At 56.0% G+C, this 44,027-nt stretch carries 38 protein-coding genes; 21 read left to right on the plus strand and 17 right to left on the minus strand.

Features of this window, described 5'->3' with window-relative positions:
• The first annotated feature begins 449 nt into the window (after positions 1-449).
• Positions 450-1,676: an MFS transporter gene (locus tag VNX88_15955; GenBank protein HWY70162.1), complete on the plus strand. Its 1,227-nt coding sequence runs from the start codon at positions 450-452 to the stop codon at positions 1,674-1,676.
• Positions 1,677-1,967: 291 nt separating this feature from the next.
• On the plus strand, positions 1,968-3,935 hold the full coding sequence (gene acs / locus VNX88_15960; GenBank protein HWY70163.1) for an acetate--CoA ligase: 1,968 nt from the start codon (positions 1,968-1,970) through the stop codon (positions 3,933-3,935).
• A gap of 302 nt (positions 3,936-4,237) precedes the next feature.
• Here acs and VNX88_15965 read toward each other — a convergent pair whose 3' ends face one another.
• Both VNX88_15965 and VNX88_15970 read right to left on the minus strand, forming a co-directional pair.
• Complete coding sequence (locus VNX88_15965; GenBank protein ID HWY70164.1) at positions 4,238-4,654, minus strand: type II toxin-antitoxin system VapC family toxin; 417 nt, start codon at positions 4,652-4,654, stop codon at positions 4,238-4,240.
• Entirely contained in the window at positions 4,651-4,902 is a 252-nt protein-coding gene (locus VNX88_15970; GenBank protein HWY70165.1) for a hypothetical protein, read from the minus strand. Before VNX88_15970 ends, VNX88_15965 begins: the two co-directional genes overlap by 4 nt.
• Positions 4,903-5,158: 256 nt before the next feature.
• Here VNX88_15970 and VNX88_15975 point away from each other — a divergent pair, with 256 nt between their 5' ends.
• The gene (locus VNX88_15975; GenBank protein HWY70166.1) at positions 5,159-6,901 is read left to right on the plus strand and encodes an L-lactate permease; all 1,743 of its coding nucleotides are present in this window, start codon (positions 5,159-5,161) and stop codon (positions 6,899-6,901) included.
• 10 nt (positions 6,902-6,911) lie between these two features.
• A complete protein-coding gene (locus VNX88_15980) occupies positions 6,912-7,904 on the plus strand; it encodes a carbohydrate kinase (GenBank protein ID HWY70167.1) in 993 nt (330 codons plus the stop codon).
• Here the strand turns inward: VNX88_15980 and VNX88_15985 are convergent.
• Positions 7,901-8,746: a diacylglycerol kinase family protein gene (locus VNX88_15985; GenBank protein ID HWY70168.1), complete on the minus strand. Its 846-nt coding sequence runs from the start codon at positions 8,744-8,746 to the stop codon at positions 7,901-7,903. The genes VNX88_15980 and VNX88_15985 overlap by 4 nt on opposite strands.
• Before the next feature lie 143 nt (positions 8,747-8,889).
• On the opposite strand from VNX88_15985, the gene VNX88_15990 reads away from it, so the two are divergent.
• Both VNX88_15990 and tyrS read left to right on the plus strand, forming a co-directional pair.
• Positions 8,890-9,174 carry an antibiotic biosynthesis monooxygenase family protein gene (locus VNX88_15990; GenBank protein ID HWY70169.1) on the plus strand — a complete coding sequence of 95 codons (285 nt, stop codon included), beginning with the start codon at positions 8,890-8,892 and terminating at the stop codon, positions 9,172-9,174.
• Positions 9,171-10,475 (plus strand): tyrosine--tRNA ligase, encoded by a 1,305-nt coding sequence (gene tyrS / locus VNX88_15995; protein HWY70170.1) that lies wholly within the window; start codon positions 9,171-9,173, stop codon positions 10,473-10,475. Before VNX88_15990 ends, tyrS begins: the two co-directional genes overlap by 4 nt.
• A gap of 304 nt (positions 10,476-10,779) precedes the next feature.
• On the opposite strand, the gene VNX88_16000 is transcribed toward tyrS, so the two are convergent.
• From VNX88_16000 to VNX88_16020, 5 genes are all read right to left on the minus strand, one after another.
• A complete protein-coding gene (locus VNX88_16000) occupies positions 10,780-12,045 on the minus strand; it encodes an ABC transporter permease (GenBank protein ID HWY70171.1) in 1,266 nt (421 codons plus the stop codon).
• Positions 12,045-13,271, minus strand: coding sequence for an ABC transporter permease (locus VNX88_16005; protein ID HWY70172.1), 1,227 nt, complete (start codon positions 13,269-13,271; stop codon positions 12,045-12,047). Before VNX88_16005 ends, VNX88_16000 begins: the two co-directional genes overlap by 1 nt.
• A gap of 86 nt (positions 13,272-13,357) precedes the next feature.
• Positions 13,358-14,710, minus strand: a complete 1,353-nt coding sequence (locus VNX88_16010) for a serine hydrolase (protein ID HWY70173.1) — start codon at positions 14,708-14,710, stop codon at positions 13,358-13,360.
• A gap of 183 nt (positions 14,711-14,893) precedes the next feature.
• Positions 14,894-15,901 carry a phosphate ABC transporter substrate-binding protein PstS gene (pstS, locus tag VNX88_16015; protein ID HWY70174.1) on the minus strand — a complete coding sequence of 336 codons (1,008 nt, stop codon included), beginning with the start codon at positions 15,899-15,901 and terminating at the stop codon, positions 14,894-14,896.
• Between the two features lie 101 nt (positions 15,902-16,002).
• Positions 16,003-16,752, minus strand: coding sequence for a PhoU domain-containing protein (locus VNX88_16020; GenBank protein ID HWY70175.1), 750 nt, complete (start codon positions 16,750-16,752; stop codon positions 16,003-16,005).
• 167 nt (positions 16,753-16,919) lie between these two features.
• Here VNX88_16020 and VNX88_16025 point away from each other — a divergent pair, with 167 nt between their 5' ends.
• Together VNX88_16025 and VNX88_16030 are read left to right on the plus strand one after the other, a co-directional pair.
• Positions 16,920-17,534 (plus strand): DUF47 domain-containing protein, encoded by a 615-nt coding sequence (locus tag VNX88_16025; GenBank protein ID HWY70176.1) that lies wholly within the window; start codon positions 16,920-16,922, stop codon positions 17,532-17,534.
• Positions 17,535-17,566: 32 nt separating this feature from the next.
• Entirely contained in the window at positions 17,567-18,592 is a 1,026-nt protein-coding gene (locus VNX88_16030; protein ID HWY70177.1) for an inorganic phosphate transporter, read from the plus strand.
• Here VNX88_16030 and VNX88_16035 read toward each other — a convergent pair.
• Both VNX88_16035 and VNX88_16040 read right to left on the minus strand, forming a co-directional pair.
• On the minus strand, positions 18,589-20,370 hold the full coding sequence (locus VNX88_16035) for an ATP-binding protein (protein HWY70178.1): 1,782 nt from the start codon (positions 20,368-20,370) through the stop codon (positions 18,589-18,591). The two genes, VNX88_16030 and VNX88_16035, sit on opposite strands and share 4 nt — an antisense overlap.
• Positions 20,367-21,059, minus strand: a complete 693-nt coding sequence (locus tag VNX88_16040; GenBank protein HWY70179.1) for a response regulator transcription factor — start codon at positions 21,057-21,059, stop codon at positions 20,367-20,369. Before VNX88_16040 ends, VNX88_16035 begins: the two co-directional genes overlap by 4 nt.
• Positions 21,060-21,774: 715 nt before the next feature.
• On the opposite strand from VNX88_16040, the gene VNX88_16045 reads away from it, so the two are divergent.
• The 4 genes from VNX88_16045 to VNX88_16060 all read left to right on the plus strand — a co-directional run bounded on the left by VNX88_16045 (position 21,775) and on the right by VNX88_16060 (position 27,790).
• Positions 21,775-22,542, plus strand: a complete 768-nt coding sequence (locus tag VNX88_16045) for a response regulator transcription factor (GenBank protein HWY70180.1) — start codon at positions 21,775-21,777, stop codon at positions 22,540-22,542.
• A gap of 378 nt (positions 22,543-22,920) precedes the next feature.
• A complete protein-coding gene (asnB, locus tag VNX88_16050) occupies positions 22,921-24,864 on the plus strand; it encodes an asparagine synthase (glutamine-hydrolyzing) (protein ID HWY70181.1) in 1,944 nt (647 codons plus the stop codon).
• A gap of 23 nt (positions 24,865-24,887) precedes the next feature.
• Entirely contained in the window at positions 24,888-26,585 is a 1,698-nt protein-coding gene (locus VNX88_16055; protein ID HWY70182.1) for a glycosyltransferase family 39 protein, read from the plus strand.
• Between the two features lie 11 nt (positions 26,586-26,596).
• On the plus strand, positions 26,597-27,790 hold the full coding sequence (locus VNX88_16060) for an ABC transporter permease (GenBank protein ID HWY70183.1): 1,194 nt from the start codon (positions 26,597-26,599) through the stop codon (positions 27,788-27,790).
• Positions 27,791-28,035: 245 nt separating this feature from the next.
• Here VNX88_16060 and VNX88_16065 read toward each other — a convergent pair whose 3' ends face one another.
• The gene (locus VNX88_16065) at positions 28,036-28,269 is read right to left on the minus strand and encodes a hypothetical protein (GenBank protein ID HWY70184.1); all 234 of its coding nucleotides are present in this window, start codon (positions 28,267-28,269) and stop codon (positions 28,036-28,038) included.
• 29 nt (positions 28,270-28,298) lie between these two features.
• Positions 28,299-29,288 (minus strand): PilZ domain-containing protein, encoded by a 990-nt coding sequence (locus VNX88_16070; protein ID HWY70185.1) that lies wholly within the window; start codon positions 29,286-29,288, stop codon positions 28,299-28,301.
• A 275-nt stretch (positions 29,289-29,563) separates the two neighbouring features.
• Here VNX88_16070 and VNX88_16075 point away from each other — a divergent pair, with 275 nt between their 5' ends.
• Complete coding sequence (locus VNX88_16075; protein ID HWY70186.1) at positions 29,564-30,748, plus strand: glycosyltransferase; 1,185 nt, start codon at positions 29,564-29,566, stop codon at positions 30,746-30,748.
• Positions 30,749-30,949: 201 nt separating this feature from the next.
• On the opposite strand, the gene VNX88_16080 is transcribed toward VNX88_16075, so the two are convergent.
• From VNX88_16080 to VNX88_16095, 4 genes are all read right to left on the minus strand, one after another.
• Positions 30,950-31,747 carry a UDP-2,3-diacylglucosamine diphosphatase gene (locus tag VNX88_16080; protein HWY70187.1) on the minus strand — a complete coding sequence of 266 codons (798 nt, stop codon included), beginning with the start codon at positions 31,745-31,747 and terminating at the stop codon, positions 30,950-30,952.
• A 97-nt stretch (positions 31,748-31,844) separates the two neighbouring features.
• The gene (locus tag VNX88_16085) at positions 31,845-32,873 is read right to left on the minus strand and encodes a trypsin-like peptidase domain-containing protein (protein ID HWY70188.1); all 1,029 of its coding nucleotides are present in this window, start codon (positions 32,871-32,873) and stop codon (positions 31,845-31,847) included.
• Positions 32,874-32,923: 50 nt separating this feature from the next.
• Entirely contained in the window at positions 32,924-33,517 is a 594-nt protein-coding gene (locus VNX88_16090; GenBank protein ID HWY70189.1) for an FmdE family protein, read from the minus strand.
• Between the two features lie 316 nt (positions 33,518-33,833).
• Positions 33,834-34,538 carry a hypothetical protein gene (locus tag VNX88_16095; protein HWY70190.1) on the minus strand — a complete coding sequence of 235 codons (705 nt, stop codon included), beginning with the start codon at positions 34,536-34,538 and terminating at the stop codon, positions 33,834-33,836.
• Between the two features lie 90 nt (positions 34,539-34,628).
• Between VNX88_16095 and VNX88_16100 the strand changes: the two genes are divergently transcribed.
• Positions 34,629-35,633 (plus strand): HD domain-containing phosphohydrolase, encoded by a 1,005-nt coding sequence (locus VNX88_16100; protein ID HWY70191.1) that lies wholly within the window; start codon positions 34,629-34,631, stop codon positions 35,631-35,633.
• 150 nt (positions 35,634-35,783) lie between these two features.
• Positions 35,784-36,554: a dolichyl-phosphate beta-glucosyltransferase gene (locus VNX88_16105; GenBank protein ID HWY70192.1), complete on the plus strand. Its 771-nt coding sequence runs from the start codon at positions 35,784-35,786 to the stop codon at positions 36,552-36,554.
• Between the two features lie 70 nt (positions 36,555-36,624).
• Here VNX88_16105 and VNX88_16110 read toward each other — a convergent pair whose 3' ends face one another.
• Complete coding sequence (locus VNX88_16110; GenBank protein ID HWY70193.1) at positions 36,625-36,912, minus strand: hypothetical protein; 288 nt, start codon at positions 36,910-36,912, stop codon at positions 36,625-36,627.
• 584 nt (positions 36,913-37,496) lie between these two features.
• Here VNX88_16110 and VNX88_16115 point away from each other — a divergent pair.
• The 6 genes from VNX88_16115 (at position 37,497) to fusA (ending at position 43,507) form a co-directional block, all read left to right on the plus strand.
• Positions 37,497-38,105 carry a L,D-transpeptidase gene (locus VNX88_16115; protein ID HWY70194.1) on the plus strand — a complete coding sequence of 203 codons (609 nt, stop codon included), beginning with the start codon at positions 37,497-37,499 and terminating at the stop codon, positions 38,103-38,105.
• A gap of 26 nt (positions 38,106-38,131) precedes the next feature.
• A complete protein-coding gene (locus VNX88_16120; protein HWY70195.1) occupies positions 38,132-38,347 on the plus strand; it encodes a hypothetical protein in 216 nt (71 codons plus the stop codon).
• Positions 38,348-38,436: 89 nt separating this feature from the next.
• Positions 38,437-39,783: an SPFH domain-containing protein gene (locus VNX88_16125; GenBank protein ID HWY70196.1), complete on the plus strand. Its 1,347-nt coding sequence runs from the start codon at positions 38,437-38,439 to the stop codon at positions 39,781-39,783.
• Positions 39,784-40,363: 580 nt separating this feature from the next.
• Positions 40,364-40,738, plus strand: coding sequence for a 30S ribosomal protein S12 (gene rpsL / locus VNX88_16130; protein HWY70197.1), 375 nt, complete (start codon positions 40,364-40,366; stop codon positions 40,736-40,738).
• A gap of 64 nt (positions 40,739-40,802) precedes the next feature.
• On the plus strand, positions 40,803-41,273 hold the full coding sequence (gene rpsG / locus VNX88_16135) for a 30S ribosomal protein S7 (protein ID HWY70198.1): 471 nt from the start codon (positions 40,803-40,805) through the stop codon (positions 41,271-41,273).
• A gap of 137 nt (positions 41,274-41,410) precedes the next feature.
• A complete protein-coding gene (fusA, locus tag VNX88_16140; GenBank protein ID HWY70199.1) occupies positions 41,411-43,507 on the plus strand; it encodes an elongation factor G in 2,097 nt (698 codons plus the stop codon).
• Positions 43,508-44,027 lie beyond the last annotated feature (520 nt).

Below are 44,027 nucleotides of genomic sequence, written 5' to 3' on the forward strand. Positions count from 1 at the left end.
TGCCGTTTGAAGTTTCGGATTGATCAGGCTTTAGCCGCTGCGGTTGTGTTTCTCGATGGAGTTAGCTATTTAGGTTTCGGGCAACCGATTTAAGATTTTCGGTCACGAAGCGGAGTCCACCGCAGCGGCTAAAGCCGGATCGATCATGGATTCCGTCTCGGCACGGCTGAAGCCGATGCCCCTCCCTAAATCGCTAGATTCCTAATTTGGACAAGCCTGCAGCATGCTGCGTCTCTACGAGAATGTCGAAAAAGACCCATGCCAATTAAGTACTGTCATCCTGAGGCCAGCCTTTGGCCGAAGGATCTCCCGGAATATTTCAGGTGTAATTGCTGCGTCCTGGCCCTTACACGAAAAATCATCGGCCGAAGAGCCAGGATGCGACAATCAAGTTTGAAGTATTTCGGGAGATCCTTCGGCCAAAGGCTGGCCTCAGGATGACAGTCTTGATGTCTGCCTCCACTGCCCAACAGCTAATTCGCGGTCGCGAAAACGGTGCAACCACGCGCTTTAGCGCGCGCAGCGCAGCCTCCTTCACGCTGTTCGCGTGTGCGTTGTTCATTGTGCTTGGAGTCGTCACCACGCTGCTCGGGCCCATTCTTCCTCTACTCTCATCACGCTGGCCAGTCACCACAGCTCAGTTGGGCTCGCTCTTCTTCTGGCAATTCATTCCTTCGACAATCGGCACACTGCTCAGCGGAGCCGCGTTTGCGAAGCGCAGCTTTCGGCTGGGCGTTGTACTTGGCGTGGCGCTATGCCTTCTGGGCGTATGCGGATTGATTTGGGCAGACTGGAATCTAGGCAGAGCTGCCGTCGCCTGCTACGGGGTCGGACTGGGCATTGCGTTACCGGCAATCAATCTCGCCGTCGCCGAGGCGAACCAAGCGCGCCGCGCTGCCGCTGTTTCCCTCGTTAACTTCGCATGGGGCCTCGGCGCAATCAGCGGGCCGCTCCTGCTCCGCCTGACTCATAGTCTTTCCGGCTTTCTTGCGGCGCTGAGTGTATTGGTGGCCCTGGGTCTGGCTGCTTCCGCGTTTTGGGAAATGCCCCCAAAGACGAATGCTGTCTCTCCCGACCAACCAACTACTCCCACACCGGGCTCTATCTGGATCCTCGCGCCATTAATCGCCATCTCGATGTTTCTGTTCTGTGGCGTAGAAAACGCGGTCGCAGGTTGGGCAACGACTTTGGCATTGCCCAGCTTCGCGGATGCATTTCGTGCCACCAACGCCAACGAGGCCTTCTGGGCGTTCTTTCTTACGGGCCGAGCGCTCGCACCATTTGCTCTGCGTCGCATGTCAGAGGGCAAGCTGCTCTTGGTGTCGATCATTACAGCAGCTGCTGGAGTGCTCGCCTTCTATTTGGCCGCACACGCTCCCACCATTCTCCTGGCGTGCGCGATCACCGGCCTGGGAGTCGGTCCAGGATTTCCGCTGCTGATCTCTCGCGTTTCGGAATTGATCGGCCCCGAACGTCCCGCATGCACTGTATGTTTTGCCTTCGCCGGCATCGGCGCTGCAACCCTGCCAAGCGCGATGGGCGTGATAGGAGAAAGAGTTGGCGATCCGCGCGCTGGACTGCTGCTGCCGCTGGCAGGGCTCGTGTTGTTGCTGCCCACGGCGAAGATGTTGAGCGCTTGGGGACGACAACAATTGTCTAATGGCTCACAGGTCTAAGACTGTCATCCTGAGGCCCTCAGTTGGCCGAAGACCTCCCGCGATGCTTCGAGCTTGAATGCCGCTGGTATGGCTTTTTCACTAGGAACCACTGCGAGTACCTTCAAAAACAAAATCGACCCTATGGCCAAAAAGCCAATCAGCTGCATATAAGTCCCCATTATTGCGGTAGATCCTTCGCCCAAAAGAGGGCTCAGGATGACAGTGTTAAGAAAATGGCAGTCGAATGAAATCTCTCTCAACCTCAATTAAAATCATCCCGCCGCAAACACATTCTTAAACAGGTGATCCATGCCCGAGCCCCAGGTCGCTCAGCAGCAAGACATCCAATCCATCCTTCGTGAGGCGCGCAAGTTCGATCCGCCGGCGGAGTTCAGCCAGCATGCTCGCATCAAGAGCATGGCCGAGTATCAGAAGATCTACGATGCCTCTGCTGCCGATCCGGAGAAGTTTTGGGCCGGAGTCGCCGGAGAGCTGCACTGGTTCCAGAAATGGAACAAGGTCCTGGAATGGGACCTGCCCTGGGCGAAGTGGTTTCTCGGCGGCAAGATCAATCTTTCTTATAACTGCCTTGATCGCCATGTCGCCGGCGCGCGTAAGAACAAAACGGCGATCATCTGGGAGGGCGAGCCTGGCGAGGTCCGCACGTTCACCTACGAGCAGTTGCTGCGTGAGGTCTCGAAGTGCGCCAATGCGCTCAAAGACATGGGCATCAAGGCCGGCGATCGCGTCGCAATCTACATGGGCATGACGCCGGAACTCGCGATCGCGCTCCTCGCCTGTGCCCGCATTGGGGCGGTGCACTCGGTGATCTTCGGGGGATTCTCCGCAAACGCTCTGGTCGATCGCATCAACGACGCGCAATGCGTCGCCGTCATCACGCAAGACACCGGCTATCGCCGCGGCAACGAGATCAAGCTCAAGGCCACGGTCGACGAGGCGCTGGCGTCCTGTCCTTCAGTGAAACATGTGCTGGTGTACCGGCGCACCGGATCGCAGGTTGACATGAAGAAGGGCCGCGACCACTGGTGGCATGAGGTTGTCGACAAGGCCTCTGAGCAGTGCCCCGCTGCGCCACTCGACTCCGAAGATCCACTCTTTATTCTTTACACCTCGGGCACTACAGGAAAGCCAAAAGGCATCGTTCACACCACCGGCGGATACTCCGTCGGCGTGTACTACACCACCAAAATGGTCTTCGACATTCGCGATGAGGACATCTACTGGTGTACCGCCGACATCGGCTGGGTCACCGGACATTCCTACATTGTCTATGGCCCGCTGCAGAACGGCGCGACCGTGCTGATGTACGAAGGCGCCCCTAACCATCCCGACTTCGACCGCTTCTGGCAGATGATCGACCGTCACAAGGTCAACATCTTCTACACCGCGCCGACCGCAATCCGCGCCTTCATCAAGTGGGGCAGCGAATATCCGAAGCGCCACAAGCTCGACAGCCTGCGACTGCTCGGAACCGTTGGTGAGCCGATCAATCCGGAAGCCTGGATGTGGTATCGCGAAATGATCGGCAAGAATCGCTGCCCGATCGTCGACACCTGGTGGCAGACCGAAACGGGAATGATCATGATCTCGCCGCTACCCGGCGCTGTGCCAACCAAGCCGGGATCGGCGACGCTGCCACTGCCGGGAGTCTTTCCCGATGTGGTAACGCGCGCGGGAGAGCCGGTGCCGAAAGGCTCTGGCGGGCTGCTGGTGTTGCGCAAGCCCTGGCCGGCGATGGCCCGCACCATCTTCAACGATCCTGACCGCTTCGTGAAGCAATACTGGTCCGACATTCCCGGCATGTACTTCACCGGCGACGGCGCCCGCAAAGACGAAGACGGCTACTACTGGATGATGGGCCGCGTCGACGACGTCATCAACGTCGCCGGACATCGTTTAGGCACAATGGAGATCGAGTCAGCACTGGTCGCCCATCCAAAAGTTGCCGAGGCCGCAGTAGTGGGCCGTCCCGACGATCTCAAGGGACAAGCAATTGCCGCATTCGTCACGCTGGAATCCGGCTATAAGCCAACACCGGACACGAAAGACGAACTGCGCAAGTGGGTAGTAAAAGAGATCGGAGCCCTCGCCCGCCCCGACGACATAAGATTCACCGACACCCTTCCCAAAACGAGAAGCGGCAAGATTATGCGACGCCTGTTACGCGAACTCGCCGGCACCGGTGACGTGAAGGGAGACGTAACCACGCTGGAGGATTTTTCTGTAATCGCGAAGTTACGAGCGGACGAAGAATAGAGGAGCCCGCCGCGGCGGGCTGCGTCTCTACCATGCTCTGTGCAATGCCTAGCGGTCTGGAAGGTAAAGAACTGTCAACCTGAGGCCCGCTGTTGGCCGAAGGATCTCCCGCGATGTTTCGAACTTGAATGGCGCCGGGGCGGCTCTTTTACGAGGACGCTACAATCCCGTTATCGTTGCAACAACAAAGCCTACTGTATGGCCGAAGTGCCGATCAACAGCATTTGAATCCCAATCATCACGGGAGATCCTTCGGCCAACATCGGCCTCAGGATGACAGCGTTTGGACGCATTGGGAGAAATTACGCGTCCCACGGATTCACCACCGAAACCGATAGATCTTCAAAATGACTCACGTTACGGGTTGCGAGCGAAGCCTGATGCGCCAGCGCGATTCCCGCGATGATCGTATCTCGCAGTTCTCCTGGTCGGCCTTTGCGCTGGCGAGATGCCATCAAGTCGGCTGCCTGCCTGGCGGCGGCAGCGTCGAAGGACGCAATCCGCTGTCCCATCTTGTCCAACAGGCTTTCGAAGGCATGCATCAACAGAGATCTCCGCTTTCCGGTTGCCATGATCTCCAACCCGAATCGCACTTCGAGAACTGTCAGCGACGTTGTCCAGATGGATGTTCGGGGCTGCCTGTCGAGCCATGCCACAACTTTCATATCGGGCTCTTGCCGCATTAGCGCGGAGAGCACATTCGTGTCGAGAATGATCATGGCTCAAACGAAGCCGGCTTGATTTGGTTACCTCGCAACTCTGCGATGTCAGAGTCCAATCCAGCTTTGGTGAACAAGCTGGAAATCTCGGAGCCGAGTCCACGGGCTGAGCCTTCATCATCCCTATTCACGGCATTGCGAAGGATCTCGCGAACCTCTTCCTCCATGCTTCGGCGGTTGCGCCTGGCTCGACGCTGGAGCCGTTCCTTGACGGCATTCTCGAGGTTGCGAACTACAAGCTGGCCCATACGCGACTCCATTTCTCGTATGATATCATGATATCATATTCGAGTATAGGCGAGGCACGATTCGCAGTACCGGCGGCGGTAGCCGCTGGGCACGTGCGAGCTAGACCATGATTCGATGGCACCTGGCAACCACACTGCCAGAACCCAGCGGCTACCGCCGCCGGTACTGCCACCGCCCGCCCCAACCCGTGAAGTCACCAAATCTTAACAATTGTCCAACCTGGTGGATTTGTTCTGTTCTGTACAATCCCCACCCATGACCTGGACCCAGACCTACGATCCATTCGGACATTGGTGGCTGTCCACGTTGTGCGCGGCGCTGCCGATCGTCGTGCTGTTCGTGCTGCTTGCTGGACTGCGTGTGCGTCCGCATCTGGCCGCGCTGGCGGGTGTGGCGACCGCAATTGTCGTCGCGACCACGGCATTTCACATGCCGGTATCGCTGGCTTCGGCGAGCTTCCTCTACGGCGTTTCGTTCGGAATGCTGAAAATTGTCTGGATCGTGGTTGCCGCCGTCTTCCTCTATGACGTCTCAGTAGAAGCCGGCAAATTTGAGATCATGCAGCGCTCGATCGCGCGCATCACTGACGATCAGCGTTTGCAGGTGCTTCTCGTTGCCTTCTGTTTCGGAGCGTTCATCGAGGGCTGCGCCGGATTCGGATCGCCAGTGGCGATCGCGGGCGCCTTTATGATCGGCCTGGGTTTCCGCCCGTTCCATGCTGCCGCGCTCAATCTGATCGCCAATACCGCGCCGGTTGCCTGGGGCGCGATTGGAACCCCGGTACACACGCTCGCTGCGGTCTGCGGGCTGCCTGAGGCGGACTTAAGCGCAATGATCGGGCGCATTCTTCCGATTACCGCCGTGATAGTTCCATTTTGGCTCGTGCGCGTCATGGTGGGGTGGGAGCTGACCTTCGAAGTACTCCCGGCAATCCTGGCTGTTGGCTTTTCGTTCGGCCTGACGCAATTCTTCTGGGCGAACCACATGGACAGCAATCTGGTGGATATCGCCAGTGGAGTTGTCTCGATGATCGTGCTGGTGGTCTTTCTGAAGTTTTGGAGACCGAAGCGCGTGTGGAGAGATGGACAGGTGACCACGGCCTCGGCCAAGTCCGTTCGTCGGATGTCCAAACAGGAAGAGGCCGTAATATCCCGTGACTCGGTCGTTGATCCGCCGCCGGAACCGGGCCCGTCTTCGACTGCCACGCGCAAAGATGTAGCGATGGCCTGGCTGCCATTCCTGATCCTGTCAGTCATCGTGCTGCTCTGGGGATTGCCGACCGTAAAAACTGCCATCAACCGTCACACAACGCCCGCATTTGAGCGCGGCGGCTGGGAGTTCCCGATTCTGCACAATCACATACTGCGGGCGGCTCCGGTGGTGGCAAAACCCACTCGGGAAGCTGCAAAGTTTGACTTCAACTGGCTCTCAGCTACAGGCAGCGGATGTTTTCTCGCCGCAATCATCTCCGGTCTCATTCTGGGACTCGGCCCGCGGCGGCTGCTGCGCGTCTTCGGCCACACGCTCTATCGCATGCGTTTTGCCATACTCGCGATCTCGTTCATGCTCGGCCTCGGTTATGTCACGCGCTACTCCGGCCTCGATGCCGTTTTGGGACTCGCCTTCACTCGCTCAGGGAAGTTCTATCCATTCTTCGGCACCTTCCTCGGCTGGCTCGGAGTCGCGCTCACCGGCAGCGACACTTCTTCCAACGCACTCTTCGGCAGCCTGCAGCGCATCACTTCGCAGCAACTCGGCCTGGATCCGGTACTGATGTGCGCCGCCAACAGCGCCGGAGGCGTGATGGGCAAGATGGTGGACGCGCAGTCGATCTGCGTTGCTACCGCAGCAACCAATCAGCTTGGAAACGAAGGCCAGATATTCCGCTTCGTCGTGTGGCACTCGATCGCGCTCGGCGCCATCGTGGGATTGATCGTGCTGATGTACGCCTATGTGTTTCCACATGCAGTTCCGCACGGGCTGATTCTGGGGCACTAAAGAGCATTTTGTGGCACAGGCGCCCTCGCCTGTGTACCATGCACTGTTCACAGCCGAGGATGGCTGTGCCACGCAGCTTCCTGTCATGACTTCGTCTACACGCCTCGTCGTCGGACTCGGCGAAGCCCTTTGGGACATGCTTCCCACGGGCAAGCATCTCGGCGGCGCGCCGCTCAACTTCGCCTACATCGCCTCGCTTCTCGGTGAGCATGCGGTGATCGCCTCCCGAATCGGGAACGATTCTTTGGGTGCTGAAATCCAAGCCGAGCTCGCCGGACGCAATCTCGACACCAGCGGCATTCAAAGCGACCCAAAACTGCCTACGGGGACCGTCGACGTTCGCTTCCGCGGCGGCCAGCCGGAGTACGAAATCCGTCAGCCGGTAGCCTGGGACGCCCTCGAATGGACCCCAAAATGGCGCGAAATAGCCGCAAAATGTGACGCAGTTTGCTTCGGAAGCCTGGCTCAACGTGCCCCAAAATCGCGCCAAACGATCCAGAATTTCCTCGAGAACACGCGTCCAGAGTGCCTCCGAGTGTGCGATATCAACCTCAGAAGGCCGTTTTACGAGCGCGAAGTGATCGATTCAACGCTGCATCTGACCACAATTCTGAAGTTAAACGACCTGGAATTGCCGCAGATCGCGGCCATAGTGGGCCTCAAAGGGGCTACCACGCAGGCGCTAATGCGGGAATTACTCGACAGATTCGGCCTCAAAGTCGTGCTCGTGACCTGCGGAGAGCATGGCGCGACCGCGGCTAACGAAGAAAAAATCGCGTCACATCCGGGCTTTAAGGTGCGGGTACGCGACACGATCGGCGCCGGAGATGCCTTTACCGCGGCCGCAATTCACTGCATTTTGCGTGGAATTGATCTGGAAAAAACGCTCGCATTTGCCAACAAATGGGCGTCATGGGTGGCGTCGCAGGCGGGCGCAATGCCTCCCATAGGCGAGGAGGAGCGCCTCAAAATGCTTTCGGAAGAGGCAGTTTCTGCCTCTTAAGTGCCGCTTAACAGCCGCAAAGCGTGTGGAATAACGCTCACATCGATGGGCGTCTGGCACACCGGCTCGCCGTCGGCATATACCCAAGTGGGCGGATCGGTTTCGATTCGTAGCCGCTCGGCACGAAAAGAATTCACTTGCTTGAGCTCCAAATGACGCGTTCTAAGGAGTGCAATCGCGCTTGGAATGAGCTTTAAACGCCCCATTTGCCGCACTAGAACGCAATCTAGCGTGCCGTCATTGAGGTTTGCATTGGGCGCAATACGCAATCCGCCGCCGAATGAAGGCGTATTCGCGAAGCTAAGAAGGCAGGATTGCTGCGCGATTTCGCGTCCATCGGCGCAAATTCGCAGCTGCAATGATGGCGCTTGAAGCAATGCACGCGCCATCCCAAGCAAATAACCGCCATTTCCACGGATCCAACGCGGCATTTTATTGGCGAATTCTGCGGCGGTAGCGTCGAGTCCAACGCCGCCAACGCAGCAGAAAGGCGTGTCGTGACCGTACTTATTCGTGACGATTCCGACGTCTATTTCGCGCACCATTGCGCTTCCAGCGACGAAATTGCGTGCAAGATCAGTCGCAATTTGTGGCGACGAAATACTCAAGGCGCGCGCCAAATCGTTCCCGCTGCCGCGCGGAACGAGTAGAACCGGCAATTTAGCGCGCAAAAGCTGCGGTAGAAAGCGATGAATTGTTCCGTCGCCGCCGAACACAACGGCGAGATCGGCGAGGGATCGCGAATCAGTAATGTCCCAATGTTCAACCTGCAGTCCGGCGCTCTTGAGCAGATCCAAATCGCTGTCCTGCGCTGCAGGTCCGAGAATGGCGAGGGCTCGCATGCGGAAAGGACGATACTACGCAGCGTAAGTTAGCTCAGACATGAGACTTTTCCGGGCGAGGGCCGCCCGGCGCTCCGTTTTCCTTCGTGTCCTCCGTGTTCAAAATGCCTTTCCCGTAAAATGTAGAATTCCTTGGAGCCCTGATGATCTGCCTGACAGTTCATATCACCGTGAAGACTGGCCGCGAGCAGGAGACGGCCGATATGTTCCGTTCTTACGTCAAACTGGTGCAAACTGAGCCTGGATGCATGCGCTTTGACGTGCTCCAGTCGCGCAAAGAGCCGCGAAAATTCATGCTCTACGAGCTCTATCGCGACGACGCGGCGCTCGACGCGCATCGGCGCACGCCTCATTTTCTCGACTACACCCCAAAGATGCAGGACCTGACTGAGCAGCGCGAGTCGGAGCTCTTCACGCATATCGCATGACCTTCCCTCCCGTTGACGAGCAGCTCGCCTACCTTAAAAAGGGCGCCGTGGAGATCATTCGCGAACAGGAACTGCGAGAGCGCCTGGAAAAATCGGCTAAGAGCGGAAAACCCCTGAAGGTGAAAGCAGGGTTCGATCCTACTGCGCCCGACCTGCATCTCGGCCACACCGTTCTGATCCGCAAGCTCAAACACTTTCAGGACATGGGTCATACCGCTATCTTTTTGATTGGCGATTTCACTGGGCTGATCGGCGATCCCAGCGGGCGTTCGGCAACGCGGAAACCCCTCACACGCGAAGAGATCGATCGCAATGCGGAGACCTACAAGGAGCAGGTCTTTAAGATTCTCGATCCCCAAAAAACAGTCATCGATTTCAACAGTCGCTGGTTCTCGAAATTCAGCGCGATCGATTTCATCCGCTTGGCAGAGAAATACACGGTTTCGCAGCTGCTGGAGCGTGACGACTTTCACGATCGCTTTCAAAACGAGCAACCGATCGCGATGCACGAGCTGCTGTACCCTCTGGCGATGGGCTACGACTCGGTGGCTCTGGAAGCCGATGTGGAACTCGGCGGGACCGATCAGAAATTTAATCTGCTCACCGGCCGAGAGATGCAACGCCAGCATGGCCAGCCCACGCAGGTCGTGCTGACGATGCCGATTCTTGAAGGACTCGATGGCACGCAGAAGATGTCGAAGTCGCTAGGAAACGCGATCGGAATCAAAGAGCCGCCACTAGAGATGTACGGCAAGCTCATGTCGATCTCCGATGAGCTGATGTGGCGTTACTGCACGCTGCTAACCGATCTGCGCACATCAGAGATCGAGGGCCTAAAGTCGAAAGTGTCGTCAGGCGCACTGCATCCGATGCAGGCCAAGAAGGATTTGGCGCGCAGAATCGTCAAGGATTTTCATTCCGAGCAGGCAGCGCGGGATGCGGAGGAGAATTGGGCGAAGCAGTTTCAGAAACATCAGGTACCACAAGTTATGGAGACGGTGGAAATACCGCGAGAACAGGTTTTGCTACGGCAATCGGAAGACGACCCTTCGGCTCCATGGTTTCCGCTTTACGAGCGTTCTACATTGCCTCCTGGAACCCTCATCAGCATTCTCAAAATGGAAAAGCTTCTTATTTCGGCAGGATTGGTGTCATCCACCAGTGAAGCTGCAAGAAAACTCAAAGAGCGCGCGGTGCGAGTTAATGGCGAGACGATTGTGATCAGCCAGCTTGCCACTTGCCTTCCCGCAGAATTCAACTTGAATCTAGGTCGGCACTGGAAAAGAGTTCTAGTTCAATAGAGTGAGTTAAAAAACCAATGTGGCACAACCGCCCTCGGGCCTGGTGCCAAATCGGAATGTTAAGCTGCTAGCAAGTCAAAACCCACAGCCGAGGGTGACTGTGCCACAAAATCAACCGAGCAGTTTGGGTTGGCAGTTGGCACTGTCCCACTGTCCCAGCGCGTATAGGGTTTTGGGACAGTGGGACAGCTTCAATTTATCGTCTAAGTTGTTCAGGAACAGCAGCTTACCGTGCCCGTGACGCTTGGGACAGCAGGTCAAATTTGACGGCGTTGTCCCACTGAAAATTCAAGGGCAATTTCCATCACTCGTACCGCAAGCAGACAATCGGATCCAGGCGGGCAGCCATGCTCGCGGGGTAATAGCCGAAGATGACACCAACCGCGACGGAGATTACGAAACCGAGCGTTACCCAGAGATACGAGAGCGTTGCAGGAATCGAGGGCACGAGCGTGCGTACGGTAGTGGAGACACCGGCTCCGATCAGAATGCCCAGCGTGCCACCCACCAGCGTAAGTACCACTGCTTCGAGCAGAAATTGCAAGCGTACGTCGGCACGGCGCGCGCCGATGGCCTTGCGAACACCGATCTCCTGTGTGCGTTCGGTCACCGAGATCAGCATGATATTCATTACGCCGATGCCTCCTACGAGTAATCCAATCGAACTGATTACCGCGGTCAGAATCACGAGCGCGCCTGTAAGTTGATTCCACAGGTTGCTGAGAAAGTCGGGGGAACTCAGCTCAAAATCGTTTTCCTGCTTAGCCGGAACATGCCGCAGGCGGCGCATGGCCTGAACTACTTCATCTTTCGCCACGTCGACGCTCGCGTTTTTCGGAACCGTGAAGATCATCAGCAGTTCCTTGGCTTCCGGATATTCTTTGCGGAATTTGCTCAGCGGAATTACGGCGAAGATGTCTACTCCGGGACCTCCGAACAGGCCTGGATCATGTTCGAAGATGCCGATTACGTCGTAGACAGTTCCATTGAGACGGACGGTCTTGCCAATCGCATCCGAATTTGGGAAGAGCGATTCGGCAATGGAAGCTCCCAACACAACAACCGGCCGAGCATGTTCCTCATCGAAGTCGCTGATGAAGCGGCCGCGATCTATGCTGAACAGCGGGATCGCTTCCATGTACGGTGGCTCAGTGCCACGCACAATCACTTTCTCCACGCTGTGGTTTCCGCTGGTAATGGTATTGCTATCGCCAAAGAAAAAGCCGCGTGTGCCGACCGTAGTGACGATTTGCACGTCGGGTGCCGCCTGCTTGATGAACGGAGCATAGCTGTACTCAAGGTATTTTCGGGTGCGAATGCGTTGGGGCCAGCGCGAAGGATCGCTGCCGGGAGGGAATCGAGAAATGAAATATGTACGCGAGCCCAGAGATTCCACACGCTCCTGCACAAACCTGTTGAGTCCCTGAATAATCGCCGCCATGGAAATCACCGAGGAAACGCCGATTACGATGCCGATGATTGTGAGCGCGGTGCGAGCCTTCGACGAGCGCAGCGTCTCGAGCGCCGCGAAGAAATTCTCGCGAACCTGGCTCGCAGTTAGAACAGCCATTAGTCAGACCTCAACGCGACGATCGGATCCAGTTGGGATGCGCGAAATGCTGGATAGATTCCGAAGAATAGTCCCACGATCGAACTCAGGACCACTCCCAATATTGCCACCCAGGTTTGTACCGAAGCAGGAAACGGAGTAAACGTCCGCAGCGTAAGCGCAACCAGAAAGCCGAGAGCGATTCCAGCGAATCCGCCGGCGATGCACTGCATAACGCTTTCTGTGATGAATTGCCGAAGGATGTCCCGCTTGGTGGCGCCGACGGCACGGCGCACGCCGATCTCGCGGCGGCGCAGCGTCACGCTCACGAGCATTACGTTCATGATGACGATTCCCCCGATGACCACCGAGATCGCCCCCACCATGATGAATACGGCAAAAAACGCGGAGCTGATGCTGCGCCACAATGACATGTAGCTCTCTTTGGTGCCGATAAAGAAGTCGTTGTCCGTCTTGCCGGTGAGGTGACGACGCGCACGCAGGATGAGTTGAGCCTGATCCTGCGCCTCCGTAAACGTAGCCTCCGTTGCTTTTACGTTGACGGTCAGGCTGGTATGTGGTCCTTGCATGTTGAGAAACACTCCGAGAGGGACGATCACAAGATTGTCTTGATCCTGCCCCAGAACGCTCCCAATCTTTTCCATCACGCCGATCACGGCTAGCTCGTTGTTGCCTATCCGAAGATTTTTGCCGACCGGATCTTCTCCGAGAAACAACTGCTGCACCAGCGTGTCTCCAATCAGGCAGACGTTGACTCTGCGTTCCGCTTCGGAAGGCGTGAAATAGCGGCCGTAATCGACAGCACGGGTGTCGATATCGATCATGTTCGCGGTCTGGCCGTAGAAGTTCACGTCCTGAGCTTCGCGGTTAAGATAGCGCGCCTGAATACGTCCCGTAGCGGTGGCGCTTGCTCCCACTTCCTTACACGCCGTGCACTTTTCAGCGACGGCTCTTACGTCGTCGAGCTCAATCTTCCGGTACTTGAGTGCCTTGATGATGATGTTGAAGTCGGTTACCGCGAACGGAGTACGCGCAATTTGAAAAACATTCGTACCCAGATTGGCGATCTTTTGTTCTACGTAGACATTCGCGCCTTGCACGATTGTCATTACCGTGATGAGCGTTGCTACGCCCATCGTGAGTCCGAGCATGGTTAGCGATGCCCGGAGCTTATGCTGCCTCAGCGCGGTTATGCACTGAGCCAAATTGTCGCGAATCGCGAGCATGAAGGAAGATAAGTTGAAACACTTTTATACGTCTGGTGGCAAGAAATAGTTCTGGAGGGATTATGGAGACGCACCGTGCTGCGTCTCTATTGGGTCTTCTGAGGCTCGGCGACCTTCACGCCCTTCGTGACATGCCCATTCTGATGGAGGATCATATGTGTTGTTTCACCTTTGTCGTTCTTGACGAATTCAATTTCTGCATCGACCACTTTGGGAAAAAACAGAGTTTCTGATTCCGGGAAGATTGGAATCCTGGACTGGCCCGTGGCTTGCGAGACCAGGTGGTCGCCTTCGAGCGTGATCACGAACTGAAAATTCGGCGCCAGCTCGTAGGTTCCTACATACGCGGCGAGAATGTTCGGGGAGACCGTGACCTCCTTGCGCTCGGATGCCAGGACCACTTTCTCTCCATGCGCGACCGATGCAAGCTTGGCTGCGATCGCGCTTGGAGCTCCGCCGTTCAAGTTGCCGAGCACTGCGACGACGAGCTTGTCATCGGGATAATAAGCGAGTTGAGTGTTAAAGCCTTCGATGCCTCCGCCATGCTCGATTACCTTGTGTCCTTTGTCGTCGCGCACGCCCAAGCCGAACGCGTAGTTGCTTTTGAACGCAGTGGTCATCTTCTGGACAGAGGACGCCGAGAGCAATTTACCGCCGAAGAGTCCTTGCTCCCAGCGCAGCAGGTCTTCGGTAGTGGAGTAAAGTGCGCCCGCGGAGAAGGGAATGCTCATGTCGATGTATCCGGCATGTTCCAATCCCTTCGGCTTCGCCGTGTATCCCTCGGCGCGATGAGGGATAATCGCCGAGTTGGAGTCATATCCGGAATCCTTCATTCCCAATGGATCGAAGATATTCTGCTGCACAAACTCGCTATATCCCTGGCCGCTGATCCTCTCGATCAGGTAGCCGAGCAGTACATATCCGGAATTGCTGTAATTCCATTTTTCGCCTGGCTGAAATTCGAGCGGCTTGTCGCGAAACCGCTCGACGAGCTTTTCCGGAGTTGTCTTCACGGCTTCAGTGGAAGCGTAATCGGGAAATCCCGTGAAGCTCGGGATTCCCGAAGTATGAGTAAGGAGATGGTAGATCGTGATCTTGTCCCAAGCGGCAGGCGCGTTCGGCAAGTATTTCTTGACCAAATCGTCGGTCTTCAACTTGCCGCGCTCTTCCAAGAGAAGGATGCAGGCCGCCGTGAACTGCTTCGTAATCGAGCCTAGGCGAAACTTCGTTGTAGGCGAATTGGGAACACCCCACTCAAAATTCGCAGATCCGTAGCCATGACTGAGCAGCACCTTGCCCTCGCGCGCCACAAGCACAGAGCCCATGAACTGCTTCGCAGAAACGTAGGATTGAACGACCTGTTCCATACGTGAGGTGGGGTCTTCCTGTGCAAAGCCCACGCCAAGGAGTAATGCCGCGACCGCGATACGCCGAATCATGTTGTCTCCCACGATTGGAATTAAGGCGCAGCAATTGTAAGAGGAGTCGTGCACTCCGGTGATCCCGTGATCGGATAAATTAAAAGCGCTTTCAGTAAGAGTCTGTCTGGGGAGGTTGGGGCATTCGAGCAAAAAGAGGAGAAGGATAGAGGCGCCCGTCGGTCAGACGCCTCTGCGGGGAAGTTACTGCAGTTTCTGTATGGTGTTTTTCACGCGTCCCTGAAGTTCCTGCGGGAGGGGTGCGTAGCTTAGCGTCTCCACCATCTTCTCGCCATCGTCGATCATCCAGTTCAGGAAGTCCTTGATGATCTTGCCCTTGTTGGCGTCTGACGGTTTAGTGGGGATTAGCAGCCATGTGAACGTTGCTATTGGATAGGCATCCTTGTTCGGGGAGTTGGTAATGGAAACGCGGTAATCGTCCGGAATCTTAACGCCGTTCGCTGCCGCACTGGTGTTCTGCAGATCGGCTTTTACGAAGCTGCCGGCGGCATTTTTTACCGAACCGAATGTGATCTTGTTCTGCAATGCGTAAATCAGTTCAACGTAGCCGATGGTGCCGTCGACTGCACGAATCGTACCGGCTACTCCTTCATTTCCTTTGCCGCCGATTCCGACAGGCCACTTTACGGATGTTCCCTTACCGGGACCGCCCTTCCACTCCGGGCTTACTTTCGAGAGATAGTCGGTGAAAACATACGTGGTGCCGCTGCCGTCGGAGCGATGAACCACGTTAATGTTCTGGTTAGGAAGCTTTATATCTTTGTTGAGGTTCTGAATTGCAGGATCGTTCCAGGTTGTGATCTTGCCGAGGAAGATGTTCGCAAGCACATCGGGAGTGAACTTCAATTCCTCTTTGACGCCGGGGATGTTGTACGCGGGAACTACCGATCCCATCACCGTCGGAACATGCTGAATCGGTACTTTTGAACTCTTGAGTTGTTCGTCGGACATCGGGCCGTCAGTAGCGCCGAAGTCCACTGTGCCTGCCGTGACCTGGCGAATGCCGCCGCCACTGCCAATCGGCTGATAATTGATCTCAACATCAGGGTGCTGCTTGTGGTACTCACTGAACCACTTCGAATAAATCGGGTTCGGGAAGGTCGCGCCTGCCCCATTTAAAGTCGTCTGCGCTGCCGCAGAACCGACCAGCAGCGCTGCCATTGCCAGGGTCCACTTAAGACCTCGAATCACGTTGCTCCTCCTATGGGTACTTGGTTTCATACTCCGAGCGGGGTGTTACAGGATGGTTACAGTGGGATAAATTTGCAGTAAATGGGCAGCTACTCGGAAGACTAATGCGTTGACTTGTACTGGTCCCATAGCCAGGCGAGATAGAGCTGTTCGACCGAGCCTTCGTGCCCAGCAGGAACATGGCGGATGGTGCGTCCACTCACGAAGTGGCACACCTCTTCAGCGATGTTCTTGGCGTGATCACCGGCACGTTCCAGGGCTTGCGACATCAGCAGAACGTGAATGCTGTCTGGTCCTGCACAACTGGCCTGGTCTTCCAGGTGCCGCATAAAAATCAGGTTGCGAATGCGATCTATCTCACGATCCGAACGCAGCACTCCGATGGCGCGACTCAGATCGCGTGCGCTGAATGCGTGCGAGACTTCTTTCAGCATGGATTCGAGATGCGAATTCATGTTTATCAGGTCGGAGATGTCTTGCATGTCGAGACGTGTGGCAACAACCCGGCAGCGGCTGACGAATGATGAGATCAGATCGCCAATCCTCTCGAGGTCGATCATGCATTTCATGCAGGCGAGCAATTCACGCACTTGGTCGGGCGAGCTCTGCGTCAACACGGTGGCAAACCGTTCGTCCATCTGCCGGTCGAGGCTGTCGAGTTCCTTCTCACAATCGAAAACCGCTTGAGTCAGCGTCGGAGAACTGACCGAATCGGCGGCATTCGAGGCCGCAGCGGTGGCAACTTCGAAGGCCCTAACCGTGAGGGCTATCAGGCTCGCTTGGGGTGAACTGATCGATTGTGGTTGCGGTTGAGCACCAAGACCGGCTGGATTTTTGGCGGCGGACGACATCGTTAGTAGCGCTATTAAAGCCGGATTGGATTAAATCCGCGTGAAGATGGCGTGAATTGGCGTTGAAATCAACGTACTCGCTAGCGTCCAGGTTGTTTGACCCGCCTGCCCGACGCGTGAAATATTCATCAATTCGTAACAATTGCGCTCTTCCCAATGTGAGGCATATGGTTCGCCTGGTTCCCCGCACGACAAGATTCTTCGAGATGTTCTCCGACATGGTGAACAATCTTACGGATGGCGCAAAGTTGCTGAGGGCAATCTTGCAGGACATGAAGGACGTTGAAGCGAGAGTCGAACAACTGAAGACGATTGAGCATCGGGGCGACGAAATGACGCATGAACTCCTAACGAAGCTTAATCAAACGTTCATTACGCCCTTCGATCGCGAAGACATCCACAAATTGACATCCTCGATCGATGATGTGCTGGACTTTGTGCACGCGGCCGGAGAACGCCTCGTTATGTACAAGATCACTGACTTCACGCCCTCTGCGCCGCAACTCGCGGACGTGATTGTGCGCCAATCGGAACAGCTCTGCCAAGCCGTGGCTCACCTGGAAAAGAAGAACAACGTGCTCCAGTACTGCGTTGAAATTAACCGCCTTGAGAACGAGGCGGATCGCATTTCACGCGCTGCTATAGCCCAATTATTCGAGACTGAGACAAATCCCATCACGCTGATCAAAAAGAAAGAGCTGTACGAAGTCCTGGAAACTGCCACCGACAAGGCTGAAGACGCGGCTAACGTGATCGAATCGGTAGTTGTGAAGAGCGCGTAACTCAATCCCCTGCAGTCCGGAGACTCTCCCAGTTGGCTACGACGACACTACTGGTAACGGTGACCGTCCTAATCGCGCTTTGCTTCGATTTCTTCAACGGCTTTCACGACGCTGCTAACAGCATTGCGACTGTGGTTTCCACTCGAGTACTCTCGCCTCGGCTCGCAGTGATATGGGCCGCGATCTTTAACTTCATCGCTGCGTTCATTTTTGGGATTGCGGTAGCTAAAACAATCGGCTCAGGCATGATTGACGTGCATCAGATCACGCAGTTTGTGGTTCTGAGTGGACTCATAGGCGCGATCGTGTGGGACATCCTTACCTGGTGGTGGGGCTTGCCTACATCTTCTTCACACGCACTGATTGGAGCCTATGCGGGAGCAGCAATCGCCCGTTCCGGGTTCGGGGTAATCGTTCCCCATGGATGGACCAAGACGCTCATCTTCATCGTTGTTGCTCCCATTATGGGACTTGTACTCGGGTGGCTGTTAATGACGATGATGTTCTGGATTTTTCGCAACTCGGCTCCGCAGAACGTGGACGGCTGGTTTCGGCGGCTGCAACTGGTCTCGGCAGCTCTTTACAGCCTGGGCCACGGTGGAAATGACGCGCAGAAGACGATGGGAATCGTCGCAGGCGCACTTTATTCGGCCGGCATCATGAGCCGACACGACTTCTCAACAACATGGGGACCCTTCCATTGGCCGATCATCCTCGCAGCAAATCTTGCCATGGGCCTCGGAACCTACTTTGGCGGGTGGCGCATCGTGCACACCATGGGATCCAAGATTACGAAACTAAAGCCAATTGGGGGTTTTTGCGCAGAGACTGCCGGCGCCATCACCCTATTCAGCACGGCAGCGGCTGGAATCCCTGTAAGCACAACTCACACCATTACCGGCGCGATTGTCGGAGTAGGCGCCACACAGCGGCTCTCAGCTGTGCGCTGGGGCGTAGCAGGAAGGATCGTATGGGCTTGGATCGTGACGATTCCGGCATCGGGAATCGTCGCAGCTGCGCTATTCTTGGTTATGCAGTGGTTCAATCCATCGGCTTAATCAATTTCTGAGGATCCAATTCCTTGAGGAATCTCCGAGCCGATCTCATTCGTTTCCGGTGAAAGCGCCGATTCCGCTCGGGGCAGAGTGAAGAAGAATCGCGATCCATGATGGAGTTCGCTTTCGACGCGCACAGTTCCACCATGTGCGATCACGATGTGCTTTACGATGGCAAGCCCCAAACCGGTTCCGCCGGACTCGCGTGATCTTGCCTTGTCTACGCGATAAAAACGTTGAAAGAGCCGCGGAAGATGTTCGGAAGCAATGCCCGGACCGGTGTCGCGCACAAAGAATTCGACATCGTTGTCACGCGGGTGCGCTCCGATAATAATCGGCGTCCCAGGCGGACAATACTTCACCGCGTTCGAGATCAAATTGGAGAATACCTGGTGGACAGCTTCTGGGTCAGCCTTCACGCTTGCATCCTCACGTAACTCAATCGATAGCTCGCTCCCTTGCAGGTGGGCCATCTCGGCGAAGTATTGCTGAGCCTCGCGGATGAGTTGCGATGCGGCGATCCCGCGCATCCGAAAACGCTGTTCGCCCGATTCTACGCGCGCGAGCGTTAGCAAATCTTCCGTAAGGCGGGACATTCGTGCTGCGTTCTTGCGAATAATTTCGAGAAATTCGCCAGTCGCATTGTCGCTCGTGTTCAGATCGAGCAAGGTTTCAGCGTATCCCTGAATCGATGTGAGTGGCGTGCGCAGCTCGTGCGACACGTTGGCGATAAAATCTCGTCGCGTTTTTTCCACGCGTTCTATTTCTGTAAGGTCGTGCAGGAGTACGACTGCACTCCCCGCAAGCATAGGTGCAACCGTGGCTTCGTACGTCCTGCCGGGGAGGACGTGTGCTCGCGTCGTGTGTATCTGGCGAATTTGGACTGTCTCTCTCACTGCCAAAAGCAGATCGGGTTCGCGAATCGTTTCAATCAATGGCGCGTGCAAGCGTACGCGGTTAGGCAACAAGCGATTCATGGCTCCATTTACCCATTCCACGCGTTCCTCGCGATTCACAGCGATCACGGGAGCCTGCATGCTGTTCAGCACCGCTTCCAATTGCTTTCGGCTGGATTCGAGCTCCCTAAAGCTTTGTTCCAGGCGCTCAGCTGTGATGTTCAGTGCCATGGCGACGCGCGCAATCTCGTCTGCGCTGTCAACCTGGATGCGAGCGGAAAGGTTGCCGGCAGCCACGCGTTCGGCAAAACTCACGATGCGCTGCAACCGGCGAGAGATTAAGACAGCAGCGGCAGCAGCAAGAACCACTGCTATGAACAGAGCCAGAAGCGAGCCGCGAATCAACGATCTCTGAATCGTTGAAGAGCTTTCCTTGATCGCAGATAGTGGATATGCGAGACGGACCGCGCCATTTTTGATAGGTGCTGCGGTGTAGAGGAAATCAATTCCCAGCGTCTTGCTCGTGCGACTAGCCTCTCCCTCGGTACCTTTCAGCGCAGCAACGAATTCGGGACGTTGCGCATGGTTTTCCATCGCATCGGGATTTGCTTCGGAGTCGGCCAGCACCTTGCCATTACGGTCAATGATCGTGGCCCGCGCATTCGTCGCGTCGCTCACCTGCTTGACAATGTCTTGCAGAGGATGCGAACTGTCGTTTTCAACGCGATAGGCGAATAACCGAGTCTCCTGTTGGAGCGACTTCTCGACTTCGGAAGTGAGTGATTGTGTCCATTCTCTGCGGATCTCAATGTTGAGGACGAACGTCCCTGCAAGAATCACGGCAAGGAATGCCCCAAGCAGTTTGAAGAAGACACTGCTTTTCACTTCGGCGCCTCGAAGCGATATCCCACTCCGCGGAGCGTGCGGAGAAAACGGGGATTTTCAGGGTCTTGTTCGATTTTCTCGCGAATCCGGCGCACATACACATCGACCGAACGCAAGGTCACGTAGCTGGTGTCGCGCCACACTGCGTCGAGCAATTGTTCGCGGGTGAATACTCGTCCAGGACGAGAAGCCAGGTATTCAAGCAGGCGAAACTCAGTTGCGGTCGTCGTAACCGCCTTGCCCTGGACCTCCACGCTCATTGCGCCAGAATCGATCTCCAGATCGCCCATGCGAATTTTCTGTTGCGTCAGCGGGGGCTCGAAGCGGCGCAGTACTGCCTTGACGCGTGCCACTAATTCGCGAGGACTGAACGGTTTTGTGATGTAGTCGTCCGCTCCCAAATCGAAACCGGCTAATCGATCCACCTCTTCAGTCTTCGCGGTGAGAAAAATTACCGGAATGGGAGCCAGTTCGCTGGTGGCACGGATCTGTCGGCAGAGTTCCATGCCATCCTCGCCCGGAATCATGATGTCGAGAAGGAATACCGATGGATGTTGGCGTGTCGCTTCGGCGATCACGCCTTTTGAATTCGGGAAAACACGCGTTGCGATTCCCGCGCCTTCCAGATGATGCTTCACCAAGCGCGAAATATCGGGATCGTCTTCCACAACAAAAATCGTCCGTTTCACACGCGTATTCTAGCCGGAGCAGACTTCATTCACGCGAATACGCAGGCAATTTCACGGCATCCTTTGTTAACAATCTGTTAATTTTGCCGCCCGATAGAGGTGCATTTCGATAGCTTAAGTGCTTTGTTTTCTGCCTTGACCTTTTTTGATACCGGCGTAAGATGGCGTCTCGCAGTACGTGGGTGCGTGGTCTTCGGTAGAATGAACCCGCGCGACAAAGAACGAAAGTTCGAGGCCATTTCTATGACCCAGAATAACCCTGCTCATTGCTGCGAGTGCGAGAAGATTGACGCAAAAACCTCAGCGTGCAATCACCGCGCACGCTACTCGGTAGACGTGCAGGTGGTTCACGATAGTTTGAAGGACGTTCACCTCTGCCCCGATCACCTCGCGATACTCTGGTCGGCGTTGAGAAATCCAGTCGTTCATTCTCCAATTACTGTGAAGGGCTTTGCGCGGATGCACGCGCTGTAAGCGCTCTTCTCCTCATTCCAATCCGCAATACTGCAGGCCTCCTGGTTGGAGGTCTTTTGTTTTGCCCGCCCAAACACCTTTCCGCAGCGAATTCAGAGATACATCGAACAGTTCCCGCAGCCGTCCCTCTTCCCAGACAGTCGCAGAGTTTTCACACAATGTTCAAACCGTCGTAATACAGCGTTTACTGCGCAGTCACACCGATTCGGTAGCGTGGCCCTTTGCCGTGGAAGTGACGCTTATGAATGCAGATATGGGAGTAGTGCAGGGAACCGAGAGGCGCGCAGTGGTCGGAAAAACAGCTGTACGGTCTGGAGTGATTTTCGTCCTCGAAGACGATCCGGATATCCTCCGGCTCATTCAACATCACTTGAAAGCGGCCAACTTCGAGGTAGTCGGTTTTGCTTCCTCCCCTGGAATGCTAGAGCAAGCGGCGCGAATTCAGCCGATTCTCTTCATCCTCGACATTATGCTGCCGGGGGAAAGCGGCCTCGATGTTTGCCGCCGAATCCGTCAAAGCCACAAACTCGAGATGACGCCCGTCATGTTTCTGACGGCGAAAGGAGAAGAGTCAGATCGAGTTGCGGGTCTCGAACTCGGCGCAGACGATTACGTCGTCAAACCGTTCAGTCCCAGAGAACTCGTCGCACGCATTCGTGCCGTGTTACGGCGAACTCAACGGCCGGAGAAGCCTGCGATCATTAGGGTCGGGGAGCTTGAGATCAATGGCGAGGCCATGAGCATCTCTGTGGGCGGGCAACTCGTGGGCACCACGCCTACCGAGTATCGACTGCTCGAATACCTCGCTTCGCACGCTGGCCGCGTCTTCACTCGGGATCAACTACTCGACGCGGTCTGGAGGGACTCTCACTTCGTCACACTGCGCTCAATCGATGTGTTCGTGCGCCGCCTGCGCGAGAAGATCGAACCCGATGCTGAGCGTCCCGTTTATTTGAAGACCGTCCGCGGTGTGGGCTACCGATTTGATCGCAGTGCTGACACGGCGTAGCCGCGAATATTTTCGGGCGGCGCCTCGCCGCCCGTTTCGACTGCCGGAATCGTGCGCTGCTACTAAAGTGGTATTCGTTCCGTCTGCCTCCCGGCTTTAACCTCCGCCCATCCCGCATTTCATTTGTAAAAGCCCTTGCATTCCAACGGAGTTGTCACCAAACTCCATAGAGGCAGAAGGGTAATCGCTACACATCTCCATAAGGTTACTTAACATTCCTTTACAATTCGCAGCCGATATGGCACTTTTGGACACCTCCAGAACAATGATCGCACCCCTCGCTTCGAAAAAATGCCAGACGACGTTTAGGAATGGTGGCAGATTCCTGTTGGTAATTCGGGACGAATGCAGCCCGCTGCCGGGAGAGCCCGAATAACCATGTGTGGAATCGCAGGATTCACCCACGTAGGCAAACGTCTTCCTGAAAACGTTCTGAATTCGGCCTTGTATTCAATCATTCACCGTGGTCCGGATCACCAGGGATGTTTTGAATCCGACCACGTGTCCCTCGGTGCGACACGCTTAAGAATTCTCGACCTCACGGCCGGTGATCAGCCCTTGCGGAGTTCTGACGGCGATGTTGTTCTCGTCTTCAACGGGGAGATATTCAATCACGAAGAGCTGCGCTCCGAACTTCAGCAATCTGGCTTCTGCTTCCAAACTCGCTGCGACACCGAAGTAGTCCTTAATGCATTCCTGCGTTGGGGTGATTCATGCTTCGCGCGATTCCGCGGGATGTTTGCCGTTGCCATTTGGGTCCAGTCGCAGCGTCGGCTCGTCCTGGCGCGGGATCGCATGGGAATCAAACCTCTTTATTACCGTCTGCACGGTGGAGAGATCTTTTTTGGGTCGGAGTTGAAGTGCATCTTTGCTCATCCGGACGTACCTCGACATCTGTGCATGGATGCGATGGACGCATTTCTCAGCGTCAACTACGTACCAGCTCCACACACCCTGGTAGAGGGCATCGTCAAGTTAATGCCCGGTCAGATGCTCGAATGGCAGTACGGCGGAGCTCGTCTGCTCGACTTCGCTAAACCGGGCTCGCGCAGTATCCCTTCAACAATTGACGAAGCATGTGAGGAACTGGACGGACTGCTTTCGGAAGCAGTAAGGGAGCAGCTAGTCGCGGATACTCCGGTGGGTATTTGGTTAAGCGGAGGGCTTGATTCCTCTTCAGTACTGCACTATGCAGCGGCGCAGAGCACCAAGGCGGTAAAGACGTTTTCGATAACGTTCAAGGGAAGCTCCGGCGATGAGAGCGAACACATCCGTCGCGTCAGTAAGCACTACGGAACCGAGCACGTCGAGTTTGATTTATACCCAGACATTGATCTTGCCGGCGCCATCGAGGAGTTGGCTTACTACTCCGACGAGCCCAGCGCGGACGCTGGAGCCCTACCCACCTGGTTTCTTTCTCAACTTACGCGGCAACATGCGACTGTCGCTCTGAGCGGAGAAGGCTCCGACGAGCTCTTTGCCGGGTATCTCACTTACCAGGCCAATCAATACAGCGCCACTGCGCGGCGGCTACCCAGACTGGCTCGGCGGGCGGCCCTTGCGTGCGCCATGGGATTGCCCGTGCAGGATGGGCGGATCAGTTTCGAGTACAAGGCCAAGCGGTTCTTTGAAGGCTGTTTGCTTTCACCGGAACTGGCGCACATTTTCTGGAATGGGACCAATTCGGAACGGGAAAGGCAGGCGCTTTATCTGTTTGCAAATTCCCAGCGCTTGCACCGTTGGGTGTCGCATATGCGCCGTGACGGCGGGCTCCAGAGATACCTCGACTTCGATCAACGCTACTATCTGGCGGACGACATTCTGTATAAAGTCGACCGCATGAGCATGGCTCATGCTCTCGAAGTAAGGCCTCCCTTTTTGGATCCACGCATTGTCGACTTTGCCGCGTGCTTGCCGGATACCTTCAAGCTCAACCGGCGCACATCGAAGTATGTGTTGCGGCGCCTGATGGCAGACAAGCTTCCGGCTCACGTTCTGCATCGCTCCAAAATGGGATTCGATATTCCGGTTCACGACTGGTTCCGGGGGCCATTGCGGCGGTTGCTTCTCGATACGCTCAGCCGGGATGCCGTGGAGGCAAGCGGGCTCTTCCGTTGGGCGGCCGTTCAGAACTTGATACAGAGACATCTTGATAGGAGAGAAAACGCCGGTTATCAGTTATGGGGACTCATGGTGTTGTTGATGTGGATGAAGCGCTGGAATATCGAGCTGCCGGCAACGGACCAGGTGTCCGAGGTGCTCGTCGAAGATTTGGAGCTGGCGGAGTCGTCATCGCCGCAGCTAGCCTTGTCTTCCTCGTAAGCATCGCCAGTCCCCCGCGGCTCATGGACGACGTCGACGCCGTCCAGGCGCAAATCGCCCGTAACATGCTCGCCTCCGGCGACTATGTAACCGCGCGTCTCGACGGCGTTCCATACCTCGAGAAATCCCCTCTTATTTACTGGATGATGGCGGCCTCGTACCGCGTCTTTGGCGTGCACGACTGGGCCGCACGCCTGCCTCTCGCTCTCAGCGTCATCCTGCTGTGCTGGGTGACCTACCGGTTCGCGCGCTGGGCGTTTGACGAGTCAGCGGCGCTGTATTCAGGAGTCGCGCTCGCGACATGCGTCGGACTGTTTCTCTTCACCCGTATTTTGATCCCCGATGCAATTCTGACACTCACGATCACCGGAGCGGTCTGGGCGTGGCTCCGCCTCCTCGATCCTGACGAAAGTCCTCGTCGACGAGACGCGATTCTGCTCGGAGTCTGCCTGGGAATCGGACTGTTGCTCAAGGGATTGATCGGGATTGTCTTTCCGATTCTTGCCGGACTGGCGTATATGGCGTGCACGCGGCAACTGTTCGCATGGAGTGCGTGGCGCCGATTACATCTCTTTTCTGTTTTGGGAATTGTACTCGTTATCGCGGCTCCCTGGCACATTCTGGCGACGCTGCGCAATCCGCCATATCTGGCCTTCTCCATGCACAGCGGGCCGGGCGAGTACAAAGGCTTCTTCTGGTTCTACTTCTTTAATGAACACCTGCTCCGCTTCTTGAACTTGCGCTATCCGCGTGACTACAACACAGTGCCCCGGGCTCTTTTCTGGTTGCTGAACCTGGCATGGTTGTTCCCCTGGACTGCTTTCCTGCCGGCAGCTGCGAAGCTTTCCTATCGTCCAATTACGCGCGCCGGTCGCGTGCGATTGATGGCCCTGTGCTGGATCGGGACTGTAATGATTTTCTTCACTTTCTCGACCACACAGGAGTACTACTCGATGCCTATCTATCCGGCGATTGCTTTGCTGATCGGATCGGCCTTGGCGTGCGAGGATTCGCGCATACGAGTGGGAATTCGCGCTTTGCAGGTTGTTTTCGGCTTGCTCTTCATGGGGCTCGCGACGGTTCTGCTGATGGTGTGGCGCACACCCGCGCCGGGTGATATCTCTCAGGCGCTGGTTCAGCATCCGGAGCTATATACGCTCTCGTTGGGCCACTTCGGCGATCTCACTCTGAGCGCATTCGCCTACCTCAAGCTACCCCTCGCGATCGCGGCTTGCGCCTTTGCGATTGGGGTGTTGGGCTTGACGATCTTCCGAACGGCCAGCTCGACGAAGAAAGCGGTGGTCGTCATCGCTGCGTCGATGATTTTGTTTTTTCAGGCAGCACGAGAGGCGCTTGTGCGCTTCGATTCATATCTTGGCTCGTATCCCTTGGCACGTGCACTGGAGCAGAGTCCCCCTGGTCAGCTGATCGAGGCGGATGCGTATTACGCGTTTTCTTCGGTGTTCTTTTACACAAATCGCAGCGCGCTCCTGCTGAATGGCCGCACAGACAATCTGGAGTATGGCTCGTATGCTCCGGGCGCCCCGCGGGTTTTTATCGACGATCACGAACTGCAATCGCGCTGGTCACAACCATCGCGCTGGTACCTGCTGGCCTATGGCACGGATGTACCGCATCTCGAGCAGTTGGTGGGCGTCTCGAGAATGCACGTTGTAGCCAGCAACGCTGGTAACTATTTGCTGACGAACTTGCCCAATTGATGAGAGATCCGATGCAACAGTGGTTGGAATGTTTTCGTCTTGCGGTGGCGGCTCTGAAGGCCGACAAGGTGAAGGCATGTCTTACCACGTTAAGTGTTCTGATCGGCAGCGCCTCTCTCGTGCTGGTGTTAACCGTTGCCGGCACCGGCAAGCGCTACATTGTTTCTCGCATCGAGGGGATCGGAGCAAATCTTGCGTATGCGACGTTAAATCGGAATGGAAGCCCAGTCATCCTGCAGGACGAACTCACCCTGGGCGACCTTGAGGCAGTTCGGACGATGCCAAACGTCGTGGCTGCTGCGGGAGTTTACGATGCGCCCGTGGACTTTCAGGTCAGTGGCCGGCCCCGGCATGCTCGACTGGTGGGAGCGACGCGCGACTTTCTCAAAATTCGAAATCTGCAAATCACATCCGGCCGCTATTTTGACGAACAGGACTATCTCTCCCGCGCAAAAGTTTGCCTGGTCACCGATCCGGTTATGGAACGAAATCCCACTTTGCAACTGGGTGAAGTGCTGCGCATCGATCAGTTCCGTTGCACCGTGATTGGGACCTTCACCGAGGGAGTGCCCACGTTCGGTCAGTCAGAGATTCAGGCAGAAACCATTCTGGTTCCATTTCCCGTAGCAAGACTGGTTACGGGCGAAGCATTTCTGCAGGTCATCTACGCTCAGACTTCTTCCTCCACTGAGGTTCATAATCTGACGTCGGAGTTGAAGGGGCTTCTCCAGGCGCGCCATCGTCGCGAGGCTCGATACGACGTGGGGAATCTCTCTTCGCTGCTCGAGACCGCGGGAGACATCTCGCTCGCGATGACTCTTGTCTTGCTTGCGGTCGGCCTGGTGACGCTAACCGTCGGTGGAACCGGCATCATGAACATCATGTTCGCGAATATCGCAGAGCGTAAGCAGGAGATCGGATTGCGCAAAGCGCTGGGAGCACGGTCATCAGAAATTCGTCTTCAGTTCCTGATGGAAGCGATTTTCATCAGCTCGGCGGGTTCGCTTGCAGGAGCTTTTTGCGCAGTGGCGTTGGTTGTCTCCGCAACAGCATTCTTCAGGGACTTTGTGAATCTCGACATTTCCTGGCCTTCAGTCGTGTTTGCGTTGCTAGTCTCCAGCGCAGTGGGCCTGCTCTTCGGATACCAGCCCGCCAGTCGCGCAGCCGGTTTGAATCCCGTGGAAGCGCTGCGCACTGAAGCGTAAGCCGATATATTCCAACCCATTTTGAAACTGTCATCCCTCGGGCCGCAGCGTGTCTCTAGAGGTTGTCAAAGAATCAGAGGCGGCCCGGGGGATCTGCTTTTGGTTTGAGAGCTGGCACAACAGCAGATCCCCCGCGCCGCAACAGCCGAAATGGTTGACGCGTCAACAAACCATTTGCGGCGCGAGGGATGACAGTGTCAAGAAAAGAGCTGCCGGACTGAGGTCGACAGCGATGTATTAATCTCCTACTCCACCGTAGCCGTGAACACCTCTTCCACTCTCAACCCAGTGCTGCAGACCTGTTGGTTGTTGCGGCTGTCGGTCCATATTGGATGTGAGACGCCTCCGAACGAAGCCAGGCCGGAGTAGTCGCCAGTCTGGTTGCCGTAATTAATGGCAGAGCAGGGAAATACGCCATTACAGTCATGCTCATTCGAACTCACCGATGAGACGCGGGTGTTTGGCCGGCGCCAGTTCACGCCGCCATCGAAGGGGAACTGCAGGTTCGTCAGCTGCGCTTACCGGAAATCGCTTCCGGAATAACCGGAGCAGGACCGAGTTCACTTCCGTGCTTCTCATGGAGGTGTACGGCAAATGCTTCTCGCAACTTGCGCTCCTGTTCCAGCGGGCTGCTTATCGTATTTCCGAAGGTAATCGTTGCCTGGCAGGACGAGCATCGAGCGCGCACCGGTCCGCCACGGATGATCGCAGTAACGATCGGGTGAATTTCTCCCTTATGAACTGGCGCCGTGTCTGCGCCCTCGACCGCAGCGGGTTCGTCTTGTCCACTGCTCGACGTCACGAATGTAATTTGTGGCCTCACCTTGGTCTGAATCTCGAACTGTTCGGCGAGCCATTCTTCCAGCTCTGAGCGGCCACCCTTCGTCATTGTCACAAACTCGATTCCCGTTAAGCCGTCTCTCTGCCACGCAACCTTTCCGCTTGCCTGTATCGGTATACGTCCTTCCTCGAGAGCAAAGCGAAGCTGCACCTGACCTTGCAATGGATGTTCAATTCCGCCGACGCAGAGTCCCCCTTGGCTGACGTTCCGGATTCGTCCATCAGCAACGAACGCACCCAGGCGCAGGTTCACCGTGGAAGTGGAAGGGAATCGGTTGTAGCGACCTCGCTCGCGAAGCACCAGCCCATAAGCAGAGCGCAAAGTCGCCATAATCTCGATTTCGTAATTTGCGTGGGAGACGACGAAGTTTGCTCCCGAATCGGAAACGTATTTCGTGTGACCACGATCTCCGACAATCGCAATCGATACCGCCGAACGATGCGTGCGGTTAAGGCGCATTTTCCGCAAGGCTGCGCAACCCTGATCGAGGTCAGAACAGTCCACGATAACGAGATCAAATTTGTTTCTTTCGATTTGCTTGAGGGCGTCGGGTGCGCCCAAGGCTACGCCGGCCGTAATTCCAAAGCGCTCGACCGCAACTCGAACCATGTGCGAAAGTTCAAAATCGCTGGTCAGGATGAGTGCTTCCGGCGTCATCTGCTCCGACTTCCCAGGGGTATGGCTCGCTTCATGCTATCGCTATCAATTTGCGCCCCCGCCGGAAAACCGCCTGCCATCAATTACGCAGGTAATAGCACTTCAGGGTGGGTAATCTGTTGGAAGTCTGGAAAGTGAAGCAAACAAAGCCCGAACGCATCTTCTGGATGGCACTGCCAAATTTGTGCAGGAAATGGGGCTAACGCTTTGGGTGCTTTTTACCAGGGCGTAATATTCGTTGGCAATACTCTGGTTAAGAGGGTGCGAGAACTCATTTGCCACAACCGGCTCCCAGGCTAAGGATCGTGTTCTTCGATGCTGGTGGCGGACACCGTAACGCTGCCAACGCCATCAAGACCGTGATCGAGCAGCAGCAACTTCCGTGGCAAGTGGATCTCCTGAACTTGCAGGATCTGCTGGACTCGATCGACCCTCTGCAGAAGGTCACTAAGATTCGCCTGCAGGATGGCTATAACCTGCTTCTCCGTAAGGGCTGGACTCGCTTCACGCCTCAACTCCTGATGGTGCTGCACGCGATGATTCGCATGTGGCATTACCCCGTCGTGCGTGCCTTGGAAAAGTATTGGAGTCGGAATCCGGCCGACGTTGTCCTTTCAGTGATTCCAAACTTCAATCGCGCGCTCGCGCAGAGTATTCGAAAAGCCATTCCGGACGCAAAGTTTGTAACGTTGATCACTGACTTTGCCGATTATCCTCCGCACTTCTGGATCGAAAAGGAATCGCAATACGTGATCTGTGGCACAGAGCGGGCTGTCGCGCAGGCGATCGCGCTCGGGCATACGCGTAAGGCAATATTTCCCACATCGGGCATGGTGTTAAATCCGCGTTTCTACAATTCCGCGAGAGTAGACCGCCAGGCCGAGCGGCAGAAGTTAGGCCTGCATCCGGACTGGCCAACGGCCCTGGTTCTGTTCGGCGGGCATGGGTCCCCCGCCATGGTGAAGATCGCACGGGCGCTTCAGCAGTCGCCTGCGCAGGTACAGATGATCTTTATCTGCGGACATAGCGAAAAGATCGCGGCCGAACTTCGACGAATTCCGCCCACGAAGCCGATGTTCGTAGAAGGTTTTACCAAACAGGTGGACTATTACATGTCTCTGGCCGACTTCTTTATAGGCAAGCCCGGCCCAGGAAGCATCGCGGAAGCTCTCCACTTCGGCTTGCCGGTGATCGTCGAACGGAATGCGTCCACCATGCCGCAGGAGCGCTACAACACGGAATGGGTACAGGAGAACGAGGCGGGTATCGTGCTCAAGAGCTTCGATGAGATCGAGACAGCGGTGCAGAGATTGCTCACCGGCTCAACCTTGGAGAATCTGCGGAACAAGGTTGCAGCGCACAAGAACCGGGCAGTGTATGAGGCGGTCGACATCCTGGCAAAGTTCATGGATGGCGTGGCCGAACGGCAACCAGTTCTTGCGGAGCCGGCCGCGTGGTAGAGACGTCCGCCACGGCGGACTGCATCTCTACGAGATCTTGAACAAACCTTGTGGCCATCCGGCCCTCCGATTGGGGAATGCCTGCAGGTGTTCATTCGGTGCTCGCGAATTGTTAATCGTGGGTGGCACGGTGCCGTCGCCTGTGCTGAGTTTGGCAGAGCCACAGCCGAGGGCGGCTGTGCCACACGGCTGGGGCTGGCTCTATCCCCGGACCGGCCTGTAGAAGGCGTGCGAGGGAATCTCCAATTCCTCGTGGGTTCCAATTTCTGAATGGCCGTCGGTTTCTACCGATATGAGCTCGTCTGAGGTGCCAGTGTAGTTCTGAATTTCAACTCCGTCTTCACCGACCGTGATGTATGTACAGTGCTGATCCACCCACGAGCCGGAATTGAAATACTTGATTCCGTTGCGTTCCGCCTGGATTGGCACATGCGTGTGCCCACAGAAGACGTGACTGGCTCCATGGTGCGCGGCATACGCGAGCGCGCCTCGCGCTACTTTGTCTGACAGTCTTAGCCAGCGAGTGTTGAGGCGGTCGAGATAGCGGGAAAACCTCTTCTTGCCGGCGTCCAACTTCTGGATCCAGAGAAACAGAGCCTCGCCAACCCGGCTTACAAGAAAGTTGTTTACCACGAAGCGATCAAACTGGTGCCCGTGGATCGCCAGGTATCGCTTGCCCCCGTATTCCCACATGTACTGCTGGTAAACAGGAATTCCAACTAGGTGAGACATGAGGTCAGAAAGCCCCAGGTCGTGATTGCCCTCTACCCACACAACTTCCACGTTGCGTTTAGGATTGGAGAGCTTGCGGATGTAGGACAGAAACTGCCAGTGCTCTTTCTTGAGGCGGCGGAAGTTGAGGTCGTTGAAGATGTCGCCCAACAGGATGAGCCGGCGGAAGCTGGTTGACTTCAGCAGGCTCAATGCATCCCGGGCGCGGCTGATCTCGGCTCCCAGATGCACGTCGGACAGAATGAGCGTATCGAATGCCCGCTCCATGCTTCAATTCTGGTGCAGTTTGTGGAGAATCTGGATGAATTTCCCGAGAATTCTGGGAGTCGGAATCAGGTCAGGAACGGCCTGGGCTGGCGGGTTTTCAGTTGCGCGACTGCGGCCTGATTCCCACCTTTACAAGCTCGGTACCGCGAAGTACGGTGATTTCAACAACTTCTCCGGGCGCGGCTTCGGTAAGCAACCGGTGCAAGTCATCAACGCCTGCCACACGCCGGGTACCGAATCCGACAATCACGTCGCGCTCGCGCAATCCCGCGCTTTGTGCGGGCGAGCCTGATTCAACCGAGATCACCATGGCCCCGGTTGTCACCGGCAGGGCATAGTGTCGAACAATGCGGGTGTGGATCGGAACATCCTGGCCTGCCACCCCGATGAAGCTCCGTTCGATCTTTCCATTCCTGATCAATCGCACGGCAACGAATTGCGCCGTATCTGCGCCGATGGCGAAGCATATTCCCTGGGCGCCCATAATCGTCGCCGTATTCACGCCGATGACTTCGGCCCGGGAACTTATCAGCGGACCACCCGAGTTTCCCGGATTCAGGGCGGCATCTGTCTGGATCACGTTGTCAATTAGTCTGCCCGTGCTTGAACGCATGCTGCGTCCCAGCGCGCTTACCACTCCGGCCGTCACGGTGTGCTGAAATCCCAGCGGGTTGCCGATCGCAATGGCGACCTGTCCGACGACGAGCGGCTGGCGGGCCCCCAACGCTGCAAATGGAAGCTGTCCCGGAACGTCCACGCGCAACACTGCGAGATCTGAATCGGGATCGTCACCGATGAGCGTTGCGTGATGTGTCTCCGCGTCGGGGAAGGTGACTACGATCTCACTTGCGTTACTCACTACATGGCTATTGGTCAGAACGAAGCCATCCGGAGTGAAAACAAAGCCCGATCCGCTTCCTTGGGCTTCACGAGGACCTCTTTGCGAATTCTGCCGCGCACGCTGCCGAACGGCGATGTGCACGACGGCCGGTCCAACTTTCTCGACGGCTGAGGTCACTGCGCGTGAGTAGGCGTCAAGCAGCGCAGCATCGTCAGGAATGCGGGCGGAGCCGGCCAGGGTCGATTGTGCCGCAGTGGCTGAATCGAGAAACTCCAGTTCTGGCATGCGAATGTAGATGCTGCTGGAAGAACTTAGATTCAGGCGCCAACGGAAGGCTAGGAAGGGTTGCCGAGGGTGGTGTAGTACTTCTTGCCCGCGCAGCCCTGACATAACGTTCTTCCTTCCACAACGATTTCCCGACGGAAGTTGATGCCTTCAGCGCATTTCGCACAGACAATGCGCTCGCCTTTGTATCCGGGAAGGTCCTCGGGGCCTACGTTTACCCGAACGTTCTGAAACTCAAACAATTCCTCTTCGGGCATTTCGCGATATGCCAGCATCTGCTGCTGATTCTTGTTCTCGATCTCGGGATGCAGCCTTCGCGCAGCTTCCTTGGACGATTCTTTTGCAGCAACGCGGATTGCGCGATCACTTTGCAAGTCGACAAATGTCGCCGCCATCTTGCCCCAATCGACAAACTTGAGCGCGCGCTTTCCCAGGCGGCAGCCGGTTACGACCATTACGGCGTCGGTGGCGCAGCGATCAATCTCCACATAAGTGACCAGACGCTTCCGGTCAACTCCACGCGGGTCCTGAATTCCAAGCCGGGAAAGACCAGCCATGGCCATGCGAACTCCTAGCACTTGTCCGGCGCAAAGATGGCCATGAGCGGCTTCGGCTTCACGGAGATACTCGTCGAGAGAACTCATCGTAGTGGTTAGATACTCCAGACTGAATTATCACGCTTTCTTAGTTTGCGCGTCTTGAAGTCAGCACTTCCATTCCGACTGGGCTCGTGTTAGCAAAGAGAGAAAGAGAGATGGGTGTCGGGAACGGAGTTTACGATGGTTCAGTCAAACTGATTGGGGGCTGTGCCATCGGAGCTCATTCGAAGACTCCCTGCTATTTCCCTGCAAATTCCCTGGTCAGATGCGAATCGCCACTATTTATGCGGTTTCCGCGATTGAAAATTTTTGTGACGGGAAAAATTCGCTGAATTTGCTCTGAACGCTGGTAGCAGAGCGCTTACTGCTTTTCCCCTTCCTTCTGCTCCACCGCCTCCTCGCCCAATTCCGGTTCGCTCGATCGTCCGTGAATGAGGTAGCTCGACTTCTGGCCGCCCATCGGCTCGAAGGTCACCCGAACCGGCTGTTTCTGCCAGGTCGGGGGAGCACACTCTGAATCCGGTTGATCGCTTCCCTTGGCCGGGCCGATGTATGTCCGCAAAACCGGCTTGCGCTCTCCAAGCTGCGCAACGATCGCATAGACCTTTGGCCCCTCAGTGATTCCGCAATAGGCAGCGTAGTCGCGAAACCAACTTACGGTCGAATAGAAAGGGTCAAAGTCTGGGAGATTAAGTTTGGATATCCGTCCACTGCTGCGATCGACCATGACCCAGCCGTCCCGCTGCCACTTCCATTCGGGATGGGAGGTCAATGCGTCATTCATGCGGAATACCCGCCGCACGACGAACAGCTTATCCGTGACCTCGTGCGGCGGCCCAATGGTGAACTCGCGCGAACGGCCATCGATATTCAGGGTGCGGATCTTCATGTTCTGCGCGCGATCGGCATCCGGACCGACGAACAAATGGACGTTGAGCCATGGGCCAAAGGCAATCAGATGAGAGCGAGCAGCAAGAGCAGTTAGCGCGGAAGCAAGAAAAAAGAAGAGTGCGGCCAGCAGGACGCGACTACGCCTGTCCGAATTAAGGCAACTTCTTTCACTCATTGCGCGGCGGTGCTGGCACAATAGTAATGCAGCAAAAGGCTTCGGTTGTGCAACTCGGAAGTGCGGAGTCAGACTCACACTCAGTGGTGAATGGGATACATGCTCCAGGCCCTGCGGAACGGTAATCTACGGCGTAAGACCCCGACAATTCTGGTAGTGGACGACAAACTGGACACGCTCCTGCTTGTCCGTGAACTCTTGACTTCGCGCGGATACCACGTGAACACGGCGTCCGACGCAGAGGAAGCCTTACAAGCCATCCAGGCCGAAAAGCCTGACCTGATTCTGCTCGACGTAATCATGCCAGGAAGGTCCGGGTATGACCTGTGCCGCGAACTTAAAGACGATCCGGCGACTCGTCTGATTCCTGTAGTCATGATTACTGGATTGAGCGATCGTGCCGATCGCGTGCGCGGCATCGAAGCCGGTGCTGATGATTTTCTCTCCAAGCCGCTTTATCCCGAAGAGCTCTACGCTCGCGTGAAGAGTCTGCTGAAGCTCAAACACTTCACCGATGAACTGGAGAACGCCGAAGCTGTTTTGTTCACTCTTGCCCTTGGCGTGGAAGCGCGTGATCCGTTCACTGGTGACCATTGCTCCCGCCTTGCGCACTACGCCGGTGACTTGGGCCGCCATTTGCACTTTGACTATGAAAACGTCGTCGCCCTGGAGCGTGGTGGTTATCTGCATGATCTCGGGAAGATCAAGGTTCCAGACGAGATCCTGAAGAAGGGATGCGAACTGACTTCGATCGAATGGGATGTCATGAAGCAGCACCCGGCAGATGGCGAAGCCATCTGTCAACCTTTGAAGTCGTTCCGCAAGGTTTTGCCGATTATCCGCCACCATCACGAGCACTGGAACGGTTCCGGATATCCGGACGGTCTCGAAGGCCACAATATCCCAGTGTTGGCGCGCGTACTGCAAGTTGTAGACGTCTACGATGCGCTCGTAACGGCGCGTCCGTATAAGCCTGCACTGCCGCAAACGCAAGCCCGTGACACTATGCTCCACGAAGCAAAGCGTGGACTGTGGGATTTTGAACTTGTTCGCGAGTTCTTCCACATGCTTGAATCGGAACGTCGCGCGGCCTGATCAACGTGGGCCCACATTCCGGCCTGTGTACTGACTTGCGCAGCAAATACCTTTGCGGCGGTTCTAATTATTTACGCTTCTTGTGATTCTGGTTTTGCAACTGACGTACAATCCTGAGCGTCTAACCCCTTGTTCCTGACTGGCACCAGAATGACCCCACCGCGCTATAGCATCATCGTTCCGGCGTACAACGAAGCGGAACGGCTTGGCTCGACCTTGCAGCGGATGTTGGCATATATCGAAGAATCGAGATGGTCGGCGGAGATCATCGTCGTCAACGATGGCTCACGGGATGCAACCGCCGCTGTTGTCAAGGAGTTCGCGCAACGGAATCCCATCGTCCGCCTCATTGAAAACCCAGGAAATCGTGGCAAGGGGTACAGCGTGCGCAACGGGATGATGAGCTCGTCTGGGCAATTCCTTCTCTTCACTGACGCCGATCTCTCTTCCCCAATCGAAGAAGCTCCCAAGTTGTTTGCCGCCATTGAGAGCGGCGCAGCAGATGTGGCAATCGGATCGCGCTACCTGCAAAGCGAGCTGCAAACCCGGAAGCAGCCCATACATCGAAGAATGCTGGGCCGAGCGTTCAACTTCGCATTGCGCATAATTCTCGGACTTTCGTACGTCGATACCCAATGTGGGTTCAAAGCCTTTAATCGCAAGGCGGTGAACACAGTCTTTCCTAATATGAAAATCGAACGCTGGGGCTTCGATCCTGAAATTCTTTTTCTTGCGAAGCGTTATGGGTTACGAGTGGTCGAAGTGCCTGTGTCGTGGGCTCATGATCATCGCTCCAAAATCAGTCCGATTCGGGATGGAGTGCGCATGTTCACGGAATTGATGCGCGTCCGCATGAACTCTTTGAGCGGAAAATATCTTCCTTCCACGGTCAGTACGCGAGTGATGACGAAGATAGCCTAACTCTTCTCATAGCAATGGAGAAGGCCCGCGCCATGCGGGCCTTTTCTTTTCGCGCAATCAGTGACGTTTCCTAGGAAGCGATCGCCGCGTGTGCGCGCAATTTCGGAATCACGGATAAACCACTGTCTTTGTCGAATAGAAGGCTCATCGACTGCGAGCACGGACCACAAAGCCAGAAATGCTCCAGCTTTATCGGCTTGCGAGAAGCAAGCAAGAATGGACTCTTGTTTCCGTTCGTCGTCTCAGTTCTATCCTGAGATTCCGGAGGCGTTACCTCGACTTCGATGCGAAAAATCTTTCCTTCGCGCAAATAATGAAAGGGAGTCGAGCAGGCAGGATTGGCACACTTAGAAACCATGGGCCCTCTACTTTCGGATTCAGGCTGGGGGTTAGCTTTCGTCCGCCCGCTTTCTAACGGACACTTCTGACGGGGTAGGTCGCAGCCACGCGACAGTATTCCTCAAACAGGAATCAGCCGATCGCACGGCACAGACTACCGAGAAGTTTACTTCAACTCGGTCCCATCTCGTATTGTGAAACCTTAAAATTCTGTTGAATTCGTACGTCAGCTCACTGCAGCAACTCTGCTTTGCCGCAATTAGAGTGCAATTCCGGTTGCAGAGGTCGTCGAGCAGACGAAAGCGGCCAAATTTCAACCACTGTCCCTTCGGTTTTGAGTCCCGGCATCCCTTCAGCGTGTGACACGCAGCATTCTTACAGGAATAGACCCCGGAGCTACTCCGGGGACCTAGTCAGACGCAGCCGCGAGTCTCTGCTAAGGCAAAGCTACGAGGTGCAGGAATCTGTGTCTGCCCGCCCACAGCGTGTAACGCGCCCCACGACCCGCCATCTCTAACCTACCGCTAAGTCCTTGATTTTATTGCGCGTTTTCTATGGCTCCCCATCTGCATTTTGCTTTGGCGGAGCGTTCAGGAGAGTCCAATGGGAGCAAATACAGAGCAGGTCAAGGCAGCGGAAAAGCGGGTGGTTCGGTACCTCTCGGTCTTACTCTTCGTGCTTTCGGTTCGCGAGTTGCGCGCACAAATCCCAGCGCAACCTCCTGCCGCAGCCCCGATTGCGGAACGGCATCGCAAGGTCGTCGTCAGTATTCCTCATCGCAAGCTTGCTCTGATTGAGGACGGCCGGGTGAAGAAGATTTACCCGGTTGCCGTCGGAGCCCAGCAAAGCCCTACGCCCGTCGGCAAATTCGCGGTGAAAACGAGACTCGTAGAGCCCACCTACTACCACCCCGGCAAAGTTATTCCAGCCGGTGCTGAGAATCCTCTCGGAACCCGCTGGATCGGCCTCAGCACGAAGGGTTACGGCATTCACGGCACCAACTTGGAGAGCTCCGTTGGCCAAGCCGCTTCCCACGGTTGCATTCGCATGCACCGCGCAGACATTGAAGAGCTTTTCGCCGAGGTCGAAGTCGGCGATCAGGTTGAAATTCGTGCGGAACCTGACGCTGAGGTCGCGGGGATCTTTGGTGACGTGCCCACCGCAGGGGACAAGACGGATGGCATGGCAGTTGAAGTAGCAGTAAGTCAATAACGAGCGAGTTGGTAGGAGGAAATCCCATGTTGGAACTAACTGGAATGATGGCAATCGTTGGAGCTTTGATCGGATCGGCGCTGTTAGCACTGTTTGCCGGAGAAGCACTCATTACGTTGATTATTCGCGCGATGCACGCAGGCGTGAGGCGCGCCGATGAAGCGGCGGCCAGGCAGTCCGGCCAGCCACAAGCGTCCGCCAGTCTGCTTAGCGGACAGCGTGCCCGGCTGCAAAGAGTTTGAAGTTTTGCCCCGGATGGTTCGGCCTCCACAGGCCGAATCATCCGATTCAACCACCACGATGTTCAACTCTCGTCCTCAAGGAGGACGCCATGCTGCTGCTGAAAGTTCTCCTGCTTTGCTCCGGTATCGCCCTGCTGCTCGCTGCACTGACGATTCTCGGATTCGACGCTTACCTGTATCTGCGCGCTCGGCGGCGTATTCAATCTGCCGAAAATGCTCAGGAAAAACTCCTGGAGCCCGAACTGAAACTGCGCATCCGGTTAGCGGGAATAACCTGCGCTGCCGCGGTGATCGCGTTCTTAATGGCGTCGATCTACGACGTGGTCCCCGCAGGCCACGCTGGGATTCGCGTTAGCCAAATCTCGGGAACAGAAACGGAAACGCTCTACCCGGGCATACACCTGATGTCCCTTTTTGAGACTCTGGCCGTTTATGACACGCGTACCCACACGATGACGACCGGCAACGTGGACGAACTTACAGAAAAGCCAAAGCGGCACGAGACGCTGAACGTTACCGCGAGTGAAGGCCTGAAAATCGGCCTCGCGGTTACGGTTCGCTACAAGCTCGACCCGGCGCGGCTCGCATACATCCACAACAACCTGCCGTCGGACATTGACACTGAAGTGGTCCCTCCGGTAGTCGCAACTGTCTTTCGGGAAATTGTGCCGAACTACACGATCCGCGATGTTTTTGCGGTCCATCGCGAGGACATTCGCACGAGAGCCAGTGTGGAGATTACCGAAAAGCTCAAACGAGATGGCATTACGGTCGAGGAGGTAATGCTCCGCGACATCGTTCTGCCAACCGACTACGCTCGTGGCCTTGAAGGCTTGATCGAAAAGGAGCAGGAAGACGAGAGCCTGATAGTGCAGACGTCGATCGAGAAAAAACAGGTACAGATTGCCCAGTACCAGGCGGAAGCTCAGAAGGTCCGCACGGTGAAGCAGGCAGAAGCGGGCGCGCAGGTGCGCGTGTTGCAGGCCAAAGCCGAAGCCGATGCCATGCAGTACACGCTTCCGCTGAAAGAGAAGCAGATCCAGCAGACCAAGCTCGAAGCCGAAGCGCGCAAACAAGCCACCATTCAGAACGCCGAAGCCGAGGCACAGGCCAAGGTGATCGACAGCAAAGCTGAGCTGGAGAAGCAGCAGTTGCTGGCCTCTGCGGAAGCGAATCGCATTCGGGTGGTGGCGGCAGCCGACAGAGAGCGTCTGCAGGGCGAAGCGATGGCGCTCAAGTCGAATCCCTTGCTAATCAACAAGATAGTTGCAGAGAAGTTATCAGACAAGATTCAAGTGATGATGGTGCCAGCCGATGGCAAGTTTTTCTTTGCCAACGACGTGCTGAAGGCCCCAGCCCAACAGATATTCCGGCAGGAGGAGCAGGGTATTGATCCTCCTGCTAGACCGCAGGGCGGCCCTGGTGGAGGTCGCTAGGCGGAGAGGCAGACCAGCTAACAAGGTTGGTCTGCCTGACGCTTGGTCCGACATGAATTTGAGGGACTCTAGTATGAAGGACACGACGAAATCGTGTGGACTATCCGTGGGAGAAATTGTGTGGGTGCTCGTCACGATTGGCTCGCTGATAGCGTTGTTCCGCTGCTTGGCCCGTTGACCCGTTTGCCCCGTTTGCCAAAATGGATGCCTCATAATCGCTCCATTTGACGCCTGTGCAAACCGCTTGTTATATTCGTATGGTTCTGCGAGTCAGTTTAGTTCTTCTAGAGCGGTAGAGCTTTAGTTCGAATCCACTGTTCCGAAGTAGCTGGAACAGCTTCCTCGCTGACGATGCCTGCGCTGCCCTCTCCCAAGAGGGATATGCAGGCCGGGAATGACGAAACGGATCGCCTGTAATCGCCTTGGCGACACCGTCGACATTCAACCCTAGGACGATCAAATCCTCGCCCGCCTTGACGGGTGTGCGAGAGTATGGCCCCGCGTGCGGTGGTCAGCCAAAAACAGGAAATTGCTGTCCCTATAGAGGGACTTTGGCGCATGTGCGCCTTAGGAGTGGAATTTGCCCACATTTAATCAGCTTGTGCGCAAAGGGCGGACACAGCCCAAGTACAAGACGGCCAGTCCGGCCCTGCAGGAGTCGCCGCAGAAGCGTGGGGTTTGCACCCGCGTTTACACGCAGACGCCCAAGAAGCCGAATTCGGCGCTGCGTAAAGTTGCTCGTGTGCGCCTGACCAACGGAATTGAGGTCACGACCTATATTCCGGGCATCGGCCACAACCTGCAGGAGCACTCGATCGTGCTCATCCGCGGAGGCCGTGTGAAGGATCTTCCTGGAGTGCGTTATCACGTCGTGCGGGGAACGCTCGATACGGTCGGCGTTGCCAATCGCAAACAGAGCCGCTCCAAGTACGGAGCGAAGAGGCCGAAGGCCTAGGAAGAACCGCCCGCGGTAGCGGGTGGGTGCAAGAGATCGTTGAGATTAGAGGGTATTAGAACTCATGCCACGTAAAGGACACATAGCAAAGCGCGAGACCGCGGCCGATCCAGTTTATAGCTCGACCCTGGTGACCAAGTTCGTGAACTCGATGATGTACCAGGGCAAGAAGAGCACCGCTCAGTCGATCTTCTACCAGTCGATGAAGAACCTCGAGCAGAAGGGCGGAGACGAAGCGCTGAAGCTCTTCAAGAAGGCAGTCGAAAACTGCAAGCCGCTGCTCGAAGTGAAAACTCGCCGCGTGGGTGGCGCGAACTATCAGGTTCCGGTGGAAGTGAATCCGGACCGTCGCACGTCGCTCGCGATTCGCTGGCTGGTTAGCTACGGCCGTTCCCGTGGCGAAAAGGGAATGATTGACAAGCTCACGAATGAGCTGCTCGACGCCGCCAACGGCCGCGGCGCTGCGATCAAGAAGAAAGAAGACGTTCACCGCATGGCGGAAGCCAACAAGGCTTTCGCGCATTATCGCTGGTAAGAGATTTAGTCGTGTCATTCCGAACGAAGTGAGGAATCCCTACTGGACCCAAAAAGTTTGGTGGGAGTAGGGATTCTTCACTACGTTCGGAATGACAAACGGAACCAAAGCAGGAATCGAGAAAGTTTAGGAACATCGTGCCCAGACAGGACCCATTAGAGCGTTGTAGGAATATCGGCATCATGGCCCACATCGATGCCGGCAAGACCACTACGACTGAGCGCATCCTCTTTTATACGGGCATCACGCACCGTATCGGCGAAGTGCATGAAGGCACTGCCACTATGGACTGGATGGAGCAGGAGCAGGAGCGCGGCATCACCATTACGTCCGCCGCCACGACCTGTTTCTGGCGCGACATCCGCATCAACATCATCGATACTCCCGGCCACGTAGACTTCACCGCGGAAGTTGAGCGCTCGCTGCGCGTTCTCGATGGCGCGGTTGCTGTATTTGACGCCGTGCATGGCGTCGAGCCGCAATCGGAAACCGTATGGCGCCAGGCTGATAAATATGGTGTTCCGCGCATTTGCTTCATTAACAAGATGGACAAGATGGGCGCGGACTTCGAGCATGCCGTCGATACCATCCGCAAACGTCTTAATGCCCGCCCTGTAGCGATTCAGATTCCTATCGGACAAGAAGCTATTTTCAAAGGCGTGATCGATCTGGTCGCGATGAAGGCAGTCTACTGGCGCGATGAATCGATGGGCGCCAAGTACGAAGTCGAAGAGATTCCCGCCGAGCTGAGGAAGAAGGCAGATGCCTTCCACGCGCAGCTTGTCGAGAGTGTTGCCGAAAACGACGACGAGATGCTGCATAAGTTCCTGGAAGGCGAGACTATCTCGGCCGAAGAACTGCGCGCTTCGCTTCGTCGCAGCGTGATTGCACTTAAGCTGTTCCCGGTCCTCTGTGGAACGGCGTTCAAGAATAAGGGCGTACAGACGCTGCTCGATGCAGTCGTGGACTATCTGCCGTCGCCGATGGACATTCCTCCTACCGAGGGCGTAGATCCCGATCATCCGGAGAAGGTGTTGCACCGCAAAGCCGACGACAGCGAGCCGTTCTCCGCGCTTGCTTTCAAGATTATGGCTGATCCGTTCGTTGGCCAGCTTACGTTTATCCGCGTCTATTCCGGCCAGCTGAAGACCGGTGACACCGTCCTGAACACAACTCGCGGAAGATCAGAGCGAATTGGGCGCTTGCTGAAGATGCACGCCAATAAGCGCGAAGAAATCAGCGAGATTTACGCCGGTGATATTTGCGCATGCGTCGGACTGAAGAACGTCACCACCGGTGACACGATTTGCTCTGAAAAGGCTCCCATCCGTCTGGAGTCGATTGAGTTTGCCCAGCCTGTAATCTCCGTCGCGGTCGAGCCAAAGACTAAGAGCGACCAGGAAAAGATGGGCATGGCGCTCAACAAGCTGGCGCAGGAAGACCCAACCTTCAAGGTTCATACCGATCCCGATTCGGGACAAACCATCATCAGCGGTATGGGTGAGCTTCACCTCGAGATCATCGTCGACCGCATGATGCGCGAGTACAAGGTCGAGGCCAACGTCGGCAAGCCGCAGGTCGCCTATCGCGAGACCATCCGCAAGGCCGCAGAAGGCGAAGGCAAGTTCATTCGCCAGACCGGCGGTTCCGGCAACTACGGCCATGCCAAGATCAAGCTGGAGCCAAATCCTGGCAAAGGTTATGAGTTTGAGAACGACATCGTCGGCGGCGTAGTTCCCAGGGAGTACATCAAGCCGATCGATCAAGGCATTCGCGAGGCTCTCCAGGGCGGTGTGCTCGCCGGCTATGAAGTTGTGGACGTAAAAGCGATTCTCTACGACGGCAGCTACCACGAAGTCGATTCCAACGAAATGGCCTTCAAGATCGCAGGTTCACTGGCGTTCAAGGCGGCGGCTGCGAAGGCGCATCCTGTTCTGCTCGAACCTGTGATGTCGGTCGAAGTTGTCGTGCCGGAAGAGTACATGGGCACCATCATTGGCGACCTGAACTCAAGACGCGGACGCATTGAAGGCATGGAACACCGCGCCGGCTCGCAGGTGATCAAGGCCAACGTGCCGCTCAGTGAGATGTTTGGCTACGCGACCCAGATGCGCTCGAACACGCAGGGCCGCGCGACGTACTCGATGCATTTCAACCGCTACGAGGAGGCACCGCGCGCGATCTCCGAAGAGATCATCGCAAAGGTGCAGGGGAAAAGCGCAGCATCGAAGTGAGCGCAATAGGCGCTTCGTTGTGGTTCGTGAGGTTTCGGTTAGAGAAGGGCGCGAGACGGATTTTGAAAGGATCTTCGGGGCGGAAGGAATCTGGCCGGATTTTCTAAAGCGCTCAAGGCGGTATCTGGGCAGCGAGCTTCGGCTCAAGTCCAAAGCGGAGCGGCGATTCAGGTTGGATGATTATTGGGAATCGCATCTTGGTTTTGAAGCGTTCCGGGCGATCCACCAGTTGGATTGCGACAGGTTCGACCAACTCATCGCTCGCGAAGAGTTGGTGGTAAGAGAAAGGTTTCTCGGAGCGTTCTATATGTCGGAGCGTTCTATATGGACGACTCCGAATCGGATGAAGGCGACGATCTGGTGCCTTCGTAAGAAGTTGAGCTAGCAGCTTAGAAGCTAGGAGCTTATACATGGCGAAAGAGAAATTTGACCGCAGCAAGCCGCACGTGAACGTGGGGACGATTGGACATATTGATCACGGCAAGACGACGTTGACGGCGGCGATCACCAAGGTGCTGTC

This window comes from Terriglobales bacterium, assembly GCA_035567895.1.
Taxonomy (GTDB): Bacteria; Acidobacteriota; Terriglobia; order Terriglobales; family Acidobacteriaceae; genus Gp1-AA112.

What these genes read in the sequence shown, in the direction of transcription:
- acs (HWY70163.1), top strand. Translation starts at nt 1,968, where the DNA reads ATGCCCGAGCCCCAGGTCGCTCAGCAGCAAGACATCCAATCCATCCTT.
- VNX88_16025 (HWY70176.1), top strand. Translation starts at nt 16,920, where the DNA reads ATGGTTCGCCTGGTTCCCCGCACGACAAGATTCTTCGAGATGTTCTCC.
- VNX88_16080 (HWY70187.1), bottom strand. Translation starts at nt 31,747, where the DNA reads ATGGAGCGGGCATTCGATACGCTCATTCTGTCCGACGTGCATCTGGGA.
- VNX88_16085 (HWY70188.1), bottom strand. Translation starts at nt 32,873, where the DNA reads ATGCCAGAACTGGAGTTTCTCGATTCAGCCACTGCGGCACAATCGACC.
- VNX88_15955 (HWY70162.1), top strand. Translation starts at nt 450, where the DNA reads ATGTCTGCCTCCACTGCCCAACAGCTAATTCGCGGTCGCGAAAACGGT.
- VNX88_16095 (HWY70190.1), bottom strand. Translation starts at nt 34,538, where the DNA reads ATGAGTGAAAGAAGTTGCCTTAATTCGGACAGGCGTAGTCGCGTCCTG.
- rpsG (HWY70198.1), top strand. Translation starts at nt 40,803, where the DNA reads ATGCCACGTAAAGGACACATAGCAAAGCGCGAGACCGCGGCCGATCCA.
- VNX88_16100 (HWY70191.1), top strand. Translation starts at nt 34,629, where the DNA reads ATGGGATACATGCTCCAGGCCCTGCGGAACGGTAATCTACGGCGTAAG.
- VNX88_15975 (HWY70166.1), top strand. Translation starts at nt 5,159, where the DNA reads ATGACCTGGACCCAGACCTACGATCCATTCGGACATTGGTGGCTGTCC.
- VNX88_16000 (HWY70171.1), bottom strand. Translation starts at nt 12,045, where the DNA reads ATGGCTGTTCTAACTGCGAGCCAGGTTCGCGAGAATTTCTTCGCGGCG.
- VNX88_16125 (HWY70196.1), top strand. Translation starts at nt 38,437, where the DNA reads ATGCTGCTGCTGAAAGTTCTCCTGCTTTGCTCCGGTATCGCCCTGCTG.
- tyrS (HWY70170.1), top strand. Translation starts at nt 9,171, where the DNA reads ATGACCTTCCCTCCCGTTGACGAGCAGCTCGCCTACCTTAAAAAGGGC.
- VNX88_16090 (HWY70189.1), bottom strand. Translation starts at nt 33,517, where the DNA reads ATGAGTTCTCTCGACGAGTATCTCCGTGAAGCCGAAGCCGCTCATGGC.
- VNX88_16010 (HWY70173.1), bottom strand. Translation starts at nt 14,710, where the DNA reads ATGATTCGGCGTATCGCGGTCGCGGCATTACTCCTTGGCGTGGGCTTT.
- VNX88_15985 (HWY70168.1), bottom strand. Translation starts at nt 8,746, where the DNA reads ATGCGAGCCCTCGCCATTCTCGGACCTGCAGCGCAGGACAGCGATTTG.
- VNX88_16060 (HWY70183.1), top strand. Translation starts at nt 26,597, where the DNA reads ATGCAACAGTGGTTGGAATGTTTTCGTCTTGCGGTGGCGGCTCTGAAG.
- VNX88_16020 (HWY70175.1), bottom strand. Translation starts at nt 16,752, where the DNA reads ATGTCGTCCGCCGCCAAAAATCCAGCCGGTCTTGGTGCTCAACCGCAA.
- VNX88_16110 (HWY70193.1), bottom strand. Translation starts at nt 36,912, where the DNA reads ATGGTTTCTAAGTGTGCCAATCCTGCCTGCTCGACTCCCTTTCATTAT.
- VNX88_16115 (HWY70194.1), top strand. Translation starts at nt 37,497, where the DNA reads ATGGGAGCAAATACAGAGCAGGTCAAGGCAGCGGAAAAGCGGGTGGTT.
- VNX88_16005 (HWY70172.1), bottom strand. Translation starts at nt 13,271, where the DNA reads ATGCTCGCGATTCGCGACAATTTGGCTCAGTGCATAACCGCGCTGAGG.
- VNX88_16070 (HWY70185.1), bottom strand. Translation starts at nt 29,288, where the DNA reads ATGACGCCGGAAGCACTCATCCTGACCAGCGATTTTGAACTTTCGCAC.
- VNX88_15970 (HWY70165.1), bottom strand. Translation starts at nt 4,902, where the DNA reads ATGGGCCAGCTTGTAGTTCGCAACCTCGAGAATGCCGTCAAGGAACGG.
- VNX88_16120 (HWY70195.1), top strand. Translation starts at nt 38,132, where the DNA reads ATGTTGGAACTAACTGGAATGATGGCAATCGTTGGAGCTTTGATCGGA.
- VNX88_16105 (HWY70192.1), top strand. Translation starts at nt 35,784, where the DNA reads ATGACCCCACCGCGCTATAGCATCATCGTTCCGGCGTACAACGAAGCG.
- VNX88_16045 (HWY70180.1), top strand. Translation starts at nt 21,775, where the DNA reads ATGAATGCAGATATGGGAGTAGTGCAGGGAACCGAGAGGCGCGCAGTG.
- VNX88_15990 (HWY70169.1), top strand. Translation starts at nt 8,890, where the DNA reads ATGATCTGCCTGACAGTTCATATCACCGTGAAGACTGGCCGCGAGCAG.
- VNX88_16055 (HWY70182.1), top strand. Translation starts at nt 24,888, where the DNA reads ATGGACGACGTCGACGCCGTCCAGGCGCAAATCGCCCGTAACATGCTC.
- VNX88_15965 (HWY70164.1), bottom strand. Translation starts at nt 4,654, where the DNA reads ATGATCATTCTCGACACGAATGTGCTCTCCGCGCTAATGCGGCAAGAG.
- asnB (HWY70181.1), top strand. Translation starts at nt 22,921, where the DNA reads ATGTGTGGAATCGCAGGATTCACCCACGTAGGCAAACGTCTTCCTGAA.